Genomic DNA, 57,671 nt, shown 5'->3' on the forward strand with positions numbered 1-57,671 from the left:
GTAACTAAAAACTATTTACAATGCTGTTGTGCAGCCCTTTGGTGCTCCAGTAGCCGCTGGCAATAATACGCCGGATGGTGAACAACGGGTCCTGCGGGTCGCGTTTGGTGGCCAGGATATAGGCGGCGTCAAATCCGCGTTTCTTTAGTTCTGGGATGGCCTCTGGTCTCCATAACCCAAACGGATAGGCGAAGTACTTGATGGGCTTGCCGGTAATGGCTTCCAGTTGTTTGGTAGGTTTCTCAATCTGGGTGATCCAGTCTTTGTCTTCGTATTTTTTGACGTTATGGTGGTCGTAGGTATGGGACCCGATCACGTGGCCGGCATCTGACAGTTCCTTGATCTGCTCTTTGGTCATGTAGTTGGGCCGGCCAATAGAAACCGTCATGATGAAGAACACGCCTTTGAAGCCGTATTTGTCCAGTTCGGGTTTGGCCACGGTGTACTGGTCTAGCTTGGTGTCATCAAAGGTGAGCATGATGGGCTTTTCCGGCAGCGGCGTGCCTTTGGTGAGATAGTCTTGTAGTTGGTCGGGCAGAATGGTGTGGTATCCGCTATCCGCCAGCATCTTCATCTGGGCTTTGAAAACTTGCGGCTTCACAATGTAGTCTTTGCCCACCTTGCCGTCTTTAGAGGTCCATTCGCGTATTTGGTGGTAGCATAGGATAGGCACTTGCTGGCGGGCCAGAATGGTTTCTGCGGTGGCCGGCGTTGTTTCTACCGGCGCAGTTGCGGTGGTAGCGGCAGGTGCCTTTTCTGTGTTGGCAGCAGTAACCACCGGCGTAGTAGGGGAAGAAGTCTCAGGAGTACGTTCAGTCTTCTTTTCTGGCGCAGAACAGGCCAGCAACGTTAAACTAAGGGCTGCTACTGCAAAGTATTTGTTACTGAGTGAGAGGAAGGGCATACGAGTAAAAGGAATGTCAAAGGATAAAGCCTGTACGTCTTCTAAAGAGAGCGTATGGCACTTCTAAGCTACTGAATCTGCGCCAATCTGAAGGCTTTTTACCCCTTGTTTTTCAGAAAACGGGACTAAAAAGGAATGCGGGAACACCAGGCGTGTAGCCATTAACCTTTGCAGTAGTCTCTAAAAACAAAAAGGGCCTCACTTCATGTGAGGCCCTTTTGGAGGACTGATGTATATTAAAACTTAAGCAAGTTTCACATTCACAGCGTTCAAACCTTTGCGGCCTTCTTTCAGCTCAAAAGTTACTTCATCATTTTCTCTGATTTCGTCCACTAGGTTAGACACGTGTACGAAATACTCCTCATTGGAGTCTGCGTCTTTGATGAAACCAAATCCTTTGGAATCATTAAAGAATTTTACTTTACCGTTTTTCATTAATGTGATAATGTTATAATAAACAAATGTAGCGATTAAAATCTACATTATGTCCCTTTAGACAAAGTATATTTACGCTAGCATGTGCTTGAATGTTTATCAGGAACGTGAATTCAGGCAAAAGTACGCTTTGGAAGAAAGGCTTGAATTGTAAGATTTTAGAAGTAAGCACTTGTAGATAAGGTGTTTGTTTTAAGATTTTCTCCCCATTCTCGCTCTTGCTCTTCCAGAATAAGAGAAGATTAACCGTTCCAATATAACTTTAGTAGTGAGGTGCCGCTTACGGTATTTTACAGCAGATAGCACGCTTAAAGGACGTATATGAAAATTCCGATAGGTGGTTAAGCACAAAAAAAAACTCCGTAGGAACACCACCAGTATCCATTTAACTCAAGTAAAAGAATGAGCGAAGCACAAAATACCATCAAAGTAGGGCTAATAGGATTCGGGATGGCCGGGCAGATTTTCCATGCGCCTTTCATTCACTTAATAGATGGCCTGGAACTGGTGAAGATACGGGAGACCAGGGACGGGAACATTCAGCTTGCCCGCAGTCGCTACCCACAGGCCCAGATCACAAGCCAAGCCGACGACATTATCCAAGACCCGGAGATAGAACTGGTGGTGGTGGCCACGCCCAATACCTCACACTACTCCTTAGCGAAAGCAGCGTTGCTGGCCGGCAAACATGTGGTGGTGGAGAAACCGTTTACCCCAACTTCGGCCCAGGCCGATGAACTGATCCAGTTGGCGCAGCAGCAACAGAAACTGCTCACCGTCTACCAAAACCGCCGGTGGGACAGCGACTTTAAAACGGTGCAAAAAATACTGGCGAGCGGGGTGCTGGGGAAAGTGGTGGAGTATAAAGCTCATTTTGACCGGTTCCGTCCGGCTCTCAAAGGCAATACCTGGAAGGAGGAAGCTGCGCCCGGGGCCGGGATTGTCTTTGATTTGGGCTCTCATCTGATAGACCAGGCGCTGGTACTGTTTGGGTTACCGCAGGAAATCTCCGCCGATGTCAGAATTCAGCGCCCGGAGAGCCCGGTGCCAGATAAGTTTGAGGCGACACTATACTATGACAACCTGCGCGTCACGTTATCGGCGGGGTTGCTGGTTAGGGAATTAAGTCCGCGGTACACCTTGCACGGAAACCAGGGTTCTTTCCTGAAATATGGGCTAGACGTGCAGGAAAAAGCCTTGAATGACGGGTTGTTGCCGCACCTCACACCCAACTGGGGCGTAGAGCCGGAAAGCATCTGGGGTCACCTGAACACCGAGCATCAAGGCCTCCACTTCATGGGCAAAATAGAAAGCGAACCCGGCCACTACCGCAGTTTTTACGAAAACGTGCACCAAGCCATCAAGGGAGAAACAGAGTTGGCGGTAAAGCCCGAACAAGCCCGCGACGTGATCAAGGTGGTGGAACTGATCATGCAGAGCAGCCAGGAAAAACGGACGGTCTCCTGGAGTTGATGTGTTTTGAGCCGCTTTTCCAGAAATCAGGCTCAAAACAAAAATTTCACCTCGTTCTAAAAGGGTAGAGGATAACAGCTATCAGGGTACCTTGGCAAGACCAGAGCGTGCTTTTCCCTTGCTTATTAGGTATTTGCCGCTATATTTAAAGCACCATGAGGCTTTTCCTACTCTTTTCTGTGCTTTCGCTGTGTTGGACCAGTTCTGTCCAGGCCCAGCAGGTGAATTCCGCTGTGCCGGGGCAGGTTTCTGAGCCGGTTCAGGCGGCCATTACCCTGTACCACCAAACCATTGGCAGAAATGCACCGCTGTACAGTGGCCCAGAATATGTAGACTACACCCGGCGCACCGAGGGGCACCAATTCTTCTCAACCGACGACTGGCAAAGAGGCAGCATTTTCTTTGACGGCGTCCTCTACCCCCAGGTGCCTATCCTGTATGATGTGGTTAATGAGGTGCTGGTCATTGGCTACGCCGAAGAAACCGACCCCATTGTGAAATTCACGTTGGTGCCAGACCAAGTGCAGTACTTCACGCTGCCGCAGCATCATTTTGTGCATCTGCAGGATTCAACCCGTGGGTTAGAGAAGGGCTTCTACGATCAACTTTACAACGGGAAAACAGAAGTACTGTCCAAACGGAAGAAAACCATTCTGCAAAGGCCTGAAAATATTCTGTTCTATGAATCTGACAGGTTCTACCTGTACAAAGACGGCCAATACCACGCGGTCAAAAACAAAGGTTCGGTCTTGAAATTGCTGAAAGAGCACAAAAAAGAACTTGCTGGTTATATGCGGGCCGAACACCTGAATTTTAAAGAACAGCGGGAGGCAGCCATTGTCAAATTGGCACAGCGCTATGATCAAATAAGTGCCACCAAATGAAAACGCTTCTCCTTCTTATCTGTAGCTTTTTTTGCTGCGCTTCGGCTTGGGCCCAGACTCCGGTACAAGAACCTACCATCACCGGCAATTTTGCTTCCGTGCCCTTCCAGGATTTTGTGCGCAGCGTTGAATCCCAGACCTCGCTCCGGTTTTATTTTAATCCCTTAGAGACCGACAGCCTCACAATTAACCTGCAGGTTCAGGATCAGCCCGTAGCCAAGGTGTTGGAAAAGCTGTTTCAGAATACCCCTTATACTTTCGCCATGGACGCAGACCAGCGGGTGTTTGTGGTAAAAGGGAATCTGCAGTCGGCGCTCCCGGCCAATTTCTTCGTGCGGGGAGAGGGAGGCAAAGATGCCGGACTACGAGATGTTTCTGGCCCTATGGCCGGAAAAAACCTTAGAAGCCAAGCCGGGAATACGAACCGTTTATACGAAATCGGCCTGAAAACAAACCAGGTCAAGCCCGGCATGGCGACCATCTCGGGCACCGTGCTGAACAGTAAAAACGGGCAACCAATTGAAGGGGCCGTGGTGAAGATAGAGAATCCGTTTACGTCTGTCACCACTGACCAGAATGGGTTCTACGCCATTACGCTGCCCAGAGGCAGGCATGAGTTGAAGGTGACCAGCGTAGGCATGCGAGAGCTGAAACGGCAGATTATGCTGTACTCCAGCGGCAGATTGACCTTACAGGTGCAGGAAGACGTGATTTCCCTTAACGAGGTATTGGTGCTGGGAAACAAAGACAAAAACGTAGCCAGCGTGAACATGGGCGTGGAACGGTTAGACATCAGAACCATCAAGCAGGTGCCCACGGTTTTCGGCGAAGCCGATGTGCTCAAAGTGGTACTCACCTTACCCGGCGTGAAATCTGTGGGGGAAAGTTCTACCGGGTTAAACGTGCGGGGCGGGGCCACTGACCAGAACCTGATTCTATACAACGGGGCTACCATTTTCAACCCGTCGCATTTGTTCGGGTTCTTCTCGGCGTTCAACCCAGACGTGGTGCAAAACGTGGAACTGTACAAAAGCAGCATCCCGGCCAAGCATGGCGGGCGGTTGGCTTCTGTACTGGAGGTAACCAGCCGCGAGGGCAACAAAGAAAAGCTGTCGGGGTCTGGCGGCTTGGGTTTGATCGCGAGCCGTTTGCTGCTGGAAGGACCCATCATTAACGGAAAAACGTCCTTTCTGGTGTCGGGCAGGTCTACGTACTCAGACTGGCTGCTGAAAAAACTTCCTGGTGAGACCCTGAGCCAGAGCAAAGCCTCTTTTTATGATGTCAACGCCAGCATTCACCACCAACTGGACTCCAACAATACCCTGAGCGTACATGGTTATCTAAGCCGAGATGAATTCAGGTTCGGCCGCGACACGTTGTACACGTACCAGAACCAGAACGCCATTCTCAAGTGGGGGCATATTTTCAATTACAACCTGTCCAGTGAAGTATCAGCGGCGTTCAGCCGATACCACTACACCGTGGGGGCTGCCCTGAACCCGGTGAACGCCTTTGACCTGGCGTATGACCAAACGCAAACCAGCCTGAAAGCTGATTTCAACTACACGCCCGCGCCCAAACATTCCATTGACTTCGGGGGGAGTACCTTGCTGCATCAACTGGAGCCCGGGCATTTCACGCCCCAAGGGGCCGAGTCGCTGGTGACCGAAAACAGGGTGGAACCGGAAAAAGCCTTGGAAAGTGCCCTGTACCTGAGTGATGCCTATGAAATTACGCCTCGGTTTTCGGTCACGGTAGGGCTTCGGTACTCCTTCTACCAGTACCTGGGTAGCAAGCAGGTGTTTACCTACGGCGCAGGCGTTTCCAGAAGTGAAAGCACCATGAGCGATACCCTGCGATACGGTTCCGGCGAAGTGATTAAAACGTACCATGGGCCTGAGTACCGGGCCTCGGCCCGCTTTATGATCACCGACGAGTTCTCCGTGAAAGCGGGCTACAACCGCACCCGGCAATACCTGCACATGCTCACCAATTCGGCCATGATGTCGCCCACCGATATCTGGAAACTAAGCGATTCTTACCTGAAACCACAAGTTGGCGACCAATACTCGCTGGGCTTGTTTAGGAACTTCAAGTCCAATGCCGTGGAAACCTCAGTAGAGGTGTACTACAAAACCATGCGCCATGTGCTGGATTACCGCAGCGGGGCTGAGTTGCTGCTCAACCACCACATTGAAACCGATGTAATCAACTCACGGGGCAAAGCGTATGGCGTGGAACTGCTGCTCAAGAAAACGACTGGCCGTCTGAACGGTTGGGTGAGTTACACGTATTCCCGCTCGCTCATTCAGTCAGATGACGAGTCTTTCACGGAGCGCATCAACAAAGGCAAGTACTATCCCAGCAATTTTGACAAACCGCATGATGTGAGCCTAGTTGGGAACTACCGCTTCAGCCGTCGCATCAATACCTCTTTGAACCTCACCTATAGCACTGGTCGGCCTATCACGCTGCCCATGGCTGTTTACGAGATTGCCGGTTCCAAACGGATCTTCTACTCAGAGCGCAACCAATACCGCATTCCAGACTATTACCGCGCAGATGTTTCTCTGAACCTGGAAGGCGGGCACCGGGTGCGTAAACTGGCGCATTCTTCCTGGACGCTGGCCATCTACAATGTCACCGGCCGGCGCAATCCTTATTCTGTGTACTTCAAGGCCGAAGAAGGAGCAATCAAAGCCTATAAACTGAGCGTGTTCGGGCAACCTATCCCTACCGTGACTTACAATTTTAAATTTTAGCAGAACATGCGAGTAATACGAAGTTTCCTGCTTTTCACGTGTTTGTTGCTGGGGTGCCTGCAAGGGTGCGTGGAAGAGTACGATTTACCCACCAGCGTAGAAAGCCCTTCCTTCTTAGTGGTAGACGGCAGCGTTTTAATTGAAAAAGGAACCGCGCAGGTAAAATTATCTCGCACCCAGAACCTTGCCATTGCCAACAAAGCCCCGCAAGTAGAGCCAGGTGCCCAGGTAACTTTAGAAAACAACAGCAACCAACGCATTGTACTTCCTGAAACCAAGGCCGGTTTGTACGCAACAATCGGGTTGTCCCTGACTTATGGACGGGAGTACCGGTTACGAGTTAGAACCAAAGACGGGAAAGAATACCTTTCTGCCTGGTCGGCGACTCAGCAAACTCCTGCCATAGGTACCTTGCCTTGGCACGTAGAACGGGAAGGCGTGCAGATAGAAGTAAGCACTACCGGTACTGCGGCCGGTTCCAGGTTCTACCGGTGGGAGTTTACCGAGACGTACCGCTATGATGCGCCGTTCTTTTCAAATTACAAGGTTGAAAACAACAAGATTTCCCAACGCATGCCTGGTGAGTACGTCTACACCTGTTGGCGAACCGGCAATTCCCCAAACATCATCATAGGTACTTCCAAGCAGTTGGAAGCGAATGTGATCAGCCGGAAACCCCTCACGTTTGTGGAAGGCAATTCAGACAAGCTCTCTAAGTTGTACAGTATCATGGTGCGCCAGTTTGCCATTAGCCAGCAGGAGTATGATTATTGGCTATTAATGCAAAAGAACACCGAAAACGTAGGTAGCCTTTTTGATGCCCAGCCTTCTTTTGTAACCGGTAACCTGACGTGCCTCACAGACCCCGAGGAAGCGGTGTTTGGCTTTTTCAGTGTGCAGTCTGTGCAGGAGAAACGGCTCTTTATTGACAAGGAAGAACTACGGCAGTACAACTTCAGACCACCTATGCCTTATTGCGTGCCAGAAGAGGTATCGGCTTTCAAAGTGATGGATTTTATAGCTCAGGGAATGCTGGTTGTTGACTCAGTAGGAGTAGGACCTAATGCCCCCGGCTACACCGTAGCCAACAGCAATTGTGTTGATTGCCGGTTAAAAGGCGGCAACACCACTAAACCCGATTTTTGGCCATGAGAAAGAAGATCGGTTTCAATTTTAAGGTAGTAGGCTGGACGCTGGTCTTTTCCCTGTGCTTTGTGGTCTTCGCGCAGGCGCAGAACTACAGTGAACAACTGAGTAAGCAGGTAAGTGATTACAGCCGGCAAAACCTACAGGAGAAAGTTTACCTTCATACAGACAAAACGGCTTACCTGGCCGGTGAAACCATCTGGTTTAAGGTCTACAATGTAGAAGGAGCCCGGCACACCCCGCTTTCCCTGAGCAAGGTGGTGTACGTTGAGATTCTGGATAAGGCACACACGCCCGTGCTACAAACCAAGGTAGCGTTGGCGGAAGGAACTGGCGCGGGGTCTCTGCTTTTGCCTACCAATCTTTCCTCCGGTAACTTCCTGATCAGGGCGTACACTAGTTGGATGAAGAACACTGGGGCAGCGTTCTTCTTTCAGCAGCCCCTCACCATTGTCAATACCTTGCAGCCCTTGGGGTTAGAGACAGTAGATCTCGCTGAAGCCTATGACGTGCAATTCTTCCCCGAAGGAGGGCATCTGGTCAACGGGCTTTCAAGCAAAGTCGCTTTCAAAGCTACCGATAAAAATGGGCGAGGGGTTTCTTTTATAGGGGCAGTGGTCAACCAGAAGAATGACACCGTAGCTCGGTTCTACACCCATAAGTTTGGCATCGGGAGTTTCTCCTTTACTCCGGTTACCGGTCACTCCTACCGGGCTATTCTGCGCGGCGATAAAAAACAAGTAATCACCAGAGCCTTGCCCACGGCCAAAGAAACGGGTATGGTCATGCACGTGACAGATACCGGTGCCGAGGGTTTGAAAATTCAGGTAGCGTCTTCACTAGATGCCGCCTCACAGCTAGTCTATCTGCTGGTACATACCCGTCAGGAAGCTATCAAAGCCCAGGGTATAAATCTGGATGCCCAAGGCAGGGCCATCTTTATGGTAGATAAAGCAACGCTAGGCGATGGCATCTCCCACTTTACCGTCTTTAATGCCGCCCGGCAACCTGTGTGTGAACGCCTGTATTTCCAGAGTCCAAGGCAGCCTTTGCGCCTTGCCGTAACAGCAGACAAGCGGGAGTACGCCGCCCGGTCTCTGGTGAATCTTTCTTTGCAGGCCCAGAACATAATGGGCCAAGCAGCGCCGCTGACTAATGCTTCGGTGGCGGTGTACCGGATGGATTCTCTGGCCGCTTTTCCGCAGCAGATGATAGAGCAGTACTTGTGGCTCAGTTCTGACCTGCATGGGGCGGTGGAGTCTCCGGAGTATTACTTCTCCAATTCGGGGCCTGAGGTGACCACGGCGCAGGATAACCTCATGCTTACGCATGGCTGGCAACGGTTCTCTTGGGAGAAAGTACTGCAACTTTCTCCGGCTGTTCCGGCTTTCCTGCCAGAATACAGCGGGCATTTGCTTTACGGACGGGTGCTGAACCAGCAGGGAGTGCCGGTGCCGTTTGTGCCCACGTACCTGTCCAGCCCTTCGCGCAGAATTCAGTTTTCCACTTCTATGAGTAAGCAGAACGGAGTGGTGGTATTTGATCTGAAAAACCTCTACGGTACCCGCGATCTTATTTTGCAAGCTGATTCCCGCGCAGACAGTACCCTGCGGCTGGAAATCAACACGCCTTTCTCTTCAGACACGGCCGCTCATTCTTTACCCGCCTTTGATCTGAAAGAGCAACTCCGACCGCAACTACAGATAGCTTCACTCCATTTGCAGGTGCAGAACCATCATCATCCCATAAAAGAAGTGTTGCCGCCCAGCGTTTTAGATAGCAGCACCTTTTACGGGAACCCCTCTAGAAACTACTTTTTGGATGATTATACCCGTTTCCCTACGTTGGAAGATGTCTTGCGGGAATACGTAGCCTTGGTCACCGTCCGGAAAAGGAAGGGCAAGTTTCACTTCATGATCGTAGACATTGCCCGTACTAACCTGATGGAGGAGAATCCTCTGGTAATGCTAGATGGGGTGCCGGCGTTCGATCTGGACCATTTAATGACCATTGATCCTAAAAAAGTGCGCAAAGTAGAGGTGGTGGCCCGACGTTTTTTCCACGGGGGAATGGCCTACGGCGGGATCATCAGCTTTACCACCTACCAGGGCAATCTGGAAGGCTTTGAGGTAGATCCTAAGGCCTTGCTGGTGGAGTATGAAGGCCTGCAGCACACGCGGGAATTCTACCAGCCCGTGTACGACAACGCCACCCAGCAGGCCAACCGGGTACCAGATCTTCGTACCACGCTGTTCTGGGCTCCGGCTGTGAAGATAGACGCCACCGGCAAAAAACAACTCTCCTTCTACACTTCAGACGTATCGGGCAAATACCTGGTAGTGGTACAAGGCCTCACCGCTGACGGAAAAGCCGGAAGCGCCACCTATGCGTTTGACGTAAAACCCGCCAGCTAACCAATTCAAAATTAGAAGCAAATAAAAAGGGGCTTACAAATCGTTAGTTCTGTATTAGAGCCGTTTCTTTGAAAACAGGCCTGAAACAGCGCGTGCTTTTAAGGGCTAATGGAAATGAAGAAAGGTTTTTCGGTCCTTTTCTAAAAACACGGCGAAAACAAAAAGGCCTTACCGCTAATAGCAGTAAGGCCTTTTATATAGCTTACGAAATTCTAATGTTTAGTTGTTTCCCCAGCGCTTACGCTCGTTCTCATCTAAGTAGATTTTCCGCATTCTGATGCTCTTTGGAGTGATCTCCAACAGCTCGTCTTTCTGGATGTACTCCATGGCTTCTTCCAATGAGAATTGTTTCTTCGGAACAATCTTCACGTTGTTGTCAGAACCAGAGGCACGCATGTTGGTCAGCTGCTTGCCTTTCTGGATGTTCACGGTCAGGTCATTCTGACGAGAGTGCTCGCCGATTACCATACCCATGTACACATCTTCGCCTGGCTCCACAAAGAACACACCTCTGTCTTGCAGTTTGTCAATAGAGTAAGCAGTACCAGGACCAGTCTCCATGGCTATCAAAGAACCGTTGATACGGCCTGGGATAGCGCCTTTGAATGGCTCGTAAGCCACAAAACGGTGGTTCATGATAGCCTCACCAGCAGTAGCTGTCAATACGTTGTTACGCAGACCAATCAAACCACGCGAAGGAATGTTGAACTCTAAGTGTTGCAAGTCGCCTTTCGGCTCCATGATCAAAAGATCACCTTTACGCTGCGTTACCAATTCAATCACTTTACCGGCAGATTCCTCAGGAACGTCTACTACTAAGTGCTCCATTGGCTCCATTTTCTGGCCGTTCTCTTCTTTGAAGATTACCTGTGGCTGACCTACCTGCAATTCGTATCCCTCACGACGCATGGTTTCAATCAGTACAGACAAGTGAAGGATACCACGTCCGTACACTAGGAAGGTGTCTTCTTTGTCAGTCTCGTCTACACGTAGGGCCAGGTTTTTCTCCATCTCTTTGTACAGACGGTCACGTAAGTGACGAGACGTTACAAACTTGCCCTCTTTTCCGAAGAAAGGAGAGTTGTTGATGGTGAACAACATGTTCATGGTTGGCTCATCAATCGCGATGCGCTCCAACGGCTCAGGATTTTCGAAGTCAGCAAGAGTATCGCCAATCTCGAAACCTTCAATCCCGGTTACCGCACAGATCTCGCCGGCAGATACGGACTCCACTTTCACGCGGCCAAGACCCTCAAATACCTGAAGTTCTTTGATTTTCACTTTCTTGATAGAACCATCGCGCTTGCAAAGGCTCATGTTGGCACCCTCAGTCAAAGTACCGCGTTTCACGCGACCAATGGCGATACGACCCACGAAAGAAGAGTAGTCCAAAGAAGTAATCTGCATCTGCGGGGTTCCTTCTTCTGAAGGGGCCGGAGGAATTACATCAATGATTGCATCCAGAAGAGGCGTGATGTTATCGGTTGGTTTCTGCCAGTCGGTGCTCATCCAGCCATTTTTGCTGGAACCGTAGATGGTCACGAAGTCTAATTGGTCTTCGGTGGCATCCAGGTTGAACATCAGGTCGAATACCATTTCGTGTACTTCGTCCGGACGGCAGTTTTCTTTGTCTACTTTGTTTACCACTACAATTGGCTTCAGGCCTAACTGTACGGCTTTGCCCAGCACGAAACGGGTCTGTGGCATAGGGCCTTCAAAGGCATCTACCAGCAGAAGAACACCGTCGGCCATTTTCAATACGCGCTCTACCTCACCTCCAAAGTCGGCGTGACCAGGCGTATCAATGATGTTGATTTTCACATCTTTGTAACGAACCGATACGTTTTTGGAAACGATGGTGATGCCGCGCTCCCGCTCCAGGTCATTGTTGTCCAGGATCAGGTCGTCGAACTGTTGGTGTGCGTCAAAAATCTTTGAGGCGTGGATGATCTTGTCTACCAGCGTGGTCTTACCGTGGTCCACGTGGGCAATAATCGCGATGTTGCGGATACTTTGCATTCAGAGGTTATTTTCAGCCCGCAAAGGTAGGGTTTTTCTCAGGATTTTCTATATTTTTTATGAAAAAGCCCTTTTGCCCAACCACTTACAGGTATTTGCTTGTCTGATGAAACAGAAGGGTAGCCCACTAAGTTCCTCTTAGTGCTTCCAGAAGGGTAGAAGTACGTAGTATGGGAGTACCTGACAGACCGTATTCTTTCGTGTTTATCTAACCCACCACTTCGCTTCACCCTCATTCTGAAAGCTCCTTCACTTTGATGGGATTGATACAGAGAGCTACTAGCTCATTGCAGTAATGTGCAAAAGTGAGGAGGCCTTTCGGGCCATTTTTGATGTTTGGCTAAGTATATTTTCGCTTCAGAAATCATCAGAAATGAATAAATACCAATAGGACTATATAAGATAAAATAAGATTAAAACGAACGTCTGTTTTCTGCGTAATGTCGGGTTCCAAGCGTACCTTTACTAATAGAAATGTTCTGCGGCGAGAATTGATGTTTGGAGACCTGTGTAGGGAAATTTACTGTTTTATCTATACCTAAAACTATACCCATATTATGCCTGTCATCTTGGAGAAAACCGGATTCTCACCTACGCTTCTACCTTTTTATCAGGAAAAAATAAAAGGGTTGCAGCAGGAGTTACGCCCTCACCGGGAGGCGTTGATGCAACATCCCCTCTATGAGTCTATCTATGACCTAGCCGATCTGCGGGTATTCATGGAGCACCACATCTTTGCGGTGTGGGATTTCATGAGTCTACTAAAAAGCCTGCAGCGCCACCTTACCTGCGTAGATGTGCCCTGGACGCCGCATGGCAGTCCTACCAGCCGCCGGCTCATCAATGAGATTGTGCTGGAAGAAGAAAGTGATATTGACCCCCAGGGAAACCCGATCAGCCACTTTGAACTTTACGTGCGGGCCATGGAAGAATGCGGCGCCGATACCCGCCTGATCCATGAGTTTATGGCCGGTCTGCACCAAGGCAAATCTGTGTTTACCCAATTGGAGAATCTTCCGGTACCGGGCCACACCAAAGAGTTCGTAAGCCACACCTTCCAGATTATAGAAAGTGGGCAGGCCCACCGCATTGCCGCCTCCTTCACCTTCGGGCGCGAAGACGTGATCCCAGACATGTTCCGTTGCCTCATTGGCGACCTGAACCGTCGGTACCCAGGTACCTTAGACACGTTCCAGTATTACATGGATCGTCATATTCATTTAGACGAGGAGGTGCATTCTCCGTTGGCTATGAAAATGGTAGCCGACCTGTGCGGCGAAGACGAACATAAATGGGAAGAGTGCCGCCAGATAGCCGTGGCGTGCCAAAAGATGCGCCTGCACCTGTGGGACGGCATTTTAGCGAAGATCCATCGTTATTAAACCGCTTAAATCCTTTGGGTGAGGGTTGACGTACTGTAAAAGCACAGACCCTTAACCCACAAAACTATGGATTTAGAGAACCTTAGCTCCAACAGCGAGAACATTGAGAATACCGGCTACCTTATTCTGAAAGCCTTCAAAACCAAAGGCACCCAGGCCGAGGAAGTACTAGGTTGGGACGAGATTTACCCGTTCCTGCACCAGGAAGACGACAAACTCCACTACCAGGACGTCCAGAAACGGGCCGAAGAACATTTGCGCAACCAAGGTTACGCCACACCAGACCCGGCAGGTCTGCGGTTAACACCCGTAGGCTACAAGGCGGTGCAGGAGTTAGAAGATGAAGATTTAAGTCAAAGCAACGCCAGATAAACCGAGGACCATGCAGACGTTTTGGAGGAGTTTTGAGAAGAAGGGGCGTAAAACGTCTATCATGGCAAGTTGCTTTCTATGGGGCGCCCTTGCAGTGGCCTGCACCTCATCCAGAGACAGCCCGGCCCTGGAAGTAACCCAACCGCAGCGCACCTACCGGGTCACGCCCACCGTGCGCGACATGAACAACCAGGCGAGCCAGGTAAACCAGAAAAAGAACATAGAAGACCGCAACCCCAACTCGCCCGGTAACCAAACCCCAGCTGTTCGAAGCCAGAAGATACTCCCCGGCAGAGCACCGGTAGCACCAGATACTATTCGGCGCCCACCCATGCCACCCGCCGTAAGAACCACCGGGCAATAAGCTGAAAGCCGTTTTTAGGCTGATTTTCTGAAGAAGACCTTTAAAACACCACCATCTTTCAAAACGATGGTGGTGTTTTTGTTTGGTAGGACAACCCCCAGCCCCTCCTAAATTAGGAGGGGAGCTTTCCTTCTACTGCGTTTTAGCCATGCTTTTCTGAAAAGGAGGGCAAAAGCGCAACCCACCCCTACCCCTCCGAGGAGGTGAATACTCTCACAGGCCGTTATTCTCCTAGCCAATTACCTCCTTGTCACCTTCCTTCCACCCGTCCGTAGGACGAAGGAAGGCATTGCAGCGGAACAGGCAGCTAATAAGCTCACCTGCGCCTTCCTCAGCGGAGGGCCGCCTGCGTAGCCCGAAGCAAGGGGAAGCGCAAGTAATGGCAGCCCTGACAGCAATAGCCGCAAGCTCCCTATAGAACAAAAGGCTCTTGCCAGGTGGTATCAACTGAAGCTCCGCCTGTCTGAGCGGCAGCGAGTTCGGAACTTCTTGATTCTTTTGGTTACTTTTCTCATCAAGGAGAAAAGTGACAAACGCCAGCAGGAAGCATCTGCCGCCTAGAAGTTGGAAAGAAAGTGGTTGAAAGTAAAGGCTTGTACGTTTCGCCAATCAGGAGATTGGCTGTCCACTAAGTGCGTAGAGCGCTGACGCTAACTCTACGCACAGCGAAAAAACACAATAAATTTTGCTACTTAATAATGGCCAGAACAGCGAATTAGGAATAACCCCAGCAACAAAGAACCACAGCGGCCTTCTTCCAAATCTCAGACGTATAGAGTAGGAAAACAAGCGAAACAAAACCTCCCTGCAAATTCGCTATATTTGCCTTTTCAAAGAAAGAACATGGCTGAGACAACTTATCCCCAACGATATACTATTACCGCGGCGCTGCCCTACGCCAACGGCCCCGTACACATTGGGCATTTGGCTGGCGTGTACATTCCCGCCGATATCTACGCGCGGTACCTGCGTTCGCGCGGCCGAGACGTGAAGTTTGTGTGCGGTTCTGACGAACACGGCGTTCCTATCACCATAAGGGCCAAGAAAGAAGGCATCACGCCGCAGCAAGCCGTTGACAAATACCACGAGCTCATCAAAAGCTCCTTCGCGGACTTCAACATTTCCTTTGATATTTATTCCCGCACCTCGTCCAAAACACACGCCGAGATTGCCTCTGGGTTCTTCCGGAAGCTGTATGACGAAGGCAAATTCATTGAGCAGACCACCCAGCAGTACTTCGATGAGAAGGCCCAGCAGTTCTTGGCTGACCGTTACATTGTGGGCACTTGCCCTAAATGCGGAAACGAAAACGCGTACGGCGACCAGTGCGAGAGCTGCGGAACGTCTCTGAACGCCACCGACCTGATCAATCCTAAAAGTACCTTAAGCGGAGAGCCGCCCGTGCTGCGCGAAACCAAACACTGGTACCTGCCCTTGGACCAATATGAGCCCTGGCTGCGCGAATGGATTGTGGACGGCCATAAAGGCGACTGGAAAACCAACGTGTACGGCCAGTGCAAAAGCTGGATAGACCAAGGCTTACAGCCCCGTGCCGTAACCCGTGATTTGGACTGGGGTGTGCCCGTGCCTGTAGAAGGTGCCGAAGGCAAAGTACTCTACGTGTGGTTTGATGCGCCCATCGGGTACATCTCCGCTACCAAAGACCTGACGCCCGACTGGGAAACCTACTGGAAAGACAAAAACTCCAAGCTGGTGCACTTCATTGGTAAGGATAACATTGTGTTCCACTGCATCATCTTTCCGGCCATGCTCAAGGCGCACGGCGACTACGTGCTGCCTGACAACGTACCAGCCAACGAGTTCCTGAACCTGGAAGGCAACAAAATCTCCACGTCCCGTAACTGGGCGGTGTGGCTGCACGAGTACATGCAAGACCTGCCCGGCAAAGCCGATGTGTTGCGCTACGTGCTGTGTGCCAACGCCCCTGAAACCAAGGACAACGACTTCACCTGGAAAGATTACCAGGCCCGCAACAATAATGAGCTGTTGGCCATCTTCGGGAACTTCATTAACCGGGCGGTGGTGCTCACCCATAAATACTACAACGGAGCCGTTCCGCAGCGTGGTGAGTTGACCCCATTAGAGGAGGAAGTGCTGGCACAGTTAGCTGATTTCCCGGAGAAGATCGCGCTCTCGCTGGAATTATACCGGTTCAAAGAGGCTTTGGGCGAATTGATGAACCTGGCCCGCCTCGGGAACAAGTACCTCGCAGACACCGAGCCGTGGAAACTGATTAAGACTGATGCGGCGCGGGTGGAAACCATTATGAATATCGCGCTGCAGATTTCGGCCAGTCTGGCTATTCTGTCTGAACCGTTTTTACCGGAAACTGCTAATAAACTGGCCAACATGCTGCAGTACACGGCCGGTAAATGGAACGAAGCTGGTTCTCCGGATTTGCTTCCAGCAGGGCACACCATCGGCGAAGGCGCGCTTCTGTTTGAAAAGATTGAAGATGCTGTGATTGAGGCGCAGGTGCAGAAGTTGCTGGATACCAAAAAGGAGAATGAGCTGGCTAACGCCGTAGCCGCGCCCGCCAAAGAAGACATCACCTTTGAGGATTTTTCCAAAATTGACATCCGAATTGGTACGATCATAGAAGCCGAGAAGGTAGCCAAAACCAAGAAACTCCTGAAGCTGAAGGTAGACACCGGCATTGACCAGCGCACCATTGTGAGTGGTATTGCCGAGCACTTCAACCCTGAGGAGATTATTGGACAGCAAGTAAGTGTATTGGTGAACTTAGCTCCGCGTGAGATTAAAGGCATTGTAAGCCAAGGCATGCTCCTGATGGCTGAAAACGCTGATGGATCTTTGGCGTTTATGCAACCTTCTAAGCCAGTGGTAAACGGCGGCGGCGTGTCGTAAAGAATTCAGATTTAGGAATTAAAGTTAAAATGCGTTTTCAGCCTGTCTTAGTGAGATCGGGCTGAAAACGCATTTTGCTTTCTATTCCTTTCCTTCAATGAACACCTGGTCTTTAGGCGGGAACAGTCGGTCTATGACGTTGATTAACCGGGCACGGGTTTTCTTGTTGCGCTTTAACAACGCCAACTGCTTATAATCGAATTCCTGGATGCGGGCAATCTCCTGGGCTACGGTACAGTTTTTCAGGTGTGATTCCAGGAAGAACTGGCTGATGTGCTCGTTCCATTCATCTTTGTTGCCCCAATAATGCGCCAGCCAGGGTTTGGCCTCTTGCAGCTTATATGTTTCCTCCAGGGCAACAGAAAGGGCGAATTGCTCTATCAGGCGGGGAGTGACTTGCTGGGCGCACATTCTGTCGCAGACTTCCAGGGCTAAGGTGATGGCGGCCAGATTATGTTGCGAAGGAAGCGCGACCACCCCAGCGTTCCACATCTGGTGGCGTTCGGTAAACTTGAATCCACCTAAGTCCATGTACTTAACCTGTTCCCACATCCGCTTTTCGGTCTTGCTTTTCAAGGCCGAGAGTTTGCCTTCAATCTGGTGCATGAAGGCGGCCCCTTGCATTAATTGCGCCCGTAAATTCTGAGGGTTTTGGTACAGGAAAACGTCAGAGTCTAAGTACATGACGGCATGGTCTGGGTGCTCCCTGACCAATTGTTCAATGGCTTTGATTTTCACGCGCCAGAAAAAATTATGCGGCCCTTTCCAGGCGGTGAGCTGCTCCTCAGAAATGGTAATTATTTGTACCTGTTGCGCTAAATGTTGGTAATACTGCGGATAATCTGTGAAAACGTAGATGGTGGACAGTTCCTTTTGGTGCGGCAAAAACGACAAAATGGCGAAGTTCGCCTGATAGTGGTTTTTGATGTTAGGGCCAAACGTGAGGAACAATAAATTCATGCAGCGAAGTACAAAAGGATTAGGTTTGACGATTGACCCAGAAAACAAAGCGACGTGCCCAGCCAAAGCTGGCGCAAATCAAAAACCACTTCTTAGTTTTAGGCCGATTTTCCAGAAAATAGCCTAGAACCGGTGAGCGTTCCTTGCTCTACTCAATCTCTGGACTTAGGTTGTAGGTTAGTTGTCTCTGCTTACCTTCAGCACAATCTTTCCTATATGTTCGCTGCTCTCCATGAGCGCGTGGGCTTGGGCGGCCTGTTCTAAATCAAATACTTTGTACAGCACTGGCTTAAACTTTCCGGCGGCCAGTAGGGGCCAGACGCGTTCTGCAATGTCTGCGGTGAGGGCGGCTTTGAAGGAAGCATCGCGGGGGCGCAGGGTGCTGCCGGTAATGGTGAGCCGTTTCTGCATGACTTGCCGCACATCAAACGTACCCGTGGCGCCTTGCATAGCATTGATGAAAACCAGGCGGCCATCTGGTTTGAGCAGGTTCAGGCTCTTAGGAATGTAGTCGCCACCTACCATGTCCAGAATCACATCCACGCCATCGGCTTTCAGTTCTGCTTCAAAATCTTGGGTCTTGTAATTGAGACAGCGGCCAGCGCCTAGTTCTTCGCAGGCCCGGCACTTGACCTCGCTGCCCGCTGTGGCGTACACCGTGGCACCCCAGGCCTTGGCCAGTTGAATAGCCGTAATCCCGATGCCGCTGCTTCCGCCGTGTACCAGAAACGTTTCGCCGGGTTGTAATTGACCTCTCTGGAAGACGTTGTGCCAGACAGTGAAAACGGTTTCGGGCAGGGAAGCAGCTTCTGCAAAGCTCCAGCCTTTGGGCAGGAGCAAACAGTGCCAGGCATCTACTACCGCGTATTCGGCATAGCCACCACCGGGCAACAAGGCACAGACAGCATCACCGGGTTTCCAGTTCTCCACTTCGTCTCCGCAGGTTTCTATGACGCCCGCAATCTCTAAGCCGGGAATGTCAATGGGCGCACCTATTGGCGGCGGATAATGGCCTTTGCGCTGCGCTACGTCTGGCCGGTTAATGCCGGCGGCGTGCACCCGCACCAATACCTGATGTGCCTCCGGCGAAGGGGTGGCTCGCTCCTGTATCTGTAGCACCTCGGGTGCGCCGGGTTCTGTGATCACTACTGCTTTCATGGGTTCAGCCTTTTTAGGATAGAGAAGAAAGTTCTAACCTATACCATTTGTGCGGAAGGAGGTTGCGGGCGGGTGAAATGCGCGGTACGGCTGACCAGGAAATGCGGTCTTCGGTTTAGGGCTTGTTTCTTGAAAGCAGGCCCTAAACCAAAGCATGATTCTTTATTGTCTGGGTGTTTCTGGAAATGCGGGTACTACCTGCACATAGACTGGCGAAGAAACCGAGGCCGAGTTCCCGGTATACGTCAGCTTGCCGGTTTGAGGGTCTACTTTGAAGGTAGTGATGTTGTTGGAGCGTTGGTTGGCTACCAGCATGGTTCGGCCCGAAAGGCTGAGCCCGAAATTACGGGGCCAGTTGCCTTGCGTGTTCACGTGCTGCACCAGCGTCAGTTTGTTTGAGTTTTGGTCTATGGCGAAGACCACAATGCTGTTATGCCCGCGGTTAGAACCGTACAGGAACTTGCCATTTGCAGAGACGTGAACATCGGCGCAGAAGCTCTCTCCTTTAAAATCTGCGGGCAGCGTAGAAACGGTTTCTACCTCAGTTAAGGTGCCGGTTGCCGAGTTATAGGTGAAGGTGGTAAGGGTGGAATTCAGCTCATTAATCACGTACGCAAAGCGCTTGTTGGTAGGATGGAAGGTGAGGTGGCGCGGTCCCGCCCCAGCTTTTGCGGTAAACGCCGGTTGCGGCTGCCGCTCCAGTTTGCCTTCGGATTTATTTAGTTTATAGCTGATGATTTGGTCAATGCCTAAGTCAACGGCCAGCGCATACTCGTTGCTGGGATCAGGGATAATGCAATGTGCGTGGGCCGCGTCTTGCTGCGGCCGGGGACCTTTGCCCTGGTGCTGGTCCATGTCAGAAGAGGCTCCTAAACGGCCATCGGCTTGTATAGGGAAGGCACTTACGTTTCCACCCACGTAGTTTGCTACCAGGGCTACTTTGTCTTTATGGTCCAGGCTGATGTAGCAGGGTGCGCCGCCCAAAGAAGGTTGCCGGTTCAGGAAAGCAAGGTTTCCGGTTTTCTGGTCAATGGCAAACGCGCTGACCGCCCCGCTTTTCTGGCATTCGTACTCAGTGGTTTCATTTACCGCGTACAGGTGTTTCCGGTCTGCGTCTAAGGTGAGGAAAGAAGGGTTCTCGCCCCCTTTTACGGCCAGAACTCTGGTCAAGGCTCCTGTTTCTTCGTTCAGCCGGTACGCGAAAATGCTTTCGGCGTCTGGTTTGGCATAAGTACCCACGTAAACCATCATTTCTTTATCTGTTGCACGTTGCTTAACGGAAGTACAGGCAGCCAAGGTTATGCTCAGCAGTAGAAGGAGAGAGGTCAGCGATTTCATAGAAGGGTAAAACGTAGATTTTGGGAAAGATGCCGAAAAGAATGGAAAGGAGAAAAGCCTTTCGTGTTTTAGGGCTTGTTTCTGAAATAAGGCGCAGAAAGGCATAACCCATTACGAAGTGGCCTGCAATCGGTTTACCACCAGATAAAACCCCGCTGCCGCTACCACGCACAACACGCTGGCTCCCCACCACAGCGTCCCAAACCCGAAAGTAGCGATGGCAGTGGTGCCCACATAAGGGCCAATGATGTGCGCCGCGGAATAGGAAAGACTGTAGAGCCCCATGTAAGAGCCTCGGTTCAGCGGACCGGAGCGTTGCACCGTGAGGGTGCTCATGAACGGCATGGCCATAATCTCTGAGAGGCTCATAAGCAGCACGGAGATATAGAGCACAACAAGTCCTTTTGCTACGTTAATGATGACAAAGGCCATTGCCAGTAACAGCAAACCCAGTACAATCATTTTCCAGAGGGCATGCTTGTCACCAATGAGGTACACAATGATCATCTCCAGCAGGAAAACCATCAGTCCGTTGAAAGCTAGCAGGGCGCCAATCTGTAGCTCAGACAGGTGGTAAACCTGCCGGTAATACAAGGGCATGGTGGAAAAAAACTGGAAGAAAGCCACCGCAAAGCAGCAGCACAAGACCGTGAACAGCAGAAACAAACCATCGCGGTAAGGGGAGCGCATGTGTTGTGGCGGAGCAGAAGAAGTTTCAGACTGTGTTTGTTGGGCCGGGCGGTGCCCTTGTTTATGCCGAAAGTAAAAGAAGAACAGGACACCCGCGCTCAGGCAAGTCAAGCCATCGGCCATGAACAGCCATTGGTAGGACACCGTCGCCAGTACGCCACCTAGAGCCGGACCAATGGAGAAACCCAGGTTAATGGCCATTCGGTTGAGGGAAAAAGCGCGGGTCACATTCTCAGGGCGGGCGTAGGAACTCACCGAAGAAGCATTGGCCGGACGCAGGCACTCGGTTAAGAGACTCAGCATGAAAATGCCACCTGCAAAGAGTTCGAACCGCTGTAAGGTGAGCATCACGAAAAACCAGCTTCCGCCTAAAATAAGGCTGAAGAACTGCACTTTGAAATGCCCTATCTTATCCGTAAGCCAGCCGCCCAGAAACGTACCGCACATGGAGCCTACTCCAAACAAGCTCAGCAGCACCCCTACCTGTTTCAAGTTGAAACCCAGCGCCTCTGTGAGGTACACGCTCAAAAATGGCACTACCATGGCTCCGCTGCGGTTTATGAACATGACCGCCGCTAGCAGCCAGGCTTCTCTGGAGAGGCCACCAAAGGCATTGCCGTAAAGAGATAAGAGTCGTTTCATAAAGTGGGCGAACGGCACAAAAGTAGAGAATTAGACCAACTCTACGGGTAAAAAAATGCAGGGCGAATGTTCTCCAATGAAGGACAAGCAACACCCAAACAGCAACAGTTGGCACTAGAAGTCAGTTTGCCTGCAACCGGCGCACTACAACATAGAGTCCGGTGGCCGCTATGACACAGACCGCACTGCACCCCCACCACAAGGTGTTAAACCCGAAGCGGTCAATGACGTGAGTGCCCGCCAACGGACCCAGAATAAAGGCCACTGAATAGGAGAGGGTATGGAGCCCCATGTAAGCGCCCCGGTTCTGCGGATTAGATCTGTGTACGGTTAGCGTACTCATGAACGGCAAGGCCAGCAATTCTGCTAGTCCCCACACGAAAACCGAAAGCACCAGCACCCACCAGCTGTAGGCCACGGTTAGTAACGCGAACGCCACCGCCAACAGCAGTGACCCGGCTACAATCATCTTCCAAAGGCTTCGTACCTTGCCCAGGCGGTAGACAATAACCATCTCCAGCAGAAACACCAGAATACCATCAAAGGCCAGTAAAGTCCCTATTTCGGCTTTGGTTAAGTGGTGCACCTTGCGCCAATAGATTGTGAGCGTAGTAAACAACTGCGAAAACGCCATCAAATAACAGCAGCACAAAACGGTAAAGACAATGAAAAGGCCATCTTGATAAGGGGAGCGTAGGGTTGCCGGAACCGACTCAGGGCGGATTGGCTGTTCTTCTGGCGCAAGTGACACGGTGTTTAGCGGTCGGTTCCGGAAAAAGAAGAAGAAAACGATACCAGCCGCTAAACACGCCAAGCTATCTGACAGGAAAAGTAACTTATAAGACACCATGGCCAACATACCGCCTAGCGCCGGACCAATGACAAAGCCCAGGTTAATGGCCATGCGGTTAAGGGAAAAGGCGCGGGTCACACTCTCTGGGGAGGAGTAGGCACTTACCGCCGCCGCATTGGCGGGTCGCAAACTTTCCATTAAGATGCTCAGCATGAAAAGCCCTGCCGCCAGTACTTCAAACCGTTCTACCCACAGCATGATGAAAAACCCGGCACTCGCCAGAAAAAAGCTCATCATCTGCACCTTGAAATGACCCAGCCTGTCTGTCAGCCAACCACCCAGAAAGTTACCCACCGCAGCCCCCATGCCAAACAAACTCAGCAGCACCCCTACTTGCTTTAAGCTGAAACCTAATGCCTCTGTAAGGTAGACGCTCAGGAATGGCACCACCATGGCCCCACTGCGCTGAATAAATATGACCAGAGATAAAAGACAGGCTTCCTTGGAGAGTCCACCAAAGGCATTGCGATAAAGAGAAAAAATGCGAGGCATGGGAAGGTTCAGTAGCACAAAGCTAGGCAAATGGGGTCAGACCAAAAGCTACCTTCAGATAATGATAGGATTATAGTTCTATAAAAAATAAATCCGTTTAGAAAAAATGACTTTGCTTAATGCTTCTTGCAGTCAATGAAGGTAGCTAGCATCATAAACAGAATGGCGTTTCTAAGGTGTTCTCTGCAAACAACCTTAGAAACGCCATTCTGTGATCTCAGGTAATAAGAGGTTATTTATTAAAAAAATTCATGGTGCGCTCCAACCCAATGGTCCCGAAGGAAAGGCACATCTCAGCGGCTTTCTCAATGTGCGTCGGTAAATCGATTTGCTCATCTGCGGAGAAGGGGCTGAGTACATAATCTACCTGTCTTCCTTTGGAAAACTGGGAATCTACCCCAAACCGGAGCCGTGGGTATTCATTGTTGCCCAAGGTTTCCTCAATATGTTTTAGACCGTTGTGCCCACCGGCGCTGCCTTTGGCCCGCATGCGCAGCTTCCCGAAGGGTAAGGCCAGGTCATCGGTAATGACCAGCATCTGCTGGGCCGGTATCTTCAAGACGCTCAGCCAATGCGCCACGGCTTTGCCGCTCAGGTTCATGTAGGTGGTGGGTTTCACCAGGGTAAAGTGCTTGCCCTTTGTCTTGAATTCTGTCACAAAGGAGTGCCGACCGGTGTCAAAAGAAACCTCATGCTTTTTAGCCAGATGGTCCAATACCATAAAGCCGATGTTGTGGCGCGTGTCCGCATATTCGGGGCCAATGTTGCCCAAGCCCACCAGTAAGTATTTCATATCAGTTGGAATGTCATCTGTTGGCCTAGAAGTCTTTTTCCCGCCAAACCAGTTGACTAAACGTGTAAACATGCCGCAAAGGTAAGGGCTTCTGTGTTTTGGGGCTAATTTTTAGAAAATAGGCTTAGAGCAGATTGAGCCATTCTACAATAGATTGTAAATAACTATGGCTCGGAAGTAACTTCCGAGCCATAGCAGGGGACTAATTATTCAGAAACAGCCTTGGAACCTTACTTTATATAGCGGCTAGGCCTTTCTCCAGATCTGTGATCAGTTCTTCCACTTCCTCAATGCCCACTGATAAACGAATCAAGCCTACTGTGATACCCATGTTCTCCTGCTGTTCTTTGGTAAGACCGCGGTGCGAAGTGCCTAAGGGGTAAGAAATGGAAGTCGTAACGCCTGCCAGGGACGGGGCAAACGGAATGTGCGACAACGCCTGCATGAACCGGTTAACGGCTTCGGCATCATCCGCTATTCTGAAGGAGAGCATGCCCCCGCATTTGCCGTTTCCCTGCGTTTGAGCCAGAGCGTGTTGCGGATGTTCGGGCAAGCCCGGATAGAAAACCGCCTGCACTTTGGCGTGCTGTTGCAGGAACTCGGCAATGGCCTGGGCGTTGCGGGAATGCTCGCGGATTCTAAGTTTCAAGGTTTTTAGCCCTCTGGCTCCTAACCAGCTTTCAAAGGGACTCAGGTTCAGGCCCCATGTCCGCATGATCTGGGCGGCACGGTTTGCGTCTTCCTGGGTTTTAGCGATCACTACACCCGCCGTTACATCGCTGTGGCCCGAGAGATATTTGGTGACACTATGGATGACCATGTCTGCGCCTAACTGCAAAGGCTGGGTGATAACAGGCGAGGCGAAGGTATTGTCCACCACCAGTTTTATGCCATTTTTCCCGCAAACCTGAGCTAAACGCGTTAAATCCATCACCATCATCATAGGATTGCTGATGGTCTCGGCTAACATCAATCTGGTGTTTTCCTGCACATAACTTTCCAACGAATAACTATCGGCGGTAGGCACGTAGGTAACGGAGATGCCCAACCGCGAAAGTTCATTGGAGAGGAGGGAAGAAGACCCGCCGTAGATTTCCTCAGCACACAGCACGTGGTCGCCCGCTTTGGCGTACACCAGCACTGCCGTCAAAATCGCCGACATACCCGAGGAAGTGGCTACTGCCCCTTGCCCGTGTTCCAACTGGTTTATTTCCTGGGCTAGTTCCTCGCTGTTGGGGTTTCCGTAGCGGGTGTACATGTAATGTTTGCCTGGTTCCTGGAAATACGTTTCCAGCGCATTGAGGTCCTCAAAGGTGAAAACCGAGGTTTGATAGATGGGCGTTACTTTAGGCGAGATAGACACGGTGGAATTAATTAAGAATTAGGAATTAATAATTAAGAATCGAAAGTGCATTTAACAACAGCACAGAACAACCAATAATCAGCAACTGACAATCAACAATTCTAAAGGTAAGAAGAAAGCTCTAATCTGGTGAATTCGTTTTTGGCCTGTTCTTCAGAAAACGGCCTGAAAAGCGAAAGCCCGCCTTCTGGGTAGAAGAACGGGCTTTCAGAATGAAAACAGGAAAGAATCTAGGCGATGACAGCTTCGGCCAGGACAATGATTTTGTTGTCCAGAACTTCCACCACTCCCCCGTCAATCTGGAACACCAGTTGAGCACCGGTGGCAGGCGTGATGCGTACCGGTCCGTTGGCCAGGGCACTGATGAGGGCGGCGTGGTTGTTCAACACTTCAAACCCACCATTGATGCCCGGAAACTTCACCGAGGTAACGTCGCCTTCAAATACTCTTTTATCTGGGGTGATGATTTCTAAATACATTGCTATGAGTTCTGAGTTCTGAGTCTTGAGTCATGAGTCATCTTTTGATAAACTCAGAATTTGGACTTAGAAGGAATAAAACCTAATAATATTCTGAGTCTTAAACTCTGAGCCAGGATCTTTTACAGACTCAGAACTCAAGACTCAGAACTCAAAGTTTACTTTGCTTCGGCCATCATTTTCTGACCTTTGGCAACGGCGTCTTCAATGGTACCTACCAGGTTGAAGGCTGCCTCAGGCAGGTTGTCATGCAAACCGTCCATGATTTCGTTGAAGCCACGGATGGTGTCTTTGATGTCCACCAATACACCTTTTAAGCCGGTGAACTGCTCGGCTACGTGGAATGGCTGAGACAAGAAACGCTGTACCCGGCGCGCTCTGTGTACCACTAATTTATCTTCTTCAGATAATTCGTCCATACCCAAGATAGCGATGATGTCTTGCAATTCTTTGTAACGCTGCAGAATCTCTTTCACGCGCTGGGCGGTGTTGTAGTGCTCATCGCCTACTACATCGGCCGTCAAGATACGGGACGTAGAATCCAGCGGGTCTACCGCAGGGTAGATACCCAGCTCAGAGATTTTACGGGAAAGTACAGTGGTAGCATCCAAGTGAGCGAAGGTTGTCGCTGGAGCCGGGTCAGTCAAGTCATCTGCAGGTACGTAAACGGCCTGTACAGAAGTGATGGAACCACGCTTAGTAGACGTGATACGCTCTTGCATGGCACCCATTTCCGTAGCCAGGGTTGGCTGGTAACCTACCGCAGATGGCATACGACCTAAAAGGGCCGATACCTCAGAACCTGCCTGGGTGAAACGGAAGATGTTGTCAATGAAGAAAAGGATGTCACGGCCAGAACCTGTACCGTCGCCGTCGCGGAAAGACTCGGCAATGGTCAAACCAGACAAGGCTACGCGGGCGCGGGCCCCTGGCGGCTCGTTCATCTGACCGAACACGAAGGTTGCTTTAGAGTCTTTCAACGCCTCAGCATCCACTTTGGAAAGATCCCATCCGCCGTGCTCCATAGATTCCATGAACTCGTCACCGTATTTCACGATGCCAGACTCAATCATCTCACGCAGCAAGTCATTTCCTTCACGGGTACGCTCACCAACACCGGCAAATACAGAAAGACCACCGTGGCCTTTGGCGATGTTGTTGATCAACTCCTGGATCAATACGGTTTTACCTACTCCGGCACCCCCAAACAAACCAATTTTACCTCCTTTAGAGTAAGGCTCAATCAGGTCAATTACTTTGATACCGGTATATAATACCTCAGAAGAGGTAGAAAGATCTTCAAATTTAGGCGCATTGCGGTGAATAGGCAGGTCTACCAAACTGGCAGGCTGCGGAATACCGTCAATAGCATCGCCAATTACGTTGAACAGACGGCCTAGCACGTTATCGCCGGTAGGCATTGAAATAGGAGCCGCAAGGTCAGTTACTTCCATGCCACGGGTCAAGCCCTCGGTTGCGTCCATCGCAATGGTACGTACCCGGTCTTCGCCTAAGTGCTGCTGGGTTTCCAGTACCACACGGGCACCGTTCGCCTTCGTCACTACCAGGGCATCCATGATGTTGGGCAACTTAGAATTCTCACCCGAGAAGCTAACGTCCACTACCGGACCGATCACTTGGGTAATTCTGCCAATATTCGCCATTTGGTTGGTTTATAATTATTTAGATAGATACTCACTTCTTTCAGGCTGCAAAAATAGGGCTTTCTTCCCTCATTTCCATAGAAGTATGTAAAAAGTTTCACGGGTAATTCTGCCTTGTAAGGTGACGAAGTTGAAGCGCTAATTGTTTGCTTAGGGTCGTTTTTAGGTCGGTTTTCTAAGAATCTGCCTAAAACCAGAAAACGGCATGGTTGCTTTCTTGAGGAGGTAAAGGTGGAAATAGAAGCATAGAATCTTCGTTTTACAGGTGTTTTCTGGAATGAAGGCCTAAAATCATCTTAAAAGAGGGCCGCTGCTTCTAAAAGAAATCTTTATTTTTGCCCTGTCTTACCAAATCCATATCCGTCTTGGAAACCCAGACCCTGACTACTGTAGATACCGCCCAGAAACTGGGCCTTTTACCTGAAGAGTTCGATCGCATTAAAGAAATTCTGGGCCGCACGCCCAACTTCACTGAGCTGAGTATCTTCTCGGTGATGTGGTCTGAGCACTGTTCTTACAAAAACTCTATTGTTTGGCTGAAGACTTTGCCCAAAGATTCGCCTCGTATGCTGGCGAAAGCCGGGGAGGAGAACGCTGGTCTGGTAGACATTGGCGGTGGTTTGGCTTGCTCCTTTAAGATAGAGTCCCATAACCACCCCTCGGCGCTGGAGCCTTACCAAGGCGCGGCCACCGGTGTGGGCGGGATAAACCGTGATATCTTCACCATGGGTGCCCGACCTATCGCGCAGCTGAATTCATTGCGTTTCGGGAACCCGAACTCAGATAAAACCAAGCGCCTGTTAAGAGGCGTAGTAAAAGGAATCGGGGACTACGGCAATGCCTTCGGAATCCCGACCGTGGGTGGCGAGTTGTTCTTTGATGACTGCTACAACGTGAACCCTTTGGTTAATGCCTTCTCAGCGGGTATTGTGGAAGTAGGGAAAACCGCCAGTGCCACGTCGCACGGCGTAGGAAACCCAGTATTCATCATCGGCTCGGCCACTGGTAAAGACGGTATCCACGGCGCGGCTTTCGCATCAAAAGATATTACCGAAGATTCTGTGAACGACTTGCCAAGTGTACAGGTGGGTGACCCGTTCCAGGAGAAGTTGCTTTTAGAGGCTACTCTGGAGATTCTGGCTACAAACAAGGTGGTGGGAATGCAAGATATGGGTGCCGCCGGTATCACCTGCTCTACCTCAGAGATGAGCGCCAAAGGCGAAAGCGGCATGGAAATTTGGCTGGAAAAAGTACCCATGCGCCAAGCTAACATGCAGCCGTTCGAAATCCTTTTATCCGAAAGTCAGGAGCGCATGCTGGTGGTGATGGAGAAAGGTTCTGAAGACCTCATCTACCAGATCTGCGACAAGTGGGATATGTCCTGCGCCCAGATTGGCGAAGTAACCGACACCAAACGCCTGCGCTACTACGTGAAAGGCGAGCTGGTAGCCGATGTTCCTGCCGAAGACTTAGTACTAGGTGGCGGCGCTCCGGTGTATCACCGCGAGTACCGTGAGCCCGCTTATTTTGCAGAGGCCCAGAAATTCACCATTGACTCTGTTCAAGAGCCCGAAGATTATAAAGCCGTAGCCGAGTTCCTTGCCACGCACCCGAACATCGCCTCTAAGCGCTGGGTGTACAAGCAGTACGACTCCATGATTGGTACAGCCACCTTAACCACTAACCGTCCCGCCGATGCCGGTATTGTGAAGGTGAAAGGTTCTGACAAGGCCATCGCCATCACTGTGGACTGCAACAGCCGCTACGTAAACGCAGATCCGGAGGAAGGTACTGCTATTGCCGTAGCCGAAGCTGCCCGTAACATTGTCTGCTCCGGAGGCGAGCCGGTGGCTATCACCAACTGCCTCAACTTCGGGAACCCGTACGTGCCGGAAGTGTATTGGCAATTTGTGGGTGCCATCAAAGGCATGGGCAAAGCGTGTACGGCCTTCGGGACGCCCGTAACCGGCGGAAACGTGAGTTTCTATAACCAGTCTTCAGACGAAGGACCGGTGTTCCCTACACCAACAATTGGCATGCTGGGTATTCTGGAAGACAAAGCCAACACCATGACCCTGGCTTTCCAGCAGGAAGGTGACGCTATCTATTTATTAGGTGATCCCGCCAATGACATCGCGTCCAGCGAATACCTGTACTCGTACCACGGCGTGAAACTGTCTCCGGCCCCGGCCTTTGACATGGAGAAAGAGCTGCTTCTGCAGAAAACTGTGAAAACCCTGATTGAAGGTAAACTCATCCAGTCGGCCCATGACTGCGCCGATGGCGGGTTGTACATCACGTTATTGGAGTCGGCTATGCCGAATGAACTAGGTTTTTCTATCTCTACCGATAGAAACTTCCGCAAAGACGCATATTTATTTGGCGAGAGCCAAGGCCGTGTGGTCGTGAGCGTTTCACCGGCGCAACAGGAAGCCTTCGAGAAACAAGTATCCGGTAACGGCCTGACTTTCAAAAAAATTGGTGAGGTAACCGCCCGCTACTGCGAAATTGACGGCGAGACGTTTCATGCCATACAAGTCATCAAAAACAGCTATGACACCGCGCTGGAGCGGATTATGGAATAAATTTTTGAAAATTTTTTCGCCTGGTGTATTGCGCTGAAAGAATTCTTTTCTACCTTTGCAACACCAAACGACAACAACTAGTTGTCAGCGGAGATTGTCCGATGGTGTAACTGGCAACACGTCTGATTTTGGTTCAGAAGAGTCCAGGTTCGAAACCTGGTCGGACAACCTAGAAAGCCTCTTAGAGAAATCTGAGAGGCTTTTTTTATGCCCGCTTGGCAAGTTCTTAAAGTGCGCAGCATTCAGGGTTGCTGCTGGCGTAACACTTTCCTGTCATTTCCCCAATTCAATATCCCTACATTTAGAGGTAAACCTTTCTTGCTTTTCCTTTTTCTTCCAAGTATGACCCAAGCTTTCACAATGCTTGTTTGTCTTCTTGATATTCCGTTTTAAGAAGAGGAGAATAGTTCTTCCACAAGCTTTGCTTGTATGCATCATAATTTTCTAGACATGTTTGTCTATTTGTCAAAGAAATCTGCTCTCATGAAGGTGTACAGGAATGGAAGTTCCCCATCAAAGAAAATAGGAAGATGTTAAAGTATTCTGGGCAGAAAAGAATTCTGGTAGCGGTAGATTGTGTCATCTTCGGGTTTGACGGTGAAAGTTTCCGGCTGCTCCTCATCAGGCGTGGATTTGCGCCGCAGCAACAGAAGTGGAGTTTAATGGGCGGTTTTATACGGGCAGACGAAAGTCTGGATCTAGGAGCTAAACGCATCCTGAAAGAACTAACCGGACTGGAAGGTGTTTATCTGGAACAGATTAGTGCATTCAGTGAGCCCAACCGTGACCCGGTGGAAAGAACCATTGGCGTGCCTTATTTTGCCTTGATTGATATCCAGAAATACGAAACACAACTGAGTGCCGACTATTACGCAGAGTGGTTTCTTCTAAAGGACATTCCGCAACTTATCTTTGACCACGCACTCATGGTAGAGGCCGCCATGAAGAGCCTCCGGTACAAGGCAGCATTACACCCTATCTTGTTTGAGTTGCTTCCTGAGAAATTTACGTTTCCCCAACTGCAGACCCTCTTTGAGGGCTTGTACGAAACAACCTTTGACAAGCGGAACTTAAGCCGAAAGGTGCTGTCAACGGGTTTGTTGGTGAAGAAGGAGGAAAAAGACAAAGATGGTTCAAGAAAGGGAGCGTATTATTATGAAATAAATAAAGAAAAATATGGAGAGAGCATGCACGCCTTTCTCAGCTTCATTCCAAAACCAGAGAAGTTGCTCTTGTAAGCAGGTCCCGTAAATAATCTCTATATAATTTCAAACTATACTCAATAACGCTGCAGTTTTAATTGATAAATGAAAAAACGCCCTGAATTCACTATAAAGGATATAGCCGCTGAGCTTGGGTTATCCATTTCTTCCGTTTCAAGGGCGTTAAACGATCACCCGCACCAAAGTGAGGAAACCAAGAGACGGGTAAGAGAGGCGGTAGAGAAACTGAATTACAGGCACAATGCTTTGGCGGCGAGCCTGCGAAACAGCAAATCCAATATTATTGGGTTGCTTGTTCCAAGAGTATCCATGTACTTTATCTCATCCGTGATTACGTCTGTCCAGAACAAACTGCAGGAGTTTGATTACAACCTTATGGTATGCCAATCCAATGACTCGGTGAAACAGGAAAAAGAACTGGTCAATGCCATGTATGCGGCGAGGGTGGAAGGATTGATTGTTTCTACTACCCTGCATACAGAAGATTTCTCCCATTTTGATGTCTTCACCAACGCGAATACCCCGCTGGTCTTCTTTGACAGGGTGCCATTGAACTACAAAGCGCATAAACTGCAGGGAGATGATTACTATGGAGGATATAAAACCACCAAGCATCTTTTAGAGCAAGGCTGCCGGAAAATAGCCCATATTGGGGGGCCACTAACGTGTAGCATTTACAGGGACAGATTCTCTGGCTACCTGGATGCAATGAAAGAATATGGCATTCGGGTAGAGGAGAGCCTGCTTTCCTTCCATGAACTGACCAAGGAAAACACCCTGGAAGACTGCAAGTCGCTTTTCTCAAAGGACACATACCCAGATGCCGTTTTTGCCTGTAATGACACTGCTGCTATCACTGTGGTGCAGTACACAAAAGAAATGGGGTTGAATATACCTTCTGATTTAAAAATTGCTGGCTATTCCAATGACCCGCGTTCAGAGATCATTGACCCAGACATTACCTCTGTAGAGCAACACCCGCATCTGGTGGGAGAAAAAGTAGCGGTTTTGATGATGGACATTATTCAGCAGAAGATCAAGCCTGAGGAAACCATTTCGTTGACTACCCCAGTAGATTTGATTATCAGAAAATCAACCCAACTTCTAACTAAGGAAGAAAGTTCTTCATCTGTTTCCCCAGAAAAGCAATTGCGGTTTTAACACAGTGGAGAGTGCCGCTCGGTACGGTTAGCAAAAGAAAGTTATATTAAGCAATCACCATTAAACTGAATGATGAAGTTTACATTAAAAAATAAAACATCTTGGGCAGGGCTTCTGATAGTAACAGTCCTGACGGGTTCCTGTGTGCAAGCTCCTGGAGCCGAAAGCATCACGGTTAAAAACAGGCTTGACATTGACCGAACAGCTGAGACCGTCACTATCCCGGTTTCTGCGGTAAAAACACTGGTAAAGGAGTTTGGGGCGGAAAATCTCCTGATCAGGGATGGCCAATCAGAAGAGGTGCTGGTAAGTCAGACTATTGACAAAGACATGGATGGAAGTATTGATGAGATCCTCTTCCAAACCGATATCAAAGCCAGAGCAAAGAAGAAATTCTATGTACAAGGTGCTAAGGATGGCGCTGCCAATAGACCAAAGAGTGAGCTAAGAACATACTCCCGCTTCGTGCCTGAGCGCACCGATGATTATACCTGGGAAAATGATCTGGTAGCATTTCGTACGTATGGTCCTGTAGCCCAGCAAATGGTTGAGCAGAACATACCCGGCGGTACGCTTACCAGCGGAATGGATGCTTGGCTCAAGCGTGTGAATTACTCCATCATTGATGCTTGGTACAAAGGCTATCTGAAGGATCCAAACTATTACCATAATGATAGGGGTGAAGGTTATGATCCTTATCACGTTGGTCCCAGCCGTGGCCTTGGCGGAATAGGGGTATGGGAAAATGATACTCTGTATGTTTCCAAAAACTTTATCAGTTACAGGAAGATAGCGGAAGGTCCTATCAGAACGCTGTTTGAACTTACTTACGCGCCTTGGCAAGCTAACGGAAGAACGGTGACAGAAAAAAAGCTAATAAGCCTGGATCTAGGTAGTAACATGACCCGCTATGAAGTAGAAGTTAAAAGTGATCAGCCGTTGCCAAACGTAACCATCGGGATTACCCTGCATGATAAAAAAGGCGAGGTGAAAGGCAACCTGCAAGCCGGTTGGTTCCGGTACTGGGAACCAATGGACAAGTCACAGTTGGGAACGGGTATTGTCGTGAATCCGTCTTCGGTACAGAGTTTTAAAGACTACCGGACGCAAGCCAGGGATATGAGTCACCTGTATGTGATGGCTACCCCTAAAAGCGATAAACTGGTGTATTATGCTGGTTTTGGATGGGTGAAGAGCGGACAGTTCAAAACCGCCCAGGAGTGGGACCAGTATCTCGCCACATTTGCCAAACGACTGGCATCACCCTTGGAAGTTTCGTTCTAACTTTGCGAAGTAACTTAGAAAGTACGAAAGCTTTACTACTTTTTGACCCCTCCCGTTTCAGGGCTGTTTAAGAAAAAACAGCCCTGAAACGGGAGGGGTCTCTATTTATGAACTAGCAAGAAAGGCTGTAGAGTGCTGCTTTAAGCAAGGAGCAAGAGAACTCGTATGTGTTTGGTTTTTGGTTTCAAACTAGGGCAGATTAAAACCTTGCAGCTTACCACGTAAGCAGGCCTGGTGCTTCTATGTTTCGAGATTTCGCAAAGGTTAGCTGGGGAAGCCAGACTGAAGGGTGTTAATACTTGAGAAAGGATCATATTGACTCCAATACTGATTTGTAAACAGCTCTGAGTCTTATTTGTCTTGTGAAGCCTTGTCGTACTCATATCAACCTTTGCGAACTAAGCAGTAGAGCACCTGTGGAAGGAGGAAGTGTGTTATTTTTAAAATATTATAATAATATCCATTTCATATTGCTAATTCTACAAAATGGCTTTTAGTGCCATTATAGGGCTGTATTGTATTAAACAAACATTTTATGGAATGAGTATGGGAGCGCTTATCGGGTAGGTTCGAAAAAAATATAAGTGTTTTTTATACATCTATTGCATGAATGTTAAAAAACTATTAGTTTTATATCAAATCCTTAAGAGTATTAGTGTTTAGCAGTAGTGATGTAAGCTATTGCTAGTTTTTACTGATTTTCTGGAATCGTTTCCATAAACAGCAGACTTATAAAACCTATGCAGTTAGCTTCTATCTCTTCTGAAAGTGTTCTGATGACAGGCATTTGCAAAATTGCAAATGATGAATTAGTCTGGAAACGTTTCCAGTTAGGAGATGAAGAAGCTTTTGCTACCCTTTATGAGCGGTATGTGCAGGTGATTTATAACTATGGCCGCAAGTACTCAGAAGATGAAGCTTTGCTGGAAGATTGCATTCATGGCCTGTTCCTGGACCTTTGGAAAAATAGAGCCAATCTGTCAGTGCCAAACTCAGTAAGATTCTACCTCTACGCCTCCATTAAGAGAAGAATACACAAGGAATCGCAAAAGAGAAAAGAAATGACTTGTGAAAACTTCACAGACATGGAGAGAATGAGTTCTGAAGTGAATAATTCAATAGAGGATTTGATTGTCTATACCCAGAGTAGAGCCCAGCAGAAAGCGTCCTTAAAGCAAGGCTTACTGTTATTATCAGCTAATCAAAGAAAAGCCATACTTCTGAAATTTTATAAGAACCTTAATTTTCAGGAGATAGCCTCAGTGATGAACATAAGTATTGACAATGTTTACAAACTGGTAAGCAGAGGGTTGGTGGTTCTCAAGAAAAATGTAAAGAATTTAAATGTGGTTTAATAAAGCATAACATAAGTATTCATTATAGGCCAGATGAATTATAGGGATGCGTTCGTTTATCTGGTTTTTAATATTTCATGAAATATTTAGAAGTTCCTGTCCAATCTTTATTTGATTAGTCTCTCTGTGGGCATATCAAAGGAGAAATGAAAGATGGACAAGTTTCATAAATATCTGGACTACTCATCAGATGACTTTGTAGAGGACATTTTCTTTTGGAAGTGGGTACTGGGAGAGGATAAAGTAAATGGATCTATCTGGAAGGAGTTCATAAAAAGGAACCCAAGCAAAATAGAAGCTATAGAGAAGGCAAGGGAAAGAGTGCTCCAGTTAAATGCCGAAAAATACCGACTTCCAAGTGAAAGAGTAGCTTCAATTTGGGCAAAGATCCAAGAGTCAAAAAACAAGATAACTGCCTCTGATCTGAACAGTTCAAACTCTGGTTTAACAGTCACCCTTGCCTTGAATCCCCCTCAGGCGCTTGATTGTGCAATTTTTGTGTTAACACTTTATTTAGGCCTGTTGCTTTCTTAGAGTAGATCAAAGCCCAAATTTTAAATATTGGCTTGAAGGAACACAAGCTGTTATGAGAAGGCATGAAGTAACCCGTTTCTAATCTGCATGAATTAAAATAAACCAATACTATATGAAAATACTCTTACAGTTAAAAAAAACTAAGATTTTCAAGAGCTCTCTGTGGAGATACTTCTTGTTGCTTCTAGTTTGTCTGGCAGGCAAAAACGGAGTAGCAGCCGGTGCAAACCTTTGCTTTACATTCCCTTCCCTCATTCAGCAGGACACGACAGGTTCAGGAGTGATAGTTGGTTTGTTGCTGGATACAAACGAGAAACCGATTATTGGGGCTGAGGTAAGCGTGAAAGATAAAACCTCCACTGTTATAACAGATAACATGGGGGTGTTTAAAGTCAATGCAGCCAAAGATGATGTACTAGTTTTTAAACTAGGGGGCAATATCATTGCGCAGCATACTTTGAAGTCAGACCTAACCCCTACGGTTGTAGTAAGTTCAAAAGCCCCAGGCGTAAATGATCGTCTTAGTGTTAATCTGTTGAATAACATAAAGACAGATCCACGGCTAACGGCCACATCAACAGATGTAGTGTACACAGATGATTTGGTGAAGTCTAACGTGACAAGTGTTAGAAATGCTTTAACCGGTCGTTTAGCAGGTCTTTACACAGTGCAAAGTTCAGGTATGCCAGGTGCAGATGCCGTTAGCACTTCCCTAAGAGGACAAGATCCATTGGTAATCATTGATGGTATTCCGCGTAACCTTACCGTCTTTGATTTAGAAGAGATTGAATCTGTGACGGTATTAAAAGATGCCCTTTCTACCGCCATGCTGGGGGTGAGAAGTTCCAACGGGGCACTTCTTATTACAACCCGCAAAGGTTTTGAAGGAAAGCAGCGCATTTCCTTTACAGCCCAAACAGCTATCCAGCAGCCCTTGAAAATGGCCCAAACCCTGGGCTCCTATGATTATGCCAGGCTCTATAACGAAGCAAGGCAGAACGACGGTTTAGCCCCTACCTATACTCCAGAGCAACTGGAAGGATACCGCACCGGCTCTAATCCTTACCTGTACCCTAATGTGAACTGGCAAAAAGAGGTAATGAGAAAATCTTCCAGATTTGATCGGTACACCTTGAATGTGAGCGGAGGAGGCAAGACGGCCAAGTATTTTGTGGCTCTAGAGCATTTTAACCAAACCGGTATCTTTAAGTCTGCCCCAGACTCAAATGATTATGAGACTAACAACTACCTGAAAAGCTATGTCATCAGGTCAAACGTAGACATTAATATCACAGATAGGTTGTCGGCGGGTATTTATTTGCTGGGCCGTATCATGGATGGCAATGAACCGGCGGGCGGTGGTATCAGTTTGAGAACTAACGGCATTTTCGGCTCCATCCTAAACACGCCGAGTCTTGCGTACCCGGTGTACAATCCTAACGGGACCTTGGCGGGTAACCAGCAATTCCAGAACAACATTCTGGCGCAGGTACTTTACAACGGAAACTACCAAAACTACAAGCGCGATATCTTGTCTGACTTCTACCTGAGAAGAGACCTGGATGATGTGGTAAAAGGTATGTGGATCAGAGGTACGGCGTCTTTCAGTTCTACCCTTTCTGAAACCCATGACCGCTGGCGGCCATTTGTTGTATATGAAGGCTTTAATCTGGGCACCGCACAGGAGCGTTACCAGCGCTATGGTAACCCAGGTAACCAGGTAAACAACACCTTTATTGATTATCAGGGAAGACAGAATTATTTTGAACTTGCGCTAGGCTATGAACGCCAGTTTGGGAATCATGGCGTTAATGCTACGCTTTTGGGAAACAGAGACAATTCAGTAAGTGGCCTGGGAAGCGGAAACAGTAACAACGTTACAGGTGCGCAGAGAATCACACTTCCCTTGGTTTTCTCCGGTGTTTCAGGGAGAGTTGCCTATGATTACAAAAAGAAATATGTGGCTGAACTAGCCTTTGGGTACAATGGCTCAAATCGCTATCCAGAAGGTACAAGACGTGGTTTCTTCCCGGCAGCAGGGCTTGCCTATAATATTTCTGAGGAAGATTTCCTGAAGAACGTTGGTTGGTTGAGTTTCCTTAAACTGTCAGGTTCAGTTGGCCAGACCGGCTGGGATGAGCCTGGGTACTTCAATTTCAACCAATACTATTTTGATGCGGCAGCTTACCCCTTTGGTACTTCCCCTAGTAACCAGACAACATTAGCGGAGCAGCAATTGGCAAACCCCAACATTACCTGGGAGAAAGCCATCAAGTACAACTTCGGAATCCAGAGCCGCTTCCTCAATGACCAGTTAAGTCTTAATGTAGAGTATTTCAGAAACAGCTATTCTGATCTAATGATGCAAAGAGGCCGTAACTCTGCTCTAATTGGAAATTCATATCCAAATGAGAACATTGGAAGGAACAGGTACAATGGAGTAGAGATGCAACTCTCCTGGCAGCAAACCCTTGGCGGTGTATTCAATTACTACATCTCAGCAAATGCCAGTAGTCTGAAATCAGAAGTTATCTACCAAGATGAAGTTTTCCGGCAATATGATTGGATGAGTCGTACTGGGCAGCAAGTTGGTCAGCGGTTCGGTTACATTGCCGAAGGTTTTTTCCAGACAAACGAAGAAGCTCAGAATAGCCCAACCATCATTGGGTATGCGCCAAGAGCCGGTGATATCAAGTACAGAGACTTGAACAGCGATGGCGTTATTGACCAGTTTGACCAAACGGCCATCGGAAACACCAAGCCTTTGTTCTACTATGGAATTGACCTGGGCTTCAACTTCAAAGGGTTTGACTTCAGCGCCCTTATCCAAGGGGTACAGAACAGAGACCTGTACCTGAGCGGCCCAGATGAGTGGGAGTTCCAGAATGGTGGCTTTGGGCAGGCATACCAGCATCATTTGGGTCGTTGGACTCCAGAGACTGCTGCTACGGCAACTTACCCCAGATTATCAATTGGTTCTAATATCAACAACCAGGCTGTTTCCTCTTTCTGGGTACGCTCAGGTGAATACATGCGCTTGAAAAACATGGAGGTGGGGTACACCTTGCCAGCCAACGTTGCAGGAAAGGTGAGACTACAATCCATCAGAGTGTTTGCAAATGGATTGAACCTGTTCACTAAAACAGATTTGGATAGAAGAGATCCAGAAGTAGGTCCTGGCACTTACCCAATTCAGCGTGTCATGAACATGGGGGTAAATATCAAGCTTTAAAATTAGACTCAAGATGAAGAAGATATTCAGATATGCTCTTTTTGCAACCGTGCTAAGCGTCTTCAGCTCATGTGAGGACCCGGAAACTACTCCATTACAGCGTGTCACGGCTGATTACATGTGGGATCCGAACGACTTAAATGGTCAGCTTCCGCAATGGTTTTTATTCAATTTATACAATTACCTGCCAGAAGGATTTAACCGCGTTAGTGGTGACTTCCTGGATGCAGCTTCTGGTGACGCTATTCCTTCAAGGGTCAACATGCCGGTAGAAAACTATACCAACGGCAGGGTAAGTGTTTTGAACAACCCAGATCCTTATTGGGGAAATAGCTACAGTGGCATACGTGGGGTAAATATTTTTCTGGCCAATATAGATAACATTAAGTCAGATGCAGTAAGCGCTCCATCCAGAATTCCGTGGAAGTCTGAAGCCAGATTTATTAGGGCAATGCTGTACTTTGAACTGCTCAAGCGCTACGGTGGAGTTCCTTTAATAGGAGACAAGGTGTTCACCCTAGAGGATGACCTCCAACTGCCACGTAATACCTTTGAGGAAGTAGTAAACTACATTGCTGCCGAATGTGATGCTATCAAAGCAGATTTACGACTGGAAACAGCCATCCCTGCTGGGGAGTGGGGCAGAATCTCAAAAGGGGCACCTATTGCCTTGAAGTGCCGGTTGTTTTTGTATGCTGCCAGCCCATTATTTAATGGAGGTGGGTTAGCCACCAATGCAGAATTAAAGGCATTAACGGGTTACCCAACGTATGAAGCGAACCGTTGGAACCGGGTAATTGCCGCCGCAGAAGAGCTGAAAGCCCTAAATTACTATGCCTTAAACACCTCTTTCTCTGGATTCTTTACCACTAAAAAGAATAATGAGGTTATCCTGCAAAAGCAACGCGGCAACACCTCTGATCTAGAGCAGCTCAACTCTCCGGTTGGTTATCAAGGGCAAGTAACCAGTAACGGCCGTACTAGTCCTACCCAAAACCTTGTAAATGCTTTCACAGACATAAATGGTTTGCCAATCACAGATCCCGCAACTGTTTACAAAGCAAATGATCCCTATACAAACAGAGATCCTCGTTTTGCGGCCACTATTTTCTACAATGGTACTAGATGGCTTAGCCGAGCGGTGGAGACATTTGATGGGGGGCGTGATAGACCTGGGGGGATAGCAGTGCAGACCAGAACTGGTTATTACCTGCGCAAATTCATGGCAGATTTCACCAACAGTACAGTTTTCTCTAATCAGAGTCACAACTACAATATTTTCAGATACGCTGAAATATTATTGAATAATGCCGAGGCTTTAAATGAAGTAGGCAGAGTGGAAGACGCAGTAACTGAAATTATAGCTATCAGAAAGCGGGCTGGAATCAGGGCAGGTGCAAATAACAGATATGGGATAAAGGCCGGAATAACTCAGAACGAAATGAGAGGCCTTATCAAGAATGAAAGAAGGGTGGAGCTTGCCTTTGAGGAACACCGCTTCTGGGACATCCGGCGTTGGAAAGATGCCGAAACTGTTCTGAATGGTCCGGTGCAAGGGGTAAGAATCACTAAAAACGCCAATAACACCTTTTCTTACAGCTATGAGAATGTAGCCAATTTAGTGTTCACGCCTAGATTGTACCACATGCCGCTTCCTTATGATGAAGTCACTAAAAATTTGCGTCTGTTACAAAATTCAGGATGGTAATCTTTAACCGAGCATTATGAAAAGAATTTTATACAATATAATACTTGCCTTACTTTTTGTAAGTCATGCTGTGATTGCCCAGAACAAAACCATCAATGGCAAAATCACAGATAAATCAGGTGCTTTGCCGGGCGCATCCATAGTGGAAAAAGGCCAGGTTACCAATGGGACCATGACAGATGTGAATGGTAATTTCTCACTGGCCTTAAAAGGGAATAGCCAGACGCTGGTGGTAAGCATGATTGGCTATTTAACAAGAGAAGTAAGCGTTGCAGGTCAGACATCCGTGACAATACAACTTCAGGAAGATGCGAAAGCGATAGATGAAGTGGTGGTGGTAGGGTATGGTGAACAGAAAAAAGTTACCATGACCGGGGCGGTGAGCATGGTCTCTGGGGAGGCCATCAGGGAGAACCCTTCTGCGAGTTTACAGAACTCATTGGTTGGTAAAATGCCGGGCTTCTTCTCTCAGCAACAGTCTGGCAGACCCGGCGGAGACGGTGCCGATTTCTATATCAGAGGTATTAGTTCCTACAACGGGAATAACCAGCCGTTGATTATTGTGGATGATATAGAGTTTACGTATGAGCAGTTCTCGCGGCTTGACGCGAATGAAATTGAGAGCGTCAGTATCCTGAAAGACGCTTCCACTACTGCCGTTTACGGTATCAAAGGAGCCAACGGTGTTTTGTTGGTGACCACCAGAAGAGGAGAAGTAGGTAAACCAAAAATTAGTGTCCGTACTGAGTACAGCATGCAGCAGCCGGCTATGTTTCCTGAGTTTTTAGGAGCCTATGAAAGTGCATTGCTGCATAACCAAGCCCGCAAAAACGATGCAGAATTTAACAAGACTACGTACACTCCTGCTTTTTCAGATGAAGCAGTAGAAGCATTCCGGACTGGTTCCAATCCTTACTATTATCCTGATGTAAACTGGAAAGAAGTTTTATTCAAAGACTATGCCACGCAGTCCAGAACTAACCTTGATGTTTCAGGCGGTACTGAGAAGGTAAGATATTTCGTGTCAATGGGGTATTTAGATCAGGGAGGTATGCTTAAGAACTTCGGTGAAGGATCTGGGGTGAATAACTCCTATTATCACAGGAGAGTCAACTATCGTTCCAACCTCGACATTGCCGTCAACAAAGACCTTTCCCTTAGATTAGACTTGTATGGCAATATTGGAGAGATAAACAACCCGGTAATGCCAAATACTCAGTGGGGCTATAATGATCCCTTCTATGAATATAGCAGTTATCTCTCCCTGTCCCCATACGCACACCCAACTTATAATCCAGATGGAAGCATTGCCTACAGGTTAGGTTTGCACCCAGGAAGGTATGAAGGGCCAAACAGTATCATTGCCAGGCTCACTTATGGAGGCTATTCCAGGAACCACGAAAATAACATGAACCTTGTGGGTAGCGCTAACTACAAGCTCGGCTTCATCACGGAAGGTCTGTCCTTCAAGGGAACGCTTTCCTATGCCAGTACCTATGGATACACCCGTAGTATGACGCGTAGCACCTTCCCAACTTATATATGGGATCCAACAACAGACACTTATACTTCTTACCCTAATAGGACATACCGGCTACAGCGCTTCTTTGATGATTACAATGCTGGCGGAACTACCCGTGTGCTTACCCTACAAGCAATCCTTAATTATGACAGAACCTTTGGAGACCACCACGTGTATGGGTTGGCTCTGATGAACCAGAGCAGTGATATAAGAGGTGGCAGAAGGGGAGATTTGAATTATAAGCCTATTGGCTTCAAGGGCTTTACAGGGCGTGTGGGGTATGACTACAAAGACAAGTACCTCTTTCAATTGAATGCTGGCTACAACGGCTCCCCACTTTTCTCCAGTGCCAATCGGTTCGGCTTCTTCCCAGCAGTTTCAGCCGGCTGGAATATCTCTGAAGAACCCTTCTTCAAAGACAACATCGGGTTTATTGATTTCCTGAAAGTGAGAGGTTCTTATGGCTTAGTGGGTAATGATAGACTGGGTTCCGGCTTCTCTTACTATTATGAGCAGGTATATAACAATGAAGGAAGCGCTTCTTTTGGTACCCAGCACAATAATTACGGTGGTATTGATGAAGGGGCTCTGCCCAACTTTGATGTAACCTGGGAGAAAGAGAAGAAATTTGACGTGGGTATGGAGCTTCGGTTTGCCAAAGACAGGCTTACTGCCACCGTTGATTACTTCAGAAATGAACGTTATGATATTTTAACTTATAGATCTGGTTCAGAAGGAACTGTTTCAGATGTATTTGGGCAGACTTCTCCTCCTTTTAACTTAGGGCGGGTGGAGAACAAAGGATATGAGCTTGAGGTAATTTGGCGCGATAACATAGGTAAGGATTTCTCCTACAATCTTCGCGCTATGTATTCGGTGGCCAATAACAAGATTCTATTCAGAGATGAGCCCCAGGCTGCCTTCCCGTATCAGCGGCGTACCGGTAACAACATTAACACCCAGATTGCTTATGTGTGGTCCGGCACATTCTATGAAAGTGTTGAGGATATCGCTAATAGCCCTAGGGTAGAGATTGGAACCGCCAGACCAGGGGATTTGAAATACGTGGATATGAACAGCGACGGGGTGATCAATGCCTTTGACAGAGCTTATGTAGGCAATCCCGCAAACGTACCGCCTACTACTTTCGCCTTTGAGTTTGGTTTCGGCTACAAGGGTTTTAGCGTGAAATCAATGTTCCAGGGATCTAAGGACTTCAACGTGGGCGGGGTAGCTGAAAATATCCAGTTTTTGGGTTCTAACATGCAAGAGATCTTTCAACATGCCTGGACTCCCGAGTTGGGGAATAATGCCCAGTATCCTGTTTTATCAGAAAACATGGGCATCAGCACACCAAGAGGTAGCACTGTATCTACCTTCTGGTTTATCCCAGGAGACTATATTCGCTGGAGAACTGCTGAAATCAGCTATACCTTGCCGCAATCCTTTGTGCAACGTTTAAAATTGCAGAGCATCAGAATTTATGCGACAGGTAACAATTTAATGACCTGGTCAAAGATCAAGGATATCTACCAGATGGACCCTGAAATTGCAAGTGGAAGAGACAGGATCACCTACCCACCACAGCGCATTATGAACTTGGGATTGTCCGTAACATTTTAAAGAATTTGAATTGACATGAAAAAGTTACTTTTATTGATCTTACTGGGTGCGGCTTTTACCTCCTGTGATATGAACGGGGATGACTTTCTTGGTCCTCAGAGCACCGGAGCTATATCTGAAGAAATGGTATTTACGGACAGTATCCGGACTACTGCTTTCTTAACCAGAATCTATGATGAAGTAGGGTATGGCTTCAATTTCGGCTCCTTTGATTCACACGGAAATTTGAACCAACCTACAGATGATGCTGAATATTCATTGAGTGGTAGCAGCCAGGCGGCGGTGATGCTCTATTCGGGGACCGTCAACCCATCTACGTATGCTACCACAGGTTTATTCAATAACTTCTGGGGTATGCCTTATGCCAATATTAGAAGGGTCAACTTATTGATCGCGAATATTGACAGATCACCTTTGAGTGCTTCTACCAAGAAGAGAATGTTGGGTGAGGCTAGATTCTTGCGTGCCTGGTATTACCATACCCTTGTGAAAGCCTATGGAGGGGTTCCAATAGTAGGTGACCAGGTATTTGCCGGAACAGATATGATTAATTTGCCTCGTAACACCTATGAAGAATGTGTGAACTACATGGTTTCTGAATTAGATGCAGCGGCAGGCATGTTGGATGCAACGTTAGCTGAGCAATTCTACGGTAGAGCAGATAAAGGAGCTTGCCTTGCTCTTAAATCCAGAGTTCTGTTGTTTGCGGCTAGCCCCTTGTTCAATGGTGGATCTACCGCTACAAACCCTGAAGTGGCAAAAGTAGTCAGTTACCCCACGTATGAAGTTTCCCGTTGGCAGAAGGCTGCCCAAGCGGCTGAGGAGGTGATCAACATGGGACGGTACTCTTTAAATGAGGACAACACCACAGCACCAGGGTATGGATTTTATGAAGTATTTCTGCTGCGGGTAAATGATGAGTACATCTTTGCCAGACACCGGCCAGGAAACAGAGACGTGGAAGGCCATTTCTTTCCTTCCACCAGAGGAGGGGCAAGGTACACCATGCCAACCCAAAACCTAGTGGATGCCTTCCCTATGGCAAACGGGAGGTCCATCACTGATCCTGCCTCGGGTTACAGTGAGACAAACCCTTATGTGAACCGCGACCCAAGATTCAACTACTCCATTATTTACAATGGATCTGAGGTGTATCTAGCTAGTGCAAGTAGACTGCAGCCTGTTTATACCTATGAGAAGGCTCCAAATGATGGTTTTGGAAACGGAACTACGACAGGGTACTACAGCCGGAAGATGGCCGATGTAAACTCCAATGCTAACACGGAAAGAGGATGGCCGCTTATGCGCTACGCTGAGATTTTGTTGAACTACGCTGAAGCCATTAATGAAACCGGCCAGACTGCTCTAGCCTACCCTAAGTTGGTTGAGCTACGCAGGAGAGCCGGAATACAGCCAGGTACTGATAACTTGTACGGCCTTAAAGCTAATATGACCGTAGCGGAAATGCGGACGGTCATCCATAACGAAAGAAGAATTGAGCTGGCGTTTGAGTCGCATCGGTTCTGGGATTTGCGTCGCTGGAAAACTTTGGAGTCCCTATACACCAATGGAGCGAGGCAAAATCAAGTGATGAGAATCGTTAAATCTGGTGATCCAAATACAGTGAAAGCGGGGGATACTTATACCTATAACCGGCAACTGTCTATTCGTACCCACGCTTTCAGACCGGCATTGTATCTGTTCCCAGTTCCTCAAACGGAGCTTAATAAGATGCCGAATTTGCTGCAAAACCCTGGTTACTGATAAGCACAGGAAAAATAGCTTTGATTTAAGAGTTGATTTTTGAAGAACATAAAGTTGTATCTGGGCCAAAAAGTAAACTTGGTTTAGAGGAAGTACTACCAATATCAACTCCATTTTGCGTCTTTGAGTTTACTCACATCTATGGCGCGGAAGTAACTGGTATTGCTATAAAAAGCTCACACCGTCCTTCCAAGGTGTAAACTGTCGCGGGTACCTGATAATGCTTTTAAAAAGAGGCATTGAGGGTGCCCGCTACTTTTATTTAGATGATAGATTCTAAAAACATTAAAACAACCAAGTTGATGAGAACTAAATTATTGATGCTTGCCTGCTACTTTGTGTTTGGACTGGTGCTTACAGGATGGGCACAAAAGAAGAACCCAGCCAAAGCAAATGATAGAAAAGTGTGGCTGAACCAGATGGATAAAGTGGTGCGTCCGGTGTTGTCTAACCTGGCAGAAGATAAGCTAAAGGAGAAGATGCCGGTACAGCTATCCAATAGAATAGATAACAAAAGCTCCCGGGAGAAGGTGTCCTATCTGGAGGCTTTTGGCCGGGTTATGAGCGGCATAGGTCCGTGGTTGAATCTGGAAGGCGGGTCAAAGGAGGAGGTAGCCCTTCGCAACCAGTACCGGCAGTGGGCACTGAAGGCTGTGGCCAATTCGGTAAACCCAGCGGCAAAGGATTACATGCAGTGGAATGGAGGTCAGCCTTTGGTAGATGCCTCCTTTTTGGCGTTGGGCCTGGTGCGTTGCCCGTGGCTGTGGGAGAACCTGGAGAACCCGGTAAAAGAACAGGTGATTACCGCTTTCAAAACCACGCGGGGTACGGTGCCAGTTTTCTCCAACTGGGTTCTTTTCACAGGCATGATAGAAACGTTCTTTTGCCAATACGGTCTAGACTATGATGCAGTGCGCATTGAATATGGGGTTAGAGAGTTTGCCAACCACTGGTATGTAGGCGATGGCTTGTATTCAGACGGCATGAACTTCGCTCTGGACTACTACAACAGTTATGTGATCCAACCTTATCTGGCTACCATTGTGAGCGTGGTCAACAACAAGCGGAAAACGTACAATTGGTATGCACCCAATCTGCTGAAAATAACCCAGCGCTATGCAGAGATTCAGGAGCGCCTCATCCACACAGATGGAAGTTTCCCCGTGCTGGGCCGTTCCATTGCCTACAGAGGCGGAGCTTTCCATCACTTAGCTGACATGGCATTGCGGAAGCAGTTGCCAGAATCCCTTACTCCGGGGCAGGTGAGAAGTGCGTTAACTTCTGTGTTGAACAAAACCCTGGAGGCACCCACCACTTTCACAAAAGAGGGTTGGTTGAATATAGGTTTGTATGGTCTTCAGCCCGACGTAGCAGATTTCTATATCACCACGGGTAGTCTCTACCTCTGTGCCACCATCTTTTTACCACTCGGTTTACCAGAATCTGACTCTTTTTGGTCTGCTCCCGCAGCTCCCTGGACAGCCGTGAAAGCCTGGAGTGGGCAAGCGGTAAAGGGGGATCATGCCTTGGAGATCAAGTAAGTAGTTGGGGTAAGTCCATTACTTCCACGTAGAAATAATTTGCCTAGAGACATGGTAGCCATCAGTAGTTGACCGTTATTAAGAATAGGTCTTACTGTTTTAAGCTTATTTTTGTAAAAACGGCCTTCAAACAGAGGGGGACATACTTAGATAGGCAATTCGAAAAGAGCTTGCAGAACATAGATTTTATAGCAAACTTCCTCTTTCTAAGAACAAGCTTTTATTTCAGCTAGGGAGTGAGGCGATGTTTATATGAGGTATGTTTAGGTTTGATAAAGTTTTGATAAAGTAAGGAGAGGAACGAGGAGTTGAGAAGCGGGTTTAAAAACAACCTCAGGTTTAACAAGGTTTGCTTGGCTTTGAGGTCTCGCATAGTGCACCTGAGCCTCCTGTTAGGAGTAGCCATTACTTTGACCTCATTTCTCCCAAACCAGCCCGGAAACATCATCAGGCAGTTTGGCGTGGAAGAAGGCATGTCTCTGGGGATTGTAAACAGTATCAGCCAGGGCAGAAGAGGTTTGATGTGGTTTGCAACAGAAGATGGACTGAACCGGTTTGATGGCTATTCCTTCAAGGTTTTCAAATATGATCCGGCTAGGAAGAACAGCTTAACCGGGAACTTCATTCAAAAGGTATTTACAGATTCCAGGGGAGTGGTTTGGGTGTCATCCAGGCATGGTTTAAACCGCTATATTGTACAGGGAGAGGGATTTTTCCATTACAGTTACAATCCTAAAGTAAAGGGTTCCATCGCGGGAGATGACATAAGTGACATTGTAGAGTCTAAATCAGGGAACTTGTGGGTGGCATCCTACAGAGCCGGTATTTCTTATTACAATAGAGAAAAAGATCAATTTAAGGCGTACCGCAGGAAGGATCTGCCAAATCTAGCAAGCGACAAAATTGTCAGTTTGCTAGAAGACAGCCGCGGATGGCTTTGGATTGGCACGCAGGATGCCGGCGTTCAGGTGTACCAATCCAAAGCAGGTGTTCTCCAGAGCAAAGTTCCTCTCCCGCTAGCCCAAGCCTTGTCTACGGCCAAAGTCTCCACCATTTATGAAGACCGGTCTGGCAACATTTGGCTGGGTACAAACAGAGGCCTCTTCCTGTATTCAAAAAGCGAGAAAAGATGTATCCCATTCTCTGGTAAAAGGTACTTCAAGGCAAGCAACATTGTTCTTTCTATTCTTGAGGATAGCAAAGGAATGTTGTGGGTTGGGCTGCAGGACGGAGGTGCCTACCAATTAGATCTGCGGCATCTGACTAAAGGACAGCCGGAGAATGTCACCTTTAAGGAGGTGCAGGGGAAAGATGGCAGCTTGCTTACCAAACGTTCGGTACAGGCTCTGTTTGAAGACAGGGATCAGAATATATGGGTAGGTACCTACGGCGATGGTACCATTATGGTAGCCAATGAAAAAAACAAATTCATAAAATTCCATCCTTCACCCAGCCCGGTTACAAAATCACCTCCTACAGAACTTCGCTATTATGGCCTCTGCACTGATCAAGACGGCAACTTCTGGCTGGGTACTGACGGCGATGGAATTTTTAAATGCAACAAAACCGGGGAAGTACTTAGCCATTATACTAGTTCTCAGGCCGGGAAAGGGCTAAGCGATGATGCCATTCTGAGTGCTTTAAATGATTCCAGGCAAAACCTGTGGTTCGGATCCTACTCCAAGGGATTATTCATGTATAAAAAGGAGACAGATTCTTTCCTGAATTTCCAGCATGATCCCGCAAAAGCCAATTCTCTGGGCGGCAATGATGTACGGGCTCTTTTTGAAGATTCCAACCATAACCTATGGGTAGGAACCAATGGTGGTGGTTTAAGCCTGCTCAATTCTCAAGACCAAACTTTCAAAAATTTCAATTCAGCTAACACTGGCCTTACGTCTAATGATGTAAGAGCTTTAGCGGAGGACAAAACGGGCAGGCTGTGGATTGGCACCTACGGCGGTGGGTTGAATTGCTTTTTACCTGCTACGCGCAGCTTCAAAAAGTACACGTATGCAATCAGCAGTGAGCGAAATCCTTCCAGCGAAGTAGTCTTGGCTCTTTTTGTTGATCAGAACCAAAATCTATGGATTGGGACCGAGGAAGATGGCTTGTTTAGGTACAACCTTGCCACCAACAAGATACAACAATACAGAGAACAGGACGGCTTAGCCAATAATACCGTTTACGCGATTAAATCAGATGTGATAGGGAACATTTGGGTAAGTACCAACCGGGGCCTGACCAGAATTGACGTCCAATCTGGAAAGCTTTATAACTACGGCCTGGCCGATGGCTTGCAAAGCGGAAAGTTCAATCCAGGATCTGTGCTGGTGGACAAAGGGGAAGGGCTTTTGGGTTTTGGGGGTACCAAAGGGTTGAATTTGTTCTACCCCGGTCAGATCAAGGAAACAGTTTCTACGCCCAAGGTTCTTATAACCGGATTACAGCTTTTCAACAAGGCGGGCAGCCCGAAGGAACTGGAGCAGTTAATTGTAGAAAATCAAACCCTAACTCTACGGCCAGGCCAGTCCGTTTTCATGGTTGAGTTTGGTGCCCTGGATTATGCGCACCCCACCAAGAACAATTATGCCTATAAACTGGAGGGCTTTGACAAAGAATGGAACTACGTGGGGCAACAACGCTCGGCCACCTACCGGTATCTAAGTCCGGGAACATATACGTTTCAGGTGAAGGCCTCCAATCAGATGAATGTCTGGGAAGATGAGTTTACCTCTCTGAAAGTAGTGGTGCTACCGCCGTTTTGGAGAACATCCTGGGCTTATGGCCTGTACTTGATCTTGGCAATAGCATTGGGGTACTGGATTTATAGTATTGTGGCCCGGCAAAGGAAACTCAGGCGAAAGTTACTGGTGGCAAAAGCCCAAAGCCGGAAAGAACGGCGGGTAGCAAGGGAAAGATTGAGCTTCTTCACGGAAGTATCGCATGAGTTTAGAACCCCGCTCACGTTAATGCTAGGCCCCTTGGAAGACCTGATCAATAAGGAAAGCTCCCAAGAGGCCGGTAAAAAACTGCACATGGTTTACCGCAATGCTCATAAACTCCTGGCCCTTATCAATAAACTACTAGACTACCGAAAAGCCGAAGCGGGTAGCCTGATTTTGAAGGTGCAGGAGGAAGACCTTGTAAGCTTTGTGAAGGAAACTTACATCTCCTTTCAGGAGCTGGCCGCCCAAAAACAAATTGATTATAGATTAGACGTTCCCAAGGCTCCGGTACTGGTGTGGTTTGACCGTGAAAAACTAGAGATGGTCTTAAGTAACCTTCTTTCTAATGCCTTCAAGTATTTAGGGCAAGGCAACTGCATTACGGTATCGCTTGCAGTAGGAGACTCGGCACAAGATCAAGGTTTTGCCACTGTGGAGGTGAAAGATAATGGGAGGGGCGTTCCTGTGAACAAGCAGAAACACATCTTTGATTGGTTTTTCCAGGGAGACCCCGTCACCCCTATGAGTTCTGGGTTAGGCTTGGCCCTTGCCAAAAGGCTGGTGTTGCTGCACAAAGGACACATCTTTGTCCAGAGTGAAGAAGGCGCCGGCGCTACCTTTGGGTTTAAGATTCCGCTAGGAACGGAGCACGTAGATGTTTCTACCATGGTCAGTAAAGAGACTACCTCTTTATTGCCAGAAAGCAAGCCAGAATACGCTTCTCTGCCAGACGATTTTGACTTAGTTCAGGAAAATCACCCTAAAAAAGGTCAGCGTAAAATACTGGTGGTGGAAGACGAAGAAGACATCAGAAAACTTCTGAAATACTATCTGGGTGAACACTTCCACATCTTAGAAGCTTCTAACGGCAAAGAGGGGTTGGAACTGGCGTTGGCGCATCATCCTAACATCATCATCAGCGACGTGAAAATGCCCGTGATGGATGGAATAGAACTGTGCCGTAAACTGAAGGCGAACATCAAAACCAGTCATATTCCGGTGGTACTTCTTACGGCCAAAACCGCCTTTGCCCACCAGAAAGAGGGTCTTGATACCGGGGCAGATGCCTATTTAACCAAACCCTTCAGCCCAGAGCTATTACAGCTTAAGATAAAGAACTTGTTAGAGGCGCAGGAAAAGCTCAAAAAATTCTACCTCAACCTGTTCAACATCAACAGCCCTCAGCCCGAAAAGGAATCCAGTACTTTAGATGAGCAGTTCCTGAAAAGGATTTATGAGATCTTGAAAGAGAACCTGCATAATCCCGAGTTCAACGTAAATGACTTAACAGTGGCCTTGAATATGAGCCGCTCGCTCGCTTATAAAAAAATCAAACTGCTGACCGGGGCCTCTCCCGTGGAGTACCTGCGCACCCTCAGGCTGCAAGAGTCGGCCAAACTCTTGAAGACCGGGAAGTACAAAGTGTTTGAAGTAGCTTGTATGGTGGGCTTCAATGATGATAAGTACTTCAGGCAGTGTTTCTCCAAAGAGTTTGGCTGTACCCCTTCTGAATTTGCAAAAACAGCAGATGTGTACTGATTATCAAGTGTGTTTTTAATAAAAATACACATATACCCCTGTTTATATAACAGTTTAACACCCCTGTATAAAGGACGAATACGGTTTCTTTGACATAGAAAAGCAATACAGCGGGAGCACTGCTAACTAGGTTCGCAGGTGTCAACCACGCTGGTCTGCAATTCATAAATCCGCTTAAGGAATTGTCAAACTAACCCATTCTTCCAAATGCAACACACATTACTTAAAACAAAGAGGTACCTCTTGGTTCTGCCTCTACTGCTCTTTCAGGTGGCGGTGGTCTGGGCACAAGGCCATACTGTAAAAGGCAAGGTGACCGATGAGACCGGTTCAGGTATACCAGGCGTCACAGTATTGCTCAAGGGAACCACAACTGCCGCCCCCACAGATGCAGACGGTTCTTACACCATCCAGACTCCTTCTGGGGAGGGAACGCTCGTTTTCTCCTTTATCAGCTATGAAACGCAGGAAGTAGCCATTGGGAACCGGACAACTATCAATGTTACCTTGAAGACAGATGCCAAGACCTTGGATGAGGTAGTGGTAGTGGGCTACGGCGTGCAAAAGAAGGCTACTGTAACGGGTTCTATTTCTGAAGTACAAGGGGCAGCACTCAATAAAAGCCCTCAGCCAAATGTTTCTAACGCACTGGCAGGCCGTGTTTCTGGCGTGGTCATCAACAACAGGGGTGGTGAGCCCGGGTTTGATGGAGCGGAAGTTAGAGTAAGGGGGCTGGCCACCACCGGCAACAATGATGTTTTGGTAGTAGTAGACGGAGTTCCCGGTCAGATTGGAGGCTTAGACCGAATAGATCCCAATGACATTGAAAGTATCACGGTTTTGAAAGACGCTTCGGCGGCGGTTTACGGAAACCGGGCTGCAAACGGGGTAATATTAGTGACCACCAAAAGAGGAACCACGGGCAAGCCTATGGTTTCTTACAGCTACAACCAGGGTTTTTCCTCCCCAACCCGGTTACCTAAGTTCGCAGATGCCGCTACGTATGCGTCTATCCTCAATGAGATTGACTATTATAACAACACCGCCGGCGGGTTGAACCAACGCTACACTCCTCAAGAGATAGAACTTTTCAGAAACGGTTCAGATCCTTTAAACTACCCTAACACCAATTGGCTGGATGAAGTACTGGATCCTTTCGCTCTGCAAAACAGACAGAGTTTATCCGTAAACGGAGGAACTGAGAATGTAAAGTACTTTGCCTCATTGGGTACCCTGTATCAGGATGCCCTTTACAAGGAAGGAGCTACCAAGTATAATCAATACAATTTCAGAACCAATCTGGATGCTAACATCACTGACCGGTTCAGTATTGGTTTGTCTTTGGCCGGTAGACAGGAAAACAGACAATACCCCCAGTTTGGGGCAGGTGGAATCTTCTGGCAAACTTACCGCGCGTATCCTTTCATTCCGGCCCGTTACCCTAATGGCTTGCCTTCCCAAGGGGTGGAAGGAGGAATTAACCCGGTCATGATTGTGACCGATGCCGCAGGTTTAAACAAGAACCAACGTCTCATCTTCAACGGAATCCTGAGAGCCCGCTATGACCTTCCGTTTATGGAAGGACTTTCCATTGACGGATTCTACTCAGTAGACAGAGGTCAGAGCTTTACAAAATCCTTTGTGAAACCTTATCTGGTGTATTCCTATGAAGGCAATGATACCTACAATCCTATCACAGTGGGAGAGCCTAAAGCTTCTCTGTTCCAAGCTCAGGAGAACACAGATCTGGTTACGGCAAACATCAAGTTGAATTTTGAGCGCCATTTTGGCGAACACGGCATCAATGCCTTTGTGGGTTATGAGCAAAGCAAAAACAGTCTGGAACATTTGGAAGCCGGAAGAAGAAACTTCCCTACCATCCTGACTCCGGAATTGTCTCAAGGCGGCACCGGGCCAAATGACAGAAGCAACGCTGGCTGGAGCTGGGTGTTTGCCAGAAGAAGTTACCTGGGCCGGGTTGCCTATAATTACAAAGAGAAGTACCTGGCGGAATTGCAGATGCGGGCCGATGGTTCCGCTAACTTCCCTAAAGACAGCCGTTGGGGTTATTTCCCGGGTGTTTCTGTAGGCTGGAGAATCTCTGAGGAAGGTTGGTTTAAGAACAGCCTGCCTTTCATGAACGAGTTGAAGCTTAGAGCTTCTTATGGTGAGTTGGGGAATGATAACGTAGGTTCCAACCAATTCATGAACAACTATACCTTTGACAACCGCTATGTCATTGGTGGAGAGGTGTACCCAGGCCTGAACCTAGTGAAATTGGCAAACCCTAACATTACCTGGGAGGTTGCCCAGAAAACAGATGTAGGCGTAAGCGGTATCTTCCTTGACAATTTCAATTTTGAGTTTATCTATTTCCAGCAGAAACGGAAAGACATTCTTGCCAACCGTAACGCTTCGGTACCAAACATAACCGGTATTGTCAATCCTTGGGGTTCAGATGCGCTGGTGCCTTCTGAGAACATTGGCCAGGTAAACAATAACGGGATAGAGGCCACCCTGGGCTTTGACAAAAGTGCGGGTGACTTCAGGTACAATATCTCTGGAAACATCACTTATGCCAAAAATAAGATTGTATTCGTAGATGAGGCGCCTAGTATCCTTGAGTATCAGAGACAGACCGGCGGGCCTTTGAATACCTACTTACTGTACCGCTCTATTGGAATCTTCCGGACTCAGGAAGATTTAGACAAGTACCCGCATCCATCTGGAGCCAAACTTGGGGATTTGATCTATGAAGATTACAACCAGGATGGCAAGATATCGGCAGATGACCAGGTAAGAACTGATCTGGGAAATATTCCACAAATCACGTACGGTTTGAACCTGGGTGCTCAGTACAAAGCATTCGACTTTTCTATCCTGTTCCAGGGACAAGCTAAAGTGAGACAGTATGTGTTGCCAGATGTAGGATTAAGCGGAAACTTCTTCAGCACTTGGGCAGACAACAGATGGAGTCCAACCAATCAGAACGGATCATACCCACGGGTAGATACTCGTACAGGTTCTGCTGTGAGTGGAGGTCTTTTCCCAAGCGACTTCTGGTTGTATAACACCGCTTTCCTGAGAATCAAGAACATTGAGCTAGGGTATAACTTGCCTTCTACCTTACTATCCAAAATCAAGATTCAAGGGGTAAGGGTGTATGCCAATGCCTTCAACCTGGCCACTTTCACCAAAGTGAAGGATTTTGACCCCGAAACCAGTTCAGGAAATGCGCAATTCTATCCGCAGCAAAGGATCATTAACCTTGGGGTAAATGTCAAATTCTAATTACAGTAATAGTATGAAACTAAAAATATTTACGGCTTTTGCCTTAGGATTGGCAATGAGCTTAACCTCATGTAAAGAAGATTTCCTGGAAGTGACTCCTACAGACAGGGTATCTGATGAAGCCATTACGGGAGACTCCGTGCTCTTTGAGTCTTTCGTGATCAATCGCTATCTGGGAGCCAGATTACAGGACAAAGAAGCAGATGGAGCGCCTCCAGGCTTTGGAAGAGGCTGGGAGTATGCTTTATGGTCTTCCCTAACAGATGAATCCATCTACCGCAGCGATGACAACACCTGGTTGGTGCAGCGCGGGCAGCTTGCCCCTGAAAATACGGGCATCACTGTTTCTTTATGGGGTAGAAGTTACCGGAGCATAAGAGAAGTGAATTATGCCTTAGCCAATATAGAAAAGGTGCCCATGAGCCAGTCGCACAAGAACTTGCTTGTAGCTGAGCTGAAGTTTATAAGGGCTTTCCGGTACCATGATCTTATCCGGAACTATGGACAAGTAGTGTTAGTAGGAGACAAGGTAGCGCAATTAGGTGAAGATTTCACTGATCCGGCCCTTTTTCAACGAGCTACCATTCAGGAAGGAATTGCCTATGCTACTGCTGAACTAGAGACTGCCGCCGCCGCTTTACCTTCCAGTAACAGTTCTAGCTGGCAGAAAGGAAGAGCAACCAAAGGTGCTGCTTTAGCGCTTAGATCAAGGCTTCTGCTTTATGGCGCCAGCCCACTCTACAAACAGAATGGAAGTACAGTTACCTGGCAACAGGCAGCGCAAGCCGCTAAACAGGTAATGGACTTGGATCTATATCGCATAGATCCGCAGTACGCCAACATGTTTATCGCTGAGGAAGGAAACAGCCCTGAAATCATCTTTGCCCGGTATTATAATCTCAATTCGCGGCATACTGCCCTGGAGATTGCCAACGGACCAAATGGCTATGATGGTTGGGGCGGGAATGCTCCATTGCAAAATCTGGTAGATGCGTATGAAATGTCTAATGGTAAGATGATTTCAGACCCAACCTCGGGGTATAATGCCCAGAATCCTTATGTGAACAGAGACCCTCGCTTTTATGCTACCATCCTGTACAATGGAGCACAGTACAGAGGGAGAGCCGTTGAGACCTTTATCCCCGGTGGTAAGGACAGCAAGGATGGACCATCTAACTGGAATACCTCCCAGACCGGCTATTACCTCAAGAAGTTCATGGATGAAACAAACCCTATTCAGAACCCCTGGAACGTGGCCGGCAGACAACCCTGGATTTATTTCCGCTTTGCGGAGATCTTGCTGAACTACGCCGAGGCACAGAATGAAGCGGTTGGGCCAGATGCTACCGTCTATGCGGCCGTTAACCTGATTCGTCAGCGGCAGAGTGTAAATATGCCAGCCCTTCCTGCGGGACTTACCCAAGCCGAGATGCGGCAGCGCATCCGTAATGAAAGGCAGGTTGAGTTAGCTTTTGAAGAGCATCGTTTTTATGATGTACGCCGCTGGTTGATAGCGGAACAAACAGAGAACGTGCCGGCCTACGGGATGGAGATAACCAAGCAGGGAACCAACTTTGTCTATGCTCGGAAGGTAGCCCTGGAAGGGCGGCACTTTGAAACGAAGCACTACTGGCTGCCTATTCCAAGGGCAGAGATTCAGGCCACTGGAGGTAAGTTAGAACAAAACCCAGGATATTAAACCTTTGAGTAATTAGGCTCCCATGGCGCACGTGAGCAATGCCATGGGAGCTTTTGCTTTCATAGTCACCTTATATGAACTCAATTATGCGAAGAGTGCTGCCCCGGGTTTTAAAAGCGCCTGCTTTAGTTTGGCCTTTTTTATTCATCAATCTTTTCACGTTGTCTGGGTGTGCCGATGATGGTTCTGGTGATGATAAGGGAAATGCCCCTTCTACAACTCCGGCTCATAATATAACGGCCACCATAGATGTCTCTAAAAAATTTCAGAAGATAGACAACTTCGCTGCGTCAGACGCCTGGTCTTGCCAGTTTGTGGGAAATTGGCCCGAAAACAAAAAGAACGCCATTGCAGATCTTCTGTTTAGTACTGAGTTAGATGCCAGCGGTCAACCAAAAGGTATAGGTCTGTCTTTATGGCGGTTTAACATTGGGGCGGGTAGTGCCCAACAGGGTGAACAAAGCGGGATCAAGGATGAGTGGCGGCGCGCCGAATCTTTTTTGGACAGTGACGGTAGCTATAACTGGCAGCGGCAAGCCGGACAGATTTGGTTCCTGAAAGCGGCCAAGGCAAGGGGCGTACGGGAGTTTCTTGCGTTTCCTAACAGCCCTACGGTTAACCTTACCACTAATGGAAAAGCCTTTGCCTCCAACGGTACCCCCAATCTTGTCCCCAATCGGTATGAAGCATTTTCTGATTACCTGGCAGATGTGCTCCAGGGCTTGGAGCGGGTGCATGGCATTACCATGGATTATATTAGTCCGGTGAATGAGCCCCAATGGGATTGGAGCGATGGTGGACAGGAAGGAACACCTTTCATGAATGCAGACATCGCGGGGATTGTGCGGGCTTTAAATACCTCGCTTGCCAGAAGGAACTTGCCTACTAAGATTGACATAGCAGAAGCTGGCAAAATTGACTATCTCTACCAAGAGGGAGATAAGCCCAACCGAGGAAACCAGATTGACGCCTTTTTCTCCAAAAGCTCCCCCCATTACTTGGCAGACCTGCCCCATGTAAGCAAAGTGATTTCCGGGCACAGCTACTTTACAACATCACCCTATGATCAGGCAGTAGCCGGCCGGAAGCAATTGGCAGATAAAGTGGCGACTGTGCCCGGTCTGGAGTTCTGGCAGTCTGAGTACTGTATTCTAGGCGATAATAGTGGCGAAATAGACGGGAACAA

At 48.2% G+C, this 57,671-nt stretch carries 36 protein-coding genes and 1 tRNA gene (1 of these 37 running past the window's edge); 25 read left to right on the plus strand and 12 right to left on the minus strand.

Annotated elements, in window-relative coordinates; genetic code table 11:
- Positions 1-4: 4 nt before the first annotated feature.
- Together ACY0JR_RS17790 and ACY0JR_RS17795 are read right to left on the minus strand one after the other, a co-directional pair.
- A complete protein-coding gene (locus ACY0JR_RS17790) occupies positions 5-904 on the minus strand; it encodes a polysaccharide deacetylase family protein (protein ID WP_462635509.1) in 900 nt (299 codons plus the stop codon).
- Between the two features lie 243 nt (positions 905-1,147).
- Positions 1,148-1,339: a cold-shock protein gene (locus ACY0JR_RS17795; protein WP_062542753.1), complete on the minus strand. Its 192-nt coding sequence runs from the start codon at positions 1,337-1,339 to the stop codon at positions 1,148-1,150.
- 402 nt (positions 1,340-1,741) lie between these two features.
- Here ACY0JR_RS17795 and ACY0JR_RS17800 point away from each other — a divergent pair, with 402 nt between their 5' ends.
- From ACY0JR_RS17800 to ACY0JR_RS17820, 5 genes are all read left to right on the plus strand, one after another.
- Positions 1,742-2,812: an oxidoreductase gene (locus ACY0JR_RS17800; protein ID WP_462635510.1), complete on the plus strand. Its 1,071-nt coding sequence runs from the start codon at positions 1,742-1,744 to the stop codon at positions 2,810-2,812.
- 155 nt (positions 2,813-2,967) lie between these two features.
- A complete protein-coding gene (locus ACY0JR_RS17805; protein WP_462635511.1) occupies positions 2,968-3,696 on the plus strand; it encodes a hypothetical protein in 729 nt (242 codons plus the stop codon).
- Positions 3,693-6,458 carry a TonB-dependent receptor gene (locus ACY0JR_RS17810; RefSeq protein ID WP_462635512.1) on the plus strand — a complete coding sequence of 922 codons (2,766 nt, stop codon included), beginning with the start codon at positions 3,693-3,695 and terminating at the stop codon, positions 6,456-6,458. The genes ACY0JR_RS17805 and ACY0JR_RS17810 overlap by 4 nt, the downstream gene beginning before the upstream one ends.
- 6 nt (positions 6,459-6,464) lie before the next feature.
- Positions 6,465-7,610: a DUF4249 domain-containing protein gene (locus ACY0JR_RS17815; protein ID WP_462635513.1), complete on the plus strand. Its 1,146-nt coding sequence runs from the start codon at positions 6,465-6,467 to the stop codon at positions 7,608-7,610.
- A complete protein-coding gene (locus tag ACY0JR_RS17820) occupies positions 7,607-10,018 on the plus strand; it encodes a hypothetical protein (RefSeq protein WP_462635514.1) in 2,412 nt (803 codons plus the stop codon). Before ACY0JR_RS17815 ends, ACY0JR_RS17820 begins: the two co-directional genes overlap by 4 nt.
- A gap of 219 nt (positions 10,019-10,237) precedes the next feature.
- Here the strand turns inward: ACY0JR_RS17820 and typA are convergent, their stop codons facing one another.
- Positions 10,238-12,037, minus strand: coding sequence for a translational GTPase TypA (gene typA / locus ACY0JR_RS17825; protein WP_462635515.1), 1,800 nt, complete (start codon positions 12,035-12,037; stop codon positions 10,238-10,240).
- Positions 12,038-12,594: 557 nt separating this feature from the next.
- On the opposite strand from typA, the gene ACY0JR_RS17830 reads away from it, so the two are divergent.
- The 4 genes from ACY0JR_RS17830 to metG all read left to right on the plus strand — a co-directional run bounded on the left by ACY0JR_RS17830 (position 12,595) and on the right by metG (position 17,044).
- On the plus strand, positions 12,595-13,419 hold the full coding sequence (locus ACY0JR_RS17830) for a DUF3050 domain-containing protein (protein ID WP_462635516.1): 825 nt from the start codon (positions 12,595-12,597) through the stop codon (positions 13,417-13,419).
- Between the two features lie 66 nt (positions 13,420-13,485).
- The gene (locus tag ACY0JR_RS17835) at positions 13,486-13,791 is read left to right on the plus strand and encodes a hypothetical protein (protein ID WP_462635517.1); all 306 of its coding nucleotides are present in this window, start codon (positions 13,486-13,488) and stop codon (positions 13,789-13,791) included.
- A gap of 61 nt (positions 13,792-13,852) precedes the next feature.
- Positions 13,853-14,155: a hypothetical protein gene (locus ACY0JR_RS17840; protein ID WP_462635518.1), complete on the plus strand. Its 303-nt coding sequence runs from the start codon at positions 13,853-13,855 to the stop codon at positions 14,153-14,155.
- A gap of 843 nt (positions 14,156-14,998) precedes the next feature.
- Positions 14,999-17,044, plus strand: a complete 2,046-nt coding sequence (metG, locus tag ACY0JR_RS17845; RefSeq protein ID WP_462635519.1) for a methionine--tRNA ligase — start codon at positions 14,999-15,001, stop codon at positions 17,042-17,044.
- 81 nt (positions 17,045-17,125) lie between these two features.
- Here metG and ACY0JR_RS17850 read toward each other — a convergent pair whose 3' ends face one another.
- From ACY0JR_RS17850 to atpD, 9 genes are all read right to left on the minus strand, one after another.
- Positions 17,126-18,004 (minus strand): hypothetical protein, encoded by an 879-nt coding sequence (locus ACY0JR_RS17850; RefSeq protein ID WP_462635520.1) that lies wholly within the window; start codon positions 18,002-18,004, stop codon positions 17,126-17,128.
- Between the two features lie 177 nt (positions 18,005-18,181).
- A complete protein-coding gene (locus ACY0JR_RS17855) occupies positions 18,182-19,162 on the minus strand; it encodes an NAD(P)H-quinone oxidoreductase (protein ID WP_462635521.1) in 981 nt (326 codons plus the stop codon).
- A gap of 162 nt (positions 19,163-19,324) precedes the next feature.
- Positions 19,325-20,500 (minus strand): lactonase family protein, encoded by a 1,176-nt coding sequence (locus tag ACY0JR_RS17860; RefSeq protein WP_462635522.1) that lies wholly within the window; start codon positions 20,498-20,500, stop codon positions 19,325-19,327.
- 111 nt (positions 20,501-20,611) lie between these two features.
- On the minus strand, positions 20,612-21,832 hold the full coding sequence (locus ACY0JR_RS17865; RefSeq protein WP_462635523.1) for an MFS transporter: 1,221 nt from the start codon (positions 21,830-21,832) through the stop codon (positions 20,612-20,614).
- 121 nt (positions 21,833-21,953) lie between these two features.
- Positions 21,954-23,177 (minus strand): MFS transporter, encoded by a 1,224-nt coding sequence (locus ACY0JR_RS17870; RefSeq protein ID WP_462635524.1) that lies wholly within the window; start codon positions 23,175-23,177, stop codon positions 21,954-21,956.
- Positions 23,178-23,409: 232 nt separating this feature from the next.
- A complete protein-coding gene (pth, locus tag ACY0JR_RS17875) occupies positions 23,410-23,970 on the minus strand; it encodes an aminoacyl-tRNA hydrolase (RefSeq protein ID WP_462635564.1) in 561 nt (186 codons plus the stop codon).
- A gap of 235 nt (positions 23,971-24,205) precedes the next feature.
- Positions 24,206-25,333 carry a trans-sulfuration enzyme family protein gene (locus tag ACY0JR_RS17880; protein ID WP_462635525.1) on the minus strand — a complete coding sequence of 376 codons (1,128 nt, stop codon included), beginning with the start codon at positions 25,331-25,333 and terminating at the stop codon, positions 24,206-24,208.
- Positions 25,334-25,563: 230 nt separating this feature from the next.
- On the minus strand, positions 25,564-25,812 hold the full coding sequence (gene atpC / locus ACY0JR_RS17885) for an ATP synthase F1 subunit epsilon (RefSeq protein ID WP_181306027.1): 249 nt from the start codon (positions 25,810-25,812) through the stop codon (positions 25,564-25,566).
- A 158-nt stretch (positions 25,813-25,970) separates the two neighbouring features.
- On the minus strand, positions 25,971-27,476 hold the full coding sequence (gene atpD / locus ACY0JR_RS17890) for a F0F1 ATP synthase subunit beta (protein ID WP_462635526.1): 1,506 nt from the start codon (positions 27,474-27,476) through the stop codon (positions 25,971-25,973).
- 365 nt (positions 27,477-27,841) lie between these two features.
- On the opposite strand from atpD, the gene purL reads away from it, so the two are divergent.
- The 16 genes from purL to ACY0JR_RS17970 all read left to right on the plus strand — a co-directional run.
- On the plus strand, positions 27,842-30,061 hold the full coding sequence (gene purL, locus ACY0JR_RS17895; RefSeq protein ID WP_462635527.1) for a phosphoribosylformylglycinamidine synthase subunit PurL: 2,220 nt from the start codon (positions 27,842-27,844) through the stop codon (positions 30,059-30,061).
- Between the two features lie 95 nt (positions 30,062-30,156).
- Positions 30,157-30,229, plus strand: a tRNA-Gln gene (locus tag ACY0JR_RS17900).
- Positions 30,230-30,591: 362 nt separating this feature from the next.
- Complete coding sequence (locus tag ACY0JR_RS17905) at positions 30,592-31,299, plus strand: NUDIX hydrolase (protein ID WP_462635528.1); 708 nt, start codon at positions 30,592-30,594, stop codon at positions 31,297-31,299.
- A gap of 69 nt (positions 31,300-31,368) precedes the next feature.
- Positions 31,369-32,445 (plus strand): LacI family DNA-binding transcriptional regulator, encoded by a 1,077-nt coding sequence (locus ACY0JR_RS17910; RefSeq protein ID WP_462635529.1) that lies wholly within the window; start codon positions 31,369-31,371, stop codon positions 32,443-32,445.
- Positions 32,446-32,517: 72 nt separating this feature from the next.
- Complete coding sequence (locus ACY0JR_RS17915) at positions 32,518-33,729, plus strand: DUF4861 domain-containing protein (protein ID WP_462635530.1); 1,212 nt, start codon at positions 32,518-32,520, stop codon at positions 33,727-33,729.
- A gap of 740 nt (positions 33,730-34,469) precedes the next feature.
- A complete protein-coding gene (locus ACY0JR_RS17920; RefSeq protein ID WP_462635531.1) occupies positions 34,470-35,084 on the plus strand; it encodes an RNA polymerase sigma factor in 615 nt (204 codons plus the stop codon).
- 153 nt (positions 35,085-35,237) lie between these two features.
- Positions 35,238-35,618 (plus strand): hypothetical protein, encoded by a 381-nt coding sequence (locus ACY0JR_RS17925; RefSeq protein ID WP_462635532.1) that lies wholly within the window; start codon positions 35,238-35,240, stop codon positions 35,616-35,618.
- A 112-nt stretch (positions 35,619-35,730) separates the two neighbouring features.
- The gene (locus ACY0JR_RS17930; protein ID WP_462635533.1) at positions 35,731-38,850 is read left to right on the plus strand and encodes a SusC/RagA family TonB-linked outer membrane protein; all 3,120 of its coding nucleotides are present in this window, start codon (positions 35,731-35,733) and stop codon (positions 38,848-38,850) included.
- A gap of 13 nt (positions 38,851-38,863) precedes the next feature.
- The gene (locus tag ACY0JR_RS17935; protein ID WP_462635534.1) at positions 38,864-40,558 is read left to right on the plus strand and encodes a RagB/SusD family nutrient uptake outer membrane protein; all 1,695 of its coding nucleotides are present in this window, start codon (positions 38,864-38,866) and stop codon (positions 40,556-40,558) included.
- 16 nt (positions 40,559-40,574) lie between these two features.
- Positions 40,575-43,703 (plus strand): SusC/RagA family TonB-linked outer membrane protein, encoded by a 3,129-nt coding sequence (locus ACY0JR_RS17940; RefSeq protein WP_462635535.1) that lies wholly within the window; start codon positions 40,575-40,577, stop codon positions 43,701-43,703.
- 15 nt (positions 43,704-43,718) lie between these two features.
- Positions 43,719-45,467 carry a RagB/SusD family nutrient uptake outer membrane protein gene (locus ACY0JR_RS17945; protein WP_462635536.1) on the plus strand — a complete coding sequence of 583 codons (1,749 nt, stop codon included), beginning with the start codon at positions 43,719-43,721 and terminating at the stop codon, positions 45,465-45,467.
- A 302-nt stretch (positions 45,468-45,769) separates the two neighbouring features.
- Positions 45,770-47,008, plus strand: coding sequence for a DUF2264 domain-containing protein (locus tag ACY0JR_RS17950; protein ID WP_462635537.1), 1,239 nt, complete (start codon positions 45,770-45,772; stop codon positions 47,006-47,008).
- A 410-nt stretch (positions 47,009-47,418) separates the two neighbouring features.
- Positions 47,419-51,495 (plus strand): hybrid sensor histidine kinase/response regulator transcription factor, encoded by a 4,077-nt coding sequence (locus tag ACY0JR_RS17955; RefSeq protein WP_462635538.1) that lies wholly within the window; start codon positions 47,419-47,421, stop codon positions 51,493-51,495.
- 207 nt (positions 51,496-51,702) lie between these two features.
- Positions 51,703-54,786 carry a SusC/RagA family TonB-linked outer membrane protein gene (locus ACY0JR_RS17960; RefSeq protein WP_462635539.1) on the plus strand — a complete coding sequence of 1,028 codons (3,084 nt, stop codon included), beginning with the start codon at positions 51,703-51,705 and terminating at the stop codon, positions 54,784-54,786.
- 13 nt (positions 54,787-54,799) lie between these two features.
- Positions 54,800-56,485, plus strand: coding sequence for a RagB/SusD family nutrient uptake outer membrane protein (locus ACY0JR_RS17965; RefSeq protein ID WP_462635540.1), 1,686 nt, complete (start codon positions 54,800-54,802; stop codon positions 56,483-56,485).
- A gap of 74 nt (positions 56,486-56,559) precedes the next feature.
- A protein-coding gene (locus ACY0JR_RS17970; RefSeq protein ID WP_462635541.1) for a glycoside hydrolase crosses the window boundary here: on the plus strand, positions 56,560-57,671 show its 5' portion. The gene runs 514 nt beyond the window's last position; 1,112 of the gene's 1,626 nt are visible here — the first part of the coding sequence; the start codon lies at positions 56,560-56,562; the stop codon falls past the right edge of the window.

This window comes from Rufibacter sp. JT3400010 (genome assembly GCF_054956755.1).

What these genes read in the sequence shown, in the direction of transcription:
- ACY0JR_RS17790 (WP_462635509.1), bottom strand. Translation starts at nt 904, where the DNA reads ATGCCCTTCCTCTCACTCAGTAACAAATACTTTGCAGTAGCAGCCCTT.
- ACY0JR_RS17795 (WP_062542753.1), bottom strand. Translation starts at nt 1,339, where the DNA reads ATGAAAAACGGTAAAGTAAAATTCTTTAATGATTCCAAAGGATTTGGT.
- ACY0JR_RS17800 (WP_462635510.1), top strand. Translation starts at nt 1,742, where the DNA reads ATGAGCGAAGCACAAAATACCATCAAAGTAGGGCTAATAGGATTCGGG.
- ACY0JR_RS17805 (WP_462635511.1), top strand. Translation starts at nt 2,968, where the DNA reads ATGAGGCTTTTCCTACTCTTTTCTGTGCTTTCGCTGTGTTGGACCAGT.
- ACY0JR_RS17810 (WP_462635512.1), top strand. Translation starts at nt 3,693, where the DNA reads ATGAAAACGCTTCTCCTTCTTATCTGTAGCTTTTTTTGCTGCGCTTCG.
- ACY0JR_RS17815 (WP_462635513.1), top strand. Translation starts at nt 6,465, where the DNA reads ATGCGAGTAATACGAAGTTTCCTGCTTTTCACGTGTTTGTTGCTGGGG.
- ACY0JR_RS17820 (WP_462635514.1), top strand. Translation starts at nt 7,607, where the DNA reads ATGAGAAAGAAGATCGGTTTCAATTTTAAGGTAGTAGGCTGGACGCTG.
- typA (WP_462635515.1), bottom strand. Translation starts at nt 12,037, where the DNA reads ATGCAAAGTATCCGCAACATCGCGATTATTGCCCACGTGGACCACGGT.
- ACY0JR_RS17830 (WP_462635516.1), top strand. Translation starts at nt 12,595, where the DNA reads ATGCCTGTCATCTTGGAGAAAACCGGATTCTCACCTACGCTTCTACCT.
- ACY0JR_RS17835 (WP_462635517.1), top strand. Translation starts at nt 13,486, where the DNA reads ATGGATTTAGAGAACCTTAGCTCCAACAGCGAGAACATTGAGAATACC.
- ACY0JR_RS17840 (WP_462635518.1), top strand. Translation starts at nt 13,853, where the DNA reads ATGGCAAGTTGCTTTCTATGGGGCGCCCTTGCAGTGGCCTGCACCTCA.
- metG (WP_462635519.1), top strand. Translation starts at nt 14,999, where the DNA reads ATGGCTGAGACAACTTATCCCCAACGATATACTATTACCGCGGCGCTG.
- ACY0JR_RS17850 (WP_462635520.1), bottom strand. Translation starts at nt 18,004, where the DNA reads ATGAATTTATTGTTCCTCACGTTTGGCCCTAACATCAAAAACCACTAT.
- ACY0JR_RS17855 (WP_462635521.1), bottom strand. Translation starts at nt 19,162, where the DNA reads ATGAAAGCAGTAGTGATCACAGAACCCGGCGCACCCGAGGTGCTACAG.
- ACY0JR_RS17860 (WP_462635522.1), bottom strand. Translation starts at nt 20,500, where the DNA reads ATGAAATCGCTGACCTCTCTCCTTCTACTGCTGAGCATAACCTTGGCT.
- ACY0JR_RS17865 (WP_462635523.1), bottom strand. Translation starts at nt 21,832, where the DNA reads ATGAAACGACTCTTATCTCTTTACGGCAATGCCTTTGGTGGCCTCTCC.
- ACY0JR_RS17870 (WP_462635524.1), bottom strand. Translation starts at nt 23,177, where the DNA reads ATGCCTCGCATTTTTTCTCTTTATCGCAATGCCTTTGGTGGACTCTCC.
- pth (WP_462635564.1), bottom strand. Translation starts at nt 23,970, where the DNA reads ATGAAATACTTACTGGTGGGCTTGGGCAACATTGGCCCCGAATATGCG.
- atpC (WP_181306027.1), bottom strand. Translation starts at nt 25,812, where the DNA reads ATGTATTTAGAAATCATCACCCCAGATAAAAGAGTATTTGAAGGCGAC.
- atpD (WP_462635526.1), bottom strand. Translation starts at nt 27,476, where the DNA reads ATGGCGAATATTGGCAGAATTACCCAAGTGATCGGTCCGGTAGTGGAC.
- ACY0JR_RS17905 (WP_462635528.1), top strand. Translation starts at nt 30,592, where the DNA reads ATGTTAAAGTATTCTGGGCAGAAAAGAATTCTGGTAGCGGTAGATTGT.
- ACY0JR_RS17910 (WP_462635529.1), top strand. Translation starts at nt 31,369, where the DNA reads ATGAAAAAACGCCCTGAATTCACTATAAAGGATATAGCCGCTGAGCTT.
- ACY0JR_RS17915 (WP_462635530.1), top strand. Translation starts at nt 32,518, where the DNA reads ATGAAGTTTACATTAAAAAATAAAACATCTTGGGCAGGGCTTCTGATA.
- ACY0JR_RS17920 (WP_462635531.1), top strand. Translation starts at nt 34,470, where the DNA reads ATGCAGTTAGCTTCTATCTCTTCTGAAAGTGTTCTGATGACAGGCATT.
- ACY0JR_RS17925 (WP_462635532.1), top strand. Translation starts at nt 35,238, where the DNA reads ATGGACAAGTTTCATAAATATCTGGACTACTCATCAGATGACTTTGTA.
- ACY0JR_RS17930 (WP_462635533.1), top strand. Translation starts at nt 35,731, where the DNA reads ATGAAAATACTCTTACAGTTAAAAAAAACTAAGATTTTCAAGAGCTCT.
- ACY0JR_RS17935 (WP_462635534.1), top strand. Translation starts at nt 38,864, where the DNA reads ATGAAGAAGATATTCAGATATGCTCTTTTTGCAACCGTGCTAAGCGTC.
- ACY0JR_RS17940 (WP_462635535.1), top strand. Translation starts at nt 40,575, where the DNA reads ATGAAAAGAATTTTATACAATATAATACTTGCCTTACTTTTTGTAAGT.
- ACY0JR_RS17945 (WP_462635536.1), top strand. Translation starts at nt 43,719, where the DNA reads ATGAAAAAGTTACTTTTATTGATCTTACTGGGTGCGGCTTTTACCTCC.
- ACY0JR_RS17950 (WP_462635537.1), top strand. Translation starts at nt 45,770, where the DNA reads ATGAGAACTAAATTATTGATGCTTGCCTGCTACTTTGTGTTTGGACTG.
- ACY0JR_RS17960 (WP_462635539.1), top strand. Translation starts at nt 51,703, where the DNA reads ATGCAACACACATTACTTAAAACAAAGAGGTACCTCTTGGTTCTGCCT.
- ACY0JR_RS17965 (WP_462635540.1), top strand. Translation starts at nt 54,800, where the DNA reads ATGAAACTAAAAATATTTACGGCTTTTGCCTTAGGATTGGCAATGAGC.